Origin of the sequence: Staphylococcus caprae (assembly GCF_002902725.1) — a bacterium.
GTDB classification, from domain to species: domain Bacteria; phylum Bacillota; class Bacilli; order Staphylococcales; family Staphylococcaceae; genus Staphylococcus; species Staphylococcus caprae.
The window spans coordinates 1-57671 of the sequence record NZ_PPRT01000001.1; the positions used below are offsets into that span (position 1 = coordinate 1).

Annotated in this window: 53 protein-coding genes and 1 pseudogene (1 of these 54 running past the window's edge); 39 read left to right on the plus strand and 15 right to left on the minus strand. The window is 33.0% G+C overall.

Going from position 1 to position 57671, the window contains the following annotated elements; genetic code table 11:
- Positions 1 to 364 precede the first annotated feature (364 nt).
- The 4 genes from CD155_RS00005 (at position 365) to CD155_RS00020 (ending at position 4474) form a co-directional block, all read left to right on the plus strand.
- Positions 365 to 1765 (plus strand): MFS transporter, encoded by a 1401-nt coding sequence (locus tag CD155_RS00005; protein ID WP_002444167.1) that lies wholly within the window; start codon positions 365 to 367, stop codon positions 1763 to 1765.
- Between the two features lie 240 nt (positions 1766 to 2005).
- Positions 2006 to 2938 (plus strand): 2-dehydropantoate 2-reductase, encoded by a 933-nt coding sequence (locus tag CD155_RS00010; protein WP_103212187.1) that lies wholly within the window; start codon positions 2006 to 2008, stop codon positions 2936 to 2938.
- Positions 2939 to 3097: 159 nt separating this feature from the next.
- The gene (locus tag CD155_RS00015) at positions 3098 to 3571 is read left to right on the plus strand and encodes a DUF1440 domain-containing protein (protein ID WP_002444163.1); all 474 of its coding nucleotides are present in this window, start codon (positions 3098 to 3100) and stop codon (positions 3569 to 3571) included.
- A 51-nt stretch (positions 3572 to 3622) separates the two neighbouring features.
- Positions 3623 to 4474 (plus strand): NAD-dependent epimerase/dehydratase family protein, encoded by an 852-nt coding sequence (locus CD155_RS00020; RefSeq protein WP_103212188.1) that lies wholly within the window; start codon positions 3623 to 3625, stop codon positions 4472 to 4474.
- An 85-nt stretch (positions 4475 to 4559) separates the two neighbouring features.
- Here CD155_RS00020 and yidC read toward each other — a convergent pair whose 3' ends face one another.
- Positions 4560 to 5381 carry a membrane protein insertase YidC gene (yidC, locus tag CD155_RS00025; protein WP_103212189.1) on the minus strand — a complete coding sequence of 274 codons (822 nt, stop codon included), beginning with the start codon at positions 5379 to 5381 and terminating at the stop codon, positions 4560 to 4562.
- A gap of 179 nt (positions 5382 to 5560) precedes the next feature.
- Positions 5561 to 7060 carry a serine hydrolase domain-containing protein gene (locus CD155_RS00030; protein WP_103212190.1) on the minus strand — a complete coding sequence of 500 codons (1500 nt, stop codon included), beginning with the start codon at positions 7058 to 7060 and terminating at the stop codon, positions 5561 to 5563.
- Between the two features lie 288 nt (positions 7061 to 7348).
- Between CD155_RS00030 and kimA the strand changes: the two genes are divergently transcribed.
- Complete coding sequence (gene kimA, locus CD155_RS00035; protein ID WP_103212191.1) at positions 7349 to 9178, plus strand: potassium transporter KimA; 1830 nt, start codon at positions 7349 to 7351, stop codon at positions 9176 to 9178.
- A gap of 96 nt (positions 9179 to 9274) precedes the next feature.
- Here the strand turns inward: kimA and CD155_RS00040 are convergent, their stop codons facing one another.
- On the minus strand, positions 9275 to 11482 hold the full coding sequence (locus tag CD155_RS00040) for a cation:proton antiporter (RefSeq protein WP_103212192.1): 2208 nt from the start codon (positions 11480 to 11482) through the stop codon (positions 9275 to 9277).
- A 252-nt stretch (positions 11483 to 11734) separates the two neighbouring features.
- Positions 11735 to 13138: an amino acid permease gene (locus CD155_RS00045; RefSeq protein WP_103212193.1), complete on the minus strand. Its 1404-nt coding sequence runs from the start codon at positions 13136 to 13138 to the stop codon at positions 11735 to 11737.
- Positions 13139 to 13470: 332 nt separating this feature from the next.
- Between CD155_RS00045 and CD155_RS00050 the strand changes: the two genes are divergently transcribed.
- On the plus strand, positions 13471 to 14280 hold the full coding sequence (locus CD155_RS00050) for a metallophosphoesterase (protein WP_103212194.1): 810 nt from the start codon (positions 13471 to 13473) through the stop codon (positions 14278 to 14280).
- Between the two features lie 192 nt (positions 14281 to 14472).
- Here CD155_RS00050 and CD155_RS00055 read toward each other — a convergent pair whose 3' ends face one another.
- Positions 14473 to 15087: a C39 family peptidase gene (locus CD155_RS00055; protein ID WP_103212195.1), complete on the minus strand. Its 615-nt coding sequence runs from the start codon at positions 15085 to 15087 to the stop codon at positions 14473 to 14475.
- 158 nt (positions 15088 to 15245) lie between these two features.
- Here CD155_RS00055 and CD155_RS00060 point away from each other — a divergent pair, with 158 nt between their 5' ends.
- Entirely contained in the window at positions 15246 to 15713 is a 468-nt protein-coding gene (locus CD155_RS00060; protein ID WP_103212196.1) for a GyrI-like domain-containing protein, read from the plus strand.
- Positions 15714 to 15863: 150 nt separating this feature from the next.
- On the opposite strand, the gene tcaB is transcribed toward CD155_RS00060, so the two are convergent.
- The 3 genes from tcaB to CD155_RS00075 form a co-directional block, all read right to left on the minus strand.
- Positions 15864 to 17066: a putative multidrug effflux MFS transporter TcaB gene (gene tcaB, locus CD155_RS00065; protein WP_103212197.1), complete on the minus strand. Its 1203-nt coding sequence runs from the start codon at positions 17064 to 17066 to the stop codon at positions 15864 to 15866.
- A 173-nt stretch (positions 17067 to 17239) separates the two neighbouring features.
- On the minus strand, positions 17240 to 17947 hold the full coding sequence (locus CD155_RS00070) for a hypothetical protein (RefSeq protein WP_103212198.1): 708 nt from the start codon (positions 17945 to 17947) through the stop codon (positions 17240 to 17242).
- Positions 17948 to 17993: 46 nt separating this feature from the next.
- Positions 17994 to 19139 (minus strand): glycerate kinase, encoded by a 1146-nt coding sequence (locus CD155_RS00075; protein ID WP_103212199.1) that lies wholly within the window; start codon positions 19137 to 19139, stop codon positions 17994 to 17996.
- A 182-nt stretch (positions 19140 to 19321) separates the two neighbouring features.
- Between CD155_RS00075 and CD155_RS00080 the strand changes: the two genes are divergently transcribed.
- From CD155_RS00080 to CD155_RS00095, 4 genes are all read left to right on the plus strand, one after another.
- The gene (locus CD155_RS00080; RefSeq protein WP_103212200.1) at positions 19322 to 20809 is read left to right on the plus strand and encodes a DUF6056 family protein; all 1488 of its coding nucleotides are present in this window, start codon (positions 19322 to 19324) and stop codon (positions 20807 to 20809) included.
- 16 nt (positions 20810 to 20825) lie between these two features.
- Positions 20826 to 21206, plus strand: a complete 381-nt coding sequence (locus CD155_RS00085; RefSeq protein WP_103212201.1) for a GtrA family protein — start codon at positions 20826 to 20828, stop codon at positions 21204 to 21206.
- 240 nt (positions 21207 to 21446) lie between these two features.
- On the plus strand, positions 21447 to 22343 hold the full coding sequence (locus CD155_RS00090) for a cation diffusion facilitator family transporter (protein WP_103212202.1): 897 nt from the start codon (positions 21447 to 21449) through the stop codon (positions 22341 to 22343).
- 211 nt (positions 22344 to 22554) lie between these two features.
- Positions 22555 to 23241 carry a 2,3-diphosphoglycerate-dependent phosphoglycerate mutase gene (locus CD155_RS00095; RefSeq protein ID WP_070871789.1) on the plus strand — a complete coding sequence of 229 codons (687 nt, stop codon included), beginning with the start codon at positions 22555 to 22557 and terminating at the stop codon, positions 23239 to 23241.
- A gap of 211 nt (positions 23242 to 23452) precedes the next feature.
- On the opposite strand, the gene CD155_RS00100 is transcribed toward CD155_RS00095, so the two are convergent.
- On the minus strand, positions 23453 to 23557 hold the full coding sequence (locus tag CD155_RS00100) for a putative metal homeostasis protein (RefSeq protein ID WP_000762708.1): 105 nt from the start codon (positions 23555 to 23557) through the stop codon (positions 23453 to 23455).
- A 220-nt stretch (positions 23558 to 23777) separates the two neighbouring features.
- On the opposite strand from CD155_RS00100, the gene CD155_RS00105 reads away from it, so the two are divergent.
- From CD155_RS00105 to CD155_RS00125, 5 genes are all read left to right on the plus strand, one after another.
- A complete protein-coding gene (locus CD155_RS00105) occupies positions 23778 to 25214 on the plus strand; it encodes an MDR family MFS transporter (RefSeq protein WP_070830228.1) in 1437 nt (478 codons plus the stop codon).
- A 146-nt stretch (positions 25215 to 25360) separates the two neighbouring features.
- Entirely contained in the window at positions 25361 to 26152 is a 792-nt protein-coding gene (locus tag CD155_RS00110; protein WP_002444075.1) for a transporter substrate-binding domain-containing protein, read from the plus strand.
- Positions 26133 to 26852: an amino acid ABC transporter permease gene (locus CD155_RS00115; protein ID WP_002444072.1), complete on the plus strand. Its 720-nt coding sequence runs from the start codon at positions 26133 to 26135 to the stop codon at positions 26850 to 26852. The genes CD155_RS00110 and CD155_RS00115 overlap by 20 nt, the downstream gene beginning before the upstream one ends.
- Entirely contained in the window at positions 26849 to 27580 is a 732-nt protein-coding gene (locus CD155_RS00120; RefSeq protein WP_002444070.1) for an amino acid ABC transporter ATP-binding protein, read from the plus strand. Before CD155_RS00115 ends, CD155_RS00120 begins: the two co-directional genes overlap by 4 nt.
- A 233-nt stretch (positions 27581 to 27813) precedes the next feature.
- Positions 27814 to 28158 (plus strand): ASCH domain-containing protein, encoded by a 345-nt coding sequence (locus tag CD155_RS00125; RefSeq protein ID WP_103212203.1) that lies wholly within the window; start codon positions 27814 to 27816, stop codon positions 28156 to 28158.
- 351 nt (positions 28159 to 28509) lie between these two features.
- Here the strand turns inward: CD155_RS00125 and CD155_RS00130 are convergent, their stop codons facing one another.
- Complete coding sequence (locus CD155_RS00130) at positions 28510 to 29757, minus strand: aminoacyltransferase (RefSeq protein ID WP_103212226.1); 1248 nt, start codon at positions 29755 to 29757, stop codon at positions 28510 to 28512.
- Between the two features lie 341 nt (positions 29758 to 30098).
- Here CD155_RS00130 and CD155_RS00135 point away from each other — a divergent pair, with 341 nt between their 5' ends.
- The 7 genes and pseudogenes from CD155_RS00135 to CD155_RS00165 all read left to right on the plus strand — a co-directional run bounded on the left by CD155_RS00135 (position 30099) and on the right by CD155_RS00165 (position 34820).
- On the plus strand, positions 30099 to 30458 hold the full coding sequence (locus tag CD155_RS00135; RefSeq protein WP_070830231.1) for a DUF4467 domain-containing protein: 360 nt from the start codon (positions 30099 to 30101) through the stop codon (positions 30456 to 30458).
- A gap of 26 nt (positions 30459 to 30484) precedes the next feature.
- Positions 30485 to 31078 (plus strand): DsbA family protein, encoded by a 594-nt coding sequence (locus CD155_RS00140; protein ID WP_070871796.1) that lies wholly within the window; start codon positions 30485 to 30487, stop codon positions 31076 to 31078.
- Positions 31079 to 31321: 243 nt separating this feature from the next.
- Positions 31322 to 32290: pseudogene (locus CD155_RS00145) on the plus strand (metal ABC transporter solute-binding protein, Zn/Mn family); the annotation flags it as partial.
- 117 nt (positions 32291 to 32407) lie between these two features.
- Positions 32408 to 32875 (plus strand): SRPBCC family protein, encoded by a 468-nt coding sequence (locus CD155_RS00150; RefSeq protein WP_070830233.1) that lies wholly within the window; start codon positions 32408 to 32410, stop codon positions 32873 to 32875.
- Positions 32876 to 32956: 81 nt separating this feature from the next.
- Positions 32957 to 33139: a hypothetical protein gene (locus CD155_RS00155; RefSeq protein WP_370444535.1), complete on the plus strand. Its 183-nt coding sequence runs from the start codon at positions 32957 to 32959 to the stop codon at positions 33137 to 33139.
- A gap of 134 nt (positions 33140 to 33273) precedes the next feature.
- A complete protein-coding gene (locus CD155_RS00160; protein ID WP_103212206.1) occupies positions 33274 to 34095 on the plus strand; it encodes a formate/nitrite transporter family protein in 822 nt (273 codons plus the stop codon).
- A gap of 188 nt (positions 34096 to 34283) precedes the next feature.
- Complete coding sequence (locus CD155_RS00165) at positions 34284 to 34820, plus strand: GNAT family N-acetyltransferase (RefSeq protein WP_070830234.1); 537 nt, start codon at positions 34284 to 34286, stop codon at positions 34818 to 34820.
- Positions 34821 to 35179: 359 nt separating this feature from the next.
- On the opposite strand, the gene nikA is transcribed toward CD155_RS00165, so the two are convergent.
- Complete coding sequence (gene nikA, locus CD155_RS00170) at positions 35180 to 36655, minus strand: nickel ABC transporter substrate-binding protein (protein WP_103212207.1); 1476 nt, start codon at positions 36653 to 36655, stop codon at positions 35180 to 35182.
- Positions 36656 to 36708: 53 nt separating this feature from the next.
- On the opposite strand from nikA, the gene CD155_RS00175 reads away from it, so the two are divergent.
- The 13 genes from CD155_RS00175 (at position 36709) to CD155_RS00235 (ending at position 52555) form a co-directional block, all read left to right on the plus strand.
- Positions 36709 to 37431 (plus strand): class I SAM-dependent methyltransferase, encoded by a 723-nt coding sequence (locus CD155_RS00175; RefSeq protein WP_103212208.1) that lies wholly within the window; start codon positions 36709 to 36711, stop codon positions 37429 to 37431.
- A gap of 244 nt (positions 37432 to 37675) precedes the next feature.
- Positions 37676 to 38395 carry a sirohydrochlorin chelatase gene (locus tag CD155_RS00180; RefSeq protein WP_103212209.1) on the plus strand — a complete coding sequence of 240 codons (720 nt, stop codon included), beginning with the start codon at positions 37676 to 37678 and terminating at the stop codon, positions 38393 to 38395.
- A gap of 95 nt (positions 38396 to 38490) precedes the next feature.
- Positions 38491 to 40896, plus strand: coding sequence for a nitrite reductase large subunit NirB (gene nirB / locus CD155_RS00185; RefSeq protein WP_103212210.1), 2406 nt, complete (start codon positions 38491 to 38493; stop codon positions 40894 to 40896).
- A gap of 3 nt (positions 40897 to 40899) precedes the next feature.
- Positions 40900 to 41214: a nitrite reductase small subunit NirD gene (nirD, locus tag CD155_RS00190; RefSeq protein ID WP_002444050.1), complete on the plus strand. Its 315-nt coding sequence runs from the start codon at positions 40900 to 40902 to the stop codon at positions 41212 to 41214.
- On the plus strand, positions 41205 to 42149 hold the full coding sequence (cobA, locus tag CD155_RS00195) for a uroporphyrinogen-III C-methyltransferase (RefSeq protein WP_002444048.1): 945 nt from the start codon (positions 41205 to 41207) through the stop codon (positions 42147 to 42149). Before nirD ends, cobA begins: the two co-directional genes overlap by 10 nt.
- Before the next feature lie 217 nt (positions 42150 to 42366).
- Positions 42367 to 46050: a nitrate reductase subunit alpha gene (locus tag CD155_RS00200; RefSeq protein ID WP_103212211.1), complete on the plus strand. Its 3684-nt coding sequence runs from the start codon at positions 42367 to 42369 to the stop codon at positions 46048 to 46050.
- The gene (gene narH / locus CD155_RS00205; protein WP_103212212.1) at positions 46040 to 47593 is read left to right on the plus strand and encodes a nitrate reductase subunit beta; all 1554 of its coding nucleotides are present in this window, start codon (positions 46040 to 46042) and stop codon (positions 47591 to 47593) included. The genes CD155_RS00200 and narH overlap by 11 nt, the downstream gene beginning before the upstream one ends.
- On the plus strand, positions 47571 to 48161 hold the full coding sequence (narJ, locus tag CD155_RS00210) for a nitrate reductase molybdenum cofactor assembly chaperone (protein ID WP_172605864.1): 591 nt from the start codon (positions 47571 to 47573) through the stop codon (positions 48159 to 48161). Before narH ends, narJ begins: the two co-directional genes overlap by 23 nt.
- Positions 48154 to 48831 carry a respiratory nitrate reductase subunit gamma gene (narI, locus tag CD155_RS00215; protein WP_002444041.1) on the plus strand — a complete coding sequence of 226 codons (678 nt, stop codon included), beginning with the start codon at positions 48154 to 48156 and terminating at the stop codon, positions 48829 to 48831. The genes narJ and narI overlap by 8 nt, the downstream gene beginning before the upstream one ends.
- 19 nt (positions 48832 to 48850) lie before the next feature.
- Positions 48851 to 49303 carry a nitrate respiration regulation accessory nitrate sensor NreA gene (gene nreA / locus CD155_RS00220; protein WP_103212214.1) on the plus strand — a complete coding sequence of 151 codons (453 nt, stop codon included), beginning with the start codon at positions 48851 to 48853 and terminating at the stop codon, positions 49301 to 49303.
- Positions 49304 to 49312: 9 nt separating this feature from the next.
- On the plus strand, positions 49313 to 50347 hold the full coding sequence (locus tag CD155_RS00225; protein WP_037541634.1) for a sensor histidine kinase: 1035 nt from the start codon (positions 49313 to 49315) through the stop codon (positions 50345 to 50347).
- A 19-nt stretch (positions 50348 to 50366) separates the two neighbouring features.
- Entirely contained in the window at positions 50367 to 51023 is a 657-nt protein-coding gene (gene nreC, locus CD155_RS00230; RefSeq protein ID WP_103212215.1) for a nitrate respiration regulation response regulator NreC, read from the plus strand.
- A gap of 356 nt (positions 51024 to 51379) precedes the next feature.
- The gene (locus tag CD155_RS00235) at positions 51380 to 52555 is read left to right on the plus strand and encodes a nitrate/nitrite transporter (protein ID WP_103212216.1); all 1176 of its coding nucleotides are present in this window, start codon (positions 51380 to 51382) and stop codon (positions 52553 to 52555) included.
- Positions 52556 to 52658: 103 nt separating this feature from the next.
- Here the strand turns inward: CD155_RS00235 and CD155_RS00240 are convergent, their stop codons facing one another.
- Both CD155_RS00240 and CD155_RS00245 read right to left on the minus strand, forming a co-directional pair.
- On the minus strand, positions 52659 to 53075 hold the full coding sequence (locus CD155_RS00240; RefSeq protein ID WP_103212217.1) for an Hsp20/alpha crystallin family protein: 417 nt from the start codon (positions 53073 to 53075) through the stop codon (positions 52659 to 52661).
- Between the two features lie 289 nt (positions 53076 to 53364).
- Positions 53365 to 53811 (minus strand): MarR family winged helix-turn-helix transcriptional regulator, encoded by a 447-nt coding sequence (locus CD155_RS00245; RefSeq protein WP_002444029.1) that lies wholly within the window; start codon positions 53809 to 53811, stop codon positions 53365 to 53367.
- 164 nt (positions 53812 to 53975) lie between these two features.
- Here CD155_RS00245 and CD155_RS00250 point away from each other — a divergent pair, with 164 nt between their 5' ends.
- The 3 genes from CD155_RS00250 (at position 53976) to CD155_RS00260 (ending at position 56551) form a co-directional block, all read left to right on the plus strand.
- Positions 53976 to 54605, plus strand: a complete 630-nt coding sequence (locus CD155_RS00250; protein ID WP_070830245.1) for a nitroreductase family protein — start codon at positions 53976 to 53978, stop codon at positions 54603 to 54605.
- 120 nt (positions 54606 to 54725) lie between these two features.
- Positions 54726 to 55091 carry a DUF3139 domain-containing protein gene (locus tag CD155_RS00255; RefSeq protein ID WP_103212218.1) on the plus strand — a complete coding sequence of 122 codons (366 nt, stop codon included), beginning with the start codon at positions 54726 to 54728 and terminating at the stop codon, positions 55089 to 55091.
- 179 nt (positions 55092 to 55270) lie between these two features.
- Complete coding sequence (locus CD155_RS00260; protein WP_002444023.1) at positions 55271 to 56551, plus strand: cation:dicarboxylate symporter family transporter; 1281 nt, start codon at positions 55271 to 55273, stop codon at positions 56549 to 56551.
- Between the two features lie 183 nt (positions 56552 to 56734).
- Here CD155_RS00260 and CD155_RS00265 read toward each other — a convergent pair whose 3' ends face one another.
- A complete protein-coding gene (locus CD155_RS00265; RefSeq protein WP_002444021.1) occupies positions 56735 to 57085 on the minus strand; it encodes a DUF4889 domain-containing protein in 351 nt (116 codons plus the stop codon).
- Positions 57086 to 57263: 178 nt separating this feature from the next.
- Positions 57264 to 57671 carry the 3' portion of a pyridoxamine 5'-phosphate oxidase family protein gene (locus CD155_RS00270; RefSeq protein WP_241159062.1) on the minus strand. The gene runs 21 nt beyond the window's last position, so 408 of the gene's 429 nt are visible here — the last part of the coding sequence; its start codon lies off the right edge, out of view; it ends in the stop codon at positions 57264 to 57266.

Here is a 57671-nt window from a genome sequence, read left to right on the forward strand (position 1 = left end):
AAAGCACTTACATTCTTATAAAGACTGGCATGGATGATTAAATATGTCGGCATACGTATTCAGTAGAGTATGGAAAAATCAAAGTAGATAGTGTAGAATATGTTTCTATATTTACAAATTTTCTAAAAATTATAAGAAATTAATGTACAAATTAAGATAACTCACGTGACACATCATTATTTAAGCTAATTATTATTAAGTATTATATGATTTAAAAAGAGAATTGATGTGTGATAAAGTTTCTTAATGTATTATTTCTAAAAAAGCAGGGGAAACTTTTAGAAAGTTGTTTCGGGAAATTATATTAAGATGAGTTAGTCTTTCATGAATAGGGTTTCTAATTCAATAGGAGGAAAAGTGATTGATGGATAATTCAAGAGCATTTAGGGGAGATAACCGCCTATTATTAGGTATCATATTAGGGGTTATCACATTTTGGTTATTTGCACAGTCGTTGGTTAATTTGGTTGTGCCGTTGCAATCATCTTATAACAGTGATATTGGTACGATAAATATCGCCGTAAGTTTATCAGCGCTATTTTCAGGTTTATTTATTGTTGGGGCCGGAGACTTTGCGGATAAATTTGGGCGTGTCAAACTCACATATATTGGTTTGGCCTTAAATATCATTGGTTCAGTTCTTATTATCATCACGCCTTTACCAAGTCTATTAATCATTGGTCGCGCCGTTCAAGGTTTGTCAGCAGCTTGTATTATGCCGGCAACCTTAGCAATTATCAATGAATATTATATTGGTACAGCTAGACAACGTGCTTTAAGTTATTGGTCAATTGGATCATGGGGCGGTAGTGGCGTTTGTACTTTATTTGGTGGTATGATGGCTACCAATTTAGGTTGGCGTTCTATCTTTATCGTTTCAATTGTATTGACTATACTTGCTATGTTTTTAATTAAACACACACCTGAAACGAAAGCAGAACCTATTGGAAACCAACCATCCAAGTCTAAGAAGTTTGATGTCATAGGCTTAGTCATTCTTGTCGTTTGTATGTTAAGTATTAATGTTATTATTACGCAAACATCGAATTATGGTCTATTTTCTCCAATCATCTTGGGTTTAATCGCAGTGTTTATCATTTCTTTAATTGCCTTTGTGATATATGAAAATAGAGTTAAACATCCACTTGTTGATTTCGAGATATTTAAAAATAAAGGCTATACCGGCGCGACGATTTCTAACTTTATGTTAAATGGTGTAGCTGGCGGTGCTTTAATAGTAGTTAATACTTACTACCAACAAGAATTAGATTTTAATTCTCAACAAACGGGTTATATTTCACTTACATATTTAATCGCCGTCTTAATTATGATTCGTGTGGGCGAGAAAATTTTGCAAGAGTTAGGACCTAAGCGCCCGTTACTCATGGGAAGCGGTCTAACGGTGTTAGGGTTAATTTTACTATCGTTAACATTTCTCCCGGATTTCTGGTATATCACAGCAAGCGTTGTAGGATATTTACTATTTGGTGCAGGTTTAGGAATTTATGCCACGCCATCAACAGATACTGCAGTAGCTCAAGCACCAGACGATAAAGTTGGTGTTGCTTCAGGTGTATATAAAATGGCTTCCTCTTTAGGTAATGCCTTTGGTGTCGCAATTTCAAGTACAGTTTATAGTGTGCTTGCTTCTCAATTAAACTTATCATTAGGCGGTTTTACCGGCGTTATTTTCAATGCCATTGTTGCATTCATTGCTCTAGTATCGATTTTAATTTTAGTACCGAAAAAACAATCAAATTTATAAGTGATTTAAGACTAGGAAAAATAGTTTTGTTTCTAAAAGGTAAACAAAGCATTGAAGGCAAGTTGCCTGCTGAATAGCATGAGCCTTTTAGGAACTGTGAAACTATATTGAATCTCCTAGTCTTATTTTTAGATAAAATTAACAGAAAATTTAGAAAAAAATACTTATGATGCATTGACGCGCAGTAACAAAAGTTGTACTTTAAAAACAAAATCACTCAATTAAAGGGGGATGGCTTGCATGAAAATAGCAATTGCTGGTTCAGGCGCACTCGGTAGTGGATTCGGAGCTAAATTATTCCAACATGGTTATGATGTGTCACTTATTGATGGATGGGAACCACAAGTCACGTCAATTCAACAAGAAGGGTTACACATCGATATCAACGGTTCAATGTATCATTTTAATATTCCTATGTATCGTTTCTCTCAAATTCCACAAACTGAAGTCTACGATATTGTCTTCCTATTTCCTAAATCAATGCAACTCAAGCATGTTTTGGAAGACATACAACCTCATATACACAATCAAACAATTATTGTGTGTACAATGAATGGTTTAAAGCATGAACGTCTTATTCGAAATTATGTTGAAGAATATAGAATTGTACGTGGCGTAACAACATGGACAGCAGGAATAGACAAACCAGGACATACGCACCTCATGGGAAGTGGCCCTGTTGAAATAGGAAGTCTCGTTCCTGAAGGAAAAGATAATGTTAAAGTTGTGGTGGATATTTTAAATAAAGCTGAATTAAATGGTGTTGAGAGTGATAATTTGCATCAATCCATATGGAAAAAGATTTGCGTCAATGGAACAGCCAACGCGTTATGTAGTATCTTGGAATGTAATTTAGCAACATTAAATGATAGTAGTTATGCTAAAAATTTAATTTATCAACTGACACAAGAAATTGTTCATGTGGCTACAACAGATAATGTTTATCTTAATGTAGATGAAGTATTTGAGTATCTGATTAATTTAAATGAGAAGGTAGGACCACATTATCCATCTATGTATCAAGATTTAATTAAAGATCACCGTAAAACAGAAATTGATTATATTAATGGTGCTGTGGCTCAATTAGGTAAGGAAAATAATATACCAGCGCCAGTTAATGCATTTGTAACAAATCTTATTCATTCAAAGGAAAATCAATTGAATGCGCAATAAAATTAAAGAAACAGCTTACAAGTTATAGCCTAATTAATGATTTCAGATATAAGGTTGAACGTATGCTGTTTCTTTTTTATTAATTTAAACGCTATCTCATGCTTTAGTATTTTACAAAAGGGTAAACAAATACACGTAAGATAAAAAGGAGATGAAATCATGTCCAGTACATGTCGACGTATCATAGTTACAGGAATTGTCGGTGGTTTTATTGGTGGAGCTGTGAAAATGGGCTGGGAAGCGCTTATGCCCCCGAGAACACCTGAACGTGAAGAAGAACCACCGCCTTTGACATTATTAAATCAAGTCGGATTACCTGAAAAAATTAAAAATGCCTCGTATACTTACAATCAGAATGAAATTCCTCTGACGGTCATGGGTATTCATTATGGTTTCTCAATTGTGCATGCGTTTGCGTATGCCGTCTTAGCTGAAAAGTGTTCCAAAGTAACTGCATTAAGAGGTGGTTTATTTGGAATTGCTGTTAATACCTTTTTCCATGAATATCTTTTACCGCAAATGGGATTAACTCCAAAAGTTGAGGAATTACCGAAAGAAGAACGTATTTCAGAATTATTAGGACATATCGTTTGGATGAATGCCATTGATTATGTCAGATCTGCTCAAAAGTAGAGTAGATTTGGGAATTCATTTTCAGAAAAATAGAAAGAGAAGGTGAATAAATTGAGTAAAATATTCGTAACAGGTGCAACTGGATTAATTGGAACAAGATTAACAAAACGTCTCAAAGAGGAAGGACATGAAGTTGCTGGTTTCACAACATCTGAACACGGCAAACAAAAATTAGAAAGTGCTGGAGTTCAACCCTATGTAGGAGACATCTTAAAGGCTGAAACGATTGATGCAGCGATTGAAGCATTCAAGCCTGAAATCATCATTAATCAAATTACTGATTTAAAAAATGTAGATATGAGTGCTAATACTAAAGTGAGAATTGAAGGCTCTAAAAATCTTATGGATGCCGCACTTAAACATAATGTGAGAAAAGTCATAGCTCAAAGTATTGCATTTACGTATGAACCTGGGGAAGGTTTAGCGACTGAGGAGACGCCTTTAGATTATAATTCAACAGGTGACAGAAAGATTACTGTAGACGGTGTTGAGGGTCTTGAAAAAGAAACTGCACGTATTGATGAATATGTGGTACTACGTTTCGGTTGGTTATATGGGCCTGGAACTTGGTACGGTAAAGATGGTATGATTTATAATCAATTTATTGATGGAGATGTTACTTTAAGTGATGGTGTAACATCATTCGTTCATCTTGATGATGCTGTAGAAACATCAATTCAAGCGATTCATTTTGATAGTGATATTTATAATGTTGCTGATGATGAGCCAGTTAAAGGATCTGATTTTGCAGAATGGTATAAAAATCAATTGCAAGTTGATCCAAAAATCAATATTCAACCTGCGCAACCATTTGAAAGAGGCGTAGCAAATGATAAATTTAAAGCACAAGGTGGTACTTTAATCTATCCAAGTTGGAAAGATGGTATGGACCCTATAGAATAAAATAAAGGCACGATTTAAAGTAAGACATTGCAATCATTGATTGCGTTTACGTTTCACTTTAAATCGTGCTTTTTTAATTTTTTATTTATTCTATTTCCTTTTCTTGATTCTGATTTAAATGCTTTTTAAGATTGGCAGCTTCTTGACGTGCCCGTTTACCATAATAAGAGTGGGCAAAATGCATTTGTATAATCAAGAAACCAGCACTTATACTCCAGTATAATCCTAGAGCTGAAGCTGAAGTCAATGAAGCATATGTAATAAATATGGGTGACACAACCATGATGACATAATACGTTGTTCGTTGATCTTTAGGATAATGTATTGAATTGACTAACGGCTGAATAAAATACATACTCGCTGCGATAATAGTCATAATTAAGTTAGGTTCTGTTAAATTAAACCATAAGAAATGAGGATATTTAGTAATACCATCACTAGTAGGGTATTTTAAGCTCATATATAGTCCCATAAGAATAGGGATTTGAATTATGACAGGCAAGCATCCAATCATATTTTTAAATGGATTAATACCATATGATTTATATTTCTTCATTAGTAATTGGTTTGCAGCGTTACGTTCTTCTTGTGAATCAGCATTTTTAATTTTCTCTCTAATTGCATCTAATTCAGGTTTTACTACTTTTGTTTTTTCGCGCATCATATGCATATTTTTCACTTGAATCAGCATTAAAGGAAGTAAGATAAATCGAACGATGAGTACAATCACAATAATGGCTAAACCGTAATTATCATGAAAGAGTCTCCCTAAAAAATGAAGTAAGCCATCCATAGGTTTAACAAATGTATTGTAGAAAATGCCGGTCTGATTTTCTTTTTTAGAATAATCACAACCAGTTAAAAATATAATCAAACTTAACAATACTAGAGTGAGTCGTTTATGCATCGTCATCTTCCTTCTTCTTTCTATCTCTATTTGGATAACTAAATTTTATCAAAAAATTACATACAAAGTATTAAAAAAGCAAAAAATTGCACATCCTAAAAGTAACAAAATACGTACTTTTGAATGTGCAATCGTTCCTAAATGTTAAAAATCTTTGCTTAGATGCAATAAAATGCAATCTATGTTTTTGGCTGACGTGTCAAAATAACAACAGAAAGCCATATCATAATCATGAGCATGAAAATATAAAAACTAGCGATGAGCCACTTAGCATGAATCGGTAACCATGATAATACGAATGTCCAGCTAGCATTACCTAAAATAAATAATGGAAGCAAGTAAATGGCGATACTAAATAAAACAAAGAGTGTCAGTAGGAGTAAAAAACTGATAAACGCAATTTTTCTTTTATCATATACGATTCGTTTAAGTTTCAATTTATTTAAGCGACTTAGACTCAGTATCAGAAATATAAATGTGCCAATACATGAAAGAATTGTAATTGTGTGATTAAAATTTGTTGATTGATCAATTTTTTGCTCAATAGTTGTATAATGCTCATTATTTAAAATTTGCGAATTTAAATTGTCAGTTAAATTTGTAACTTGTGAAGAATTCATATTCGCTAATACGACAATGCCATATGATTTTTTCGGATTTAATAAAATTTCAGATGAGAAATTGTCTAAAGTACCTGTGTGATAAATAGTATGGTCATTCGAATTAATAAACCAACCTGCACCATAACCATTTGCATCTGCTACACCCTCAGATTTATAAATAGACTGATGGGATTGTTCAACAATTGATTGTGTTTTGTCGGAAGGATCCAATTGCATTTTAATCCAATTTTCCAAATCTTTTGTGCTAGACATCATAAATGCTGAAGGTGTATCCCCAATATTGAATTCTGGTGTGGTTTTTTCAGTGTCACCACTGATTAATTCATAACCGGAAGCCTCATTTTTACCTTTTTTACTTGTAGTTTTAAACGTCGTATCTTTCATGTTTAAAGGTGATAATATATGTTCCTTAATATAAGATTGGTATGATTGGTGTGAAACGTTCTGAACAATGAGACCCAAAATATCGTAGTTCATATTAGAATATTCAAAGGCATCTCCAGGCGTTTCATTCAGTTCTTTACCTTTCGCATAGTCTACTATATTTTTAATACTATTATAGTCTTCAGAATAATGATCTTCTTCAGTGATATCGCTAGGTATACCACTAGTATGACCGAGTAGTTGCTTTATTGTAATGTCCTTTTTTTCATCATCATAATTCATATAAAAACCAGGTACATATTTTGATACTTTATCGTTTAAACTCAGTTTACCTTCCTTAGCAAGTTGTAGCACACTGTATCCAGTAAATGCCTTTGTATTTGAAGCAATTTCAAATCGAGTACGGGGTGTTACTTTTGTTTTCTGACTTACATTAGCATAACCATAACCTTTATTTAAGAAGATTTTATTATCTTTAATGATTAATACAGAAACTCCTGGTATTTTCCCATTTCGCATTGCTGAATGAACAATGCTATCGATTTGCTTTAGCGAATGATGTGTTAACATCGTTTCGGTTTTACTATGTGCTGTATAGTGTTTTGTTAATATACCGCTCATTAAAAGCACCATCATTACGAAAGCAGTGATAATAAAAGGTTTTGTTTTCATTATGCCATCCTCTATCAATTATGTATTGTATTTTTGATTGTACGCAACCTAGATGTAATAAGTGTGTTTATTATAACAGTTTTCGTAAAGATTACTTCATAAGAAGACTCATCACGTTGTTGACAATCTTTTTGTAGTTAAAATAATTGGTAATTTACAACTAAAAATAAGTGTATTATAACACTAATTGAGTAAACTATATAATAAAAGATATCATGAAATCCTATACATTTTCTAAAGATGGGAGTATAGTTTAGCCATTGATAAAGAGTTAAAGAGGTAGGAGTCATGTTCAATCAATTTAAAAGACTTTTGATCGGTAGACCAAAGAAAAATAGAGATTTGAAGGATGAGAAAATAACTAAATTCAAAGGTTTAGCAATCTTATCTTCTGACGCATTATCTTCTGTGGCATATGGGCCAGAGCAGATTTTAATTACTCTATCAGTAGTTGGAGCCGGTGCTTCATGGTATACTTTGCCAATTGCTGGTGCGGTACTTATTTTACTTGCAGCTTTAATCATGTCATATCGACAAGTGATATACGCCTATCCTAAAGGTGGAGGCGCGTATATGGTATCTAAGACGAATCTCGGCGAGAAATGGGGATTGCTCGCAGGTGGTTCGCTATTAGTCGACTATATTTTGACAGTTGCCGTAAGTATTTCATCGGGTGCAGATGCATTTGTAGCTGCATTTCCGAATTTATATCATTTTAAAGTATTAATTGCTTGTTTATTAGTTTTATTCATATTAATCATGAACTTGAGAGGATTAACTGAATCGGCAACAGTGTTATCCTATCCAGTTTATTTATTTATCATAGGTTTAATTGTATTAATTATTGTAGGAACATACAGAGTTGCAACTGGAGACATTCAACCACATATGCATTCGACTGTGGGGACTGCAGTACCAGGAGTGACTTTATTCTTGCTGTTGAAGGCATTCTCTTCTGGGGCATCATCTTTAACTGGTGTAGAAGCGATTTCTAATGCCGTGACTAACTTCAAAGATCCTGCACCTAAAAATGCAGTTAAAACACTTATCGCAATGGGTTCAATCCTTGCTGTCTTACTTGTAGGAATAGTGGGGTTATCTTACGTTTATGGCATTATGCCACAAACTGAAACAACAGTATTATCTCAATTAGCATCAAAAATATTTGGTAATAATGTTGCTTTCTATTTCGTCCAAGCAACGACAGTAATGATATTAGTACTAGCTGCTAATACAGGATTTACTGCTTTTCCGATGTTGGCTGCATCAATGTCTAAAGATAAATACATGCCACGTATGTTTATAGTTCGTGGAGATCGTTTAGGTTATTCTAACTCGATTATTGTATTAGGTGTATTGGCAATTATTTTGATTATTGTATTTAATGGAATGACAGAAAATTTAATTCCTTTATATGCCGTTGGTGTGTTTATCCCATTTACACTCGCTCAGTTTGGAATGGTTTTAAAATGGACAAAAGAACGACCTAAAGGTTGGGGGATTAAATTATCATTTAACTTAGTAGGCGGAACAATAACGTTTATCGTGTTTATGATTTTATTAATTACTAAATTCACTCAAGTATGGCCAATATTACTGTTCTTACCATTTGTTGTGTCCGTATTTATCAGAATTAATACGCATTATAAAAATATAGCTCAAGAATTGCGTTCAGATATTGATGTACATGATATTCCTGTAGTGGATCGTAATTTGGCTATTGTGCCAATACCTAGTATTACGACTGCGGTTGATAAATCGATTTATTATGCACAAATGTTGGCTAACAATGATGTGATTGCAGTACATGTAACTTTTGGTGATGAAGATGATAAAGCGTTGATGGAGAAATGGAAACGACACTTCCCAGATGTAAGATTAGTCATCCTACATTCAGAATATCGAAGTATCATTCGTCCTATTTCAAGATTTATCGACAAAATTCGTAAGAAAGCAAATGATCAAAATTATTTAATTACAGTGGTTGTGCCTGAATTTATTCCTAAGAAACCGTGGCATAATTTATTGCATAACCAAACAAGTTTTAGATTGAAAATGCACCTCATCTATCAAAAGAACATTATTTTATGTACAATTCCATTTAAACTTAAAAAATAAAATTTGCACCATTTAAAATAGAGAAAGGCTCAGAAAGAATGTGTTAATCATCTTTCTGAGCCTTTTATATTGAGGTATTCAATGATTTATTAAGTTCTATTCATCTGATTCATGTGATAGGACAATTTCATTATAGTTGATGTTTTCACGTATTTGCGTTGCGACTTCATTTGTAATTTTATTACGCTTAATTAATTCATCTAATACACTTCTTTGTGTATATAAACCTTCTAATTTCAACTCTCTTTGAATTTCAGGAACGAGTTCATTTGTGTTTTGACCGCTTTCTTTAGATGTCTTCGTGAGATGACGGGAACGGCTACGTAACATTCTGGATAGTGAATAGTATTGATTAATGACTAAACTCACTTCTAATACATTTGAACTATTTTGTTCTTCCTTCATTCTTAAAACAATATGATGATTAACAATTCTTAATATCTTTTGAACTTGTTTATAACTTCCGTAAAATTGTTGCTTTCTAATTTCACGTTGTTCTTTCAATTCTTTTCGAGAATTTTTATAAGCTTCGCGTTGTTCTCTAATTTTTTCTTTGTTTTCACTAGACGATTGATGTGCTTCTTTTAATTTTGCATGCGCTTGTTTATGAACTAAGCGTTCTTCTTTTCTACGATTTTTTCTAGCTTTGAAACGTAAGTAAATCATTCTGAAGAAACGTGTGAATTTTTCAACGAAAGTTTTTTCATTATACGCTTGCGTTGCATCCATGACGCTACGATAATCACGTAAATTTGTTGCATCGATTTTGCCACTATTGATAAGTCGTTCCAATGTCTCTGTTTCAACATCTTCAGCAATATCTTCTAATCTCCGAAGTTCCTTCGTATTCTTATTATCTGGCTCTATATTTAACAGAAATCCTAATTCTTGGAAGTATTGGTTCATCACTTGTCTATAATCTACTGTTGGCTGTTCTTTAGATTCCTTTTTAAAATGATCTATCACATGCTGAACGATGAAAATCTTAGCCGATTGATAACTCATACCTTTGAATTGAGGTTCCTCCTCAGAAGGTGTAATCAGAGGTAAGATGACTTGAGCTAAAATTAAACTAATTAAGACCATTAGCGATGCAATAAATAATAAATCATTGCGATATTCAAATTGATGTCCATGATTAATCATATACGGTAAGGTTAATGCCATTGAGAGTGAAATTGTACCGTGTATTCCACACATTGTCATAATGAATGCATAATGTGATCGCTTTGGAGGTGTTTCTTCATCATCCGACTCATTCATATAATATTGAATATTTTTCGGGAAATAAAAATCTTTATACCATAAGAAGACCCATATAAAGCGAAATACATAGATTGCAAGTGCGATTAACAAAGTAATCGTAATTAGGAATTTAATATTCTCAGGTTCTTCTTTAACAATTTCCATCACGACTTCGGGTACCATAAAGCCGAGCACCACAAATACAAATCCATTTAATGCGTAACTTAGCGTATTCCATATCTGCGTAAAGTTCATTTGCAATTCTGTTTGTGCACGGATTAATCGGTCTCGTTCTAAACCATGAATTAAACCTGCTACAACGACAGCGATAATGCCTGATGCATGAAGTTCTTCGGCCAAAAAGTAAACAGCAAATGGTGTAAGTAGTTGGATAAATGTCAAAGTATTATTGTCTTTAAGCCCTTTATTCGCTGTAAGGTAGATACGGACTCTGACAACAATAATGCCAAAGATTGCACCAACTAAGATTCCAATAATAGTAGAAATAATAAATTGTTCAATGGCATTCATTGCAGAAAATACACCTGTCACAAGTGCAGTGACCGCAATTTTAAAGGAAATGATACCTGCTGCATCATTCAGTAAAGATTCACCTTCAAGAATCGACATTGATCCTTTAGGTAAAACCTTTCCTTGTGTAATCGCAGAAACAGCTACAGCATCAGTTGGACATAGGATGGCTGCAATCGCAAAAGCGGCTGGCATAGGTAGCTCAGGCCATATCCAATGTATAAAATATCCAACGCCGATGACAGTTGTAAAAACTAATGCCATTGCCATCAATATAATTGGTTTGCGATATTCGAGTAATTTAGATCGCGAAACGTGTGTCCCCTCAACGAAGAGGAGAGGTGCAATGACGGCCATCATAAATACTTCGGAATCAAATTCGAAGTGCATTGGGATAGGTAGGATGAAGATAATCACACCTAAACCGATTTGAATAAATGCAGTAGGTATCTTCGGAAACATATTATGTAAAACAGAACTTACGATTACTGCAAATATAAATATTAAGAAAGCTTCTAATAGTTCCATATGATTCTCCTCTATAAAATCAATAACATATATTTTACCATTTCATCGTATAAATAGCATGATTGCAATGTTTAAAAGAAAATATAATCATCTATTTGATTATTACCCGTAAAAGAAGAGATACATACAGATGATAATAATTGATATAAAAAAGGGAGTAGTGACAGCAATATAATTTTGCTTAATTATATTGCGACCCCACTCCCATGATATTTGGATGGATATACCCCAATCCTCTTTATTAAATTTAATTTATGTGTTTTCTGCATGCTTTTTATCGAGTATGCGTTGTTTTTTAGCTAAAGCTTTAGCATTCGTTTTGTACTTTTTATAGTAGAAGAATAGGAAGATAAACCAAATTGGTGAGATAAATATTGCCGCACGCGTGTCATTACTAAAGAATAATAATATAAACACGAAGAAGAAAAAGGCTAAAACGACAAATGCAACACCTTGACCACCAATTAATTTAAATTTACTATTTCGATGTGCTTCAGGATTCTTTCTAACATAAACAATATATGAAACGATAATCATCGCCCAAACGACTAAGAATAGAACAGTTGATAAAGTTGTGACATAGATGAATAACTTGATGGCATCTGGGAAGATGAAATTTAATAATGCAGCCACTAATAGCGTGATTGATGAAACAAACATTGAAAGGTAAGGTACACCATTGCTATTCGTTTTAGTTAACACTTTAGGTCCTAAACCTTGTTTAGCCAAACCGAATAAAATACGGCTATTAGAATAAATACCACTGTTAGTTGCTGAAGCTGCAGCAGTTAATACGACAAAGTTAACGATGCCGGCTGCAAATGGAATACCAATTAAGCTGAATAATTTAACGAATGGACTACTGTCCGGATCAATATTATCCCAAGGTATCACTGACATAATGACTAATAAACCACCAATATAGAAGAGTAAAATTCTGACAGGTACGTTGTTAATTGCTTTAGGTATTGTCTTTTCAGGATCTTTCGTCTCACCTGCAGTTACACCGATTAACTCAATACCAATGAATGAATATACTGCAATTTGGAATGACATTAAGAATCCGAATGTACCATGTGGGAACATTCCACCGTGTTTAACCAAGTTTGTAAATGATGCATGACCGTAGTGCGTCTTAAATGATAGGAAAATTAAAGCCAATCCAACGATTACCATCGCGACAATCGTTACCACTTTAATAATTGAAAACCAAAATTCAAGTTCTCCAAACAATCTGGCACCAAGTAAGTTAAATGAAATTAAAATCACTACAATAAATAATACAGTGAGCCAATGGGGGACTTGAGGATACCAATATGCAAAATATTGCCCCATAGCTGTTAAATCAGACATACTTGATACTACCCAACAAATCCAGTATGTCCATCCAATGACGAAGCCTCCGAATGGCCCTAAGTATTCATTTGCAATATCCACAAATGAATTAAACCTAGAGTTACTTAATAACAATTCTCCCAATGCGCGCATAAATGCGAATAAAATAATCCCAATAATCATGTAGGTAAATAACAGTGAAGGTCCAGTTAACGAAATCGTTTGTCCAGAACCTAGAAACAATCCAGTACCAATCGCGCCACCAATTGCGATTAATTGAATGTGTCTGTTATTCAACTCTCTATGCAACTGTCTAGCCATAGATTTCCTCCTCAGAAAAGCAAATATAAAAGCGTTTTCTTTCGTTTAATAATATAGAAATGAGTTGAATAAAGCAATAATTTTCAGAAATATAAGTAAATACATTTATTGTAACATTTGTGATAATAAATACTTATGATTTTTTAGAATTATCAAAATATTCGAACGCAATCATTTTAATTTATAAAAATTCATTAAAGCTAAAAATTATACTTAATTATAATCCTTATTCTTCAAATAGCAAGTCATTATACAATACTGATTAATTAACTTTGATTTCTTGATATGTAATAATAAATATTAATTTAATCATAGTTGAGAAGGGTTAAACGATGAAAATAGGAGCAATTTCAGATTTACATGTAGACCGTCATCCAAAATTGGAGCAAGATGAATATTTAAATGTCTTGAGTCAGGTTATTCAACAAAGAAAGCTAGATATCTTATTAATTGCGGGAGATATTTCTAACGATTATCAAATGAGTTATCATTTTATAAAGCAATTAAAGGATAATATTAATATTCCGACATACTTTATACCTGGGAATCACGACTTATGGTCAGATGACTCTGATAAAACATCAACTGAAATTTTAGATTACTATAAGTCTAAAGAAGAATGTCTAATTGGGCGACCTTTCATTATTAATGACGAATGGGCAATAGTTGGAAATACAGGTTGGTATGATTATAGCTATGCCGATACACGGTTTACTCAAGATAAAATCCAAAAAGGTAAACATTACGGGGCAACGTGGCAAGATAAAGTGAGAATGGATTGGTCACTCTCTGATCAACAGCTATCTAAAATAGCAGCGAATAAAGTAGAAGAGGATATCAAGCAAGTGGGTAATCGGAATATCATATTAATGACGCATATTGTTACACATCCTCAATTTGTTGTGCCAACACCACATCGTATTTTTGATTTCTTCAATGCGTTTATAGGGACTCACGATTTTGATGCTATCTATGAAGCATATCCTATCAAATATAGTATTATGGGACACGTTCATTTTAGAAAGGAAATTAAGGAAAATGGAATAACTTATCTTTGTCCGTGCTTAGGGTATCAGCGACAATGGAGAACGCCAGATATGGAGATGGAAATGAAGCACGCACTAGTAGATTTTGATATTTAGTTTTTAAATATAATATAAACGTAAAGAGGTTAGGAACTTTATCATTTATGCTCTGGGAAACCGATTAACGGCGTCCCAGAAGTAGGATTTTCGGCAGTAACACATTTACAATTCGACAAAATTTGAGAAGCAATTTTACTCATTGTTTGGTTCTGCTCAAATCCTGAACACTTTTATCCCGACCTCTTTCATTTAATTAGGATTGATATACACACACATTTGACCGGGTGCATCATAACTACGTTTTAATTTCGATTTTTTAATCTTAATAATCTGTTTTTTATTGGGGATAATCGACGGCATGATGATACCTTTTGCTATCCGAGTCCATAGAGGGTCGATATAATAGTAGTGAGTGTCATCATAACCGATAAGTAAAGTGACATGGATATTAGATACGAGTCGTGTAGGTTGGTCATCTAAATGAAAAACGCGATGAAGTGGTCGGGTGCCTAAACTTGTATGATAAATAATGACAGGTTGGCCACGATTGATGATTTGTTCAAGTTGTTCCAAACTCTTGCCTGTACCATTTACTACACGTTGATCATATTGTTGTAAAAATGGGACAAAAGCATCTGGAAATATCGTTTGATGATAACCAAACTTAACTAGAAAAGGATGTCCCACGTAACCTTTGTATGGATTATTTGGATGGGTAGGCCATTGACTCATGATATGAGTGGCTTTGATTGAATAATGATTAAACTGGAGTAACATCGCTGCAGAAACACCCTCACAACCCATCACCATAGGTATCGGGAATAATTGACTTATAGGTTTAACTGGTAGAATCGTTTTCTTCATAATTTTTTCCTCAACGTACTAGTATTTATGTAGTATTAAATATTATATAACGTACGATTCATTTAGTATATTAAAATGTTTATTCTTTTTCATAAGGTTATTATTGTGAAAAGGGGTTATAAGATATTTGAGTAAAATTTTAAACGGTGGTATATCAAATGAACTATAATATAAAAAATCTTGAAAAAAATAGGGTTATTGGTGTTTACAGACATTATAAAAGTGGTGGACACGCACAAAGCAATATTGCAGATTTCTGGGAAGATGTACATTCAATGAAATTGGATGAACGATTAATTGAAAAAAGTGATAAACAACTTAACGGACTTTTAGGAGTATGTATACCTCATCAAGATAAAACGATGGACTATGCGATTGGTGTTACTAGCACTGACGACCCACATGATGGATTAGATACATTTTATTTAGAAGGTGGAAAATATTTAGTAGTAGAAGCGAAAGGACCTGTTCCTAAAAGCGTTCAACAAACAATGAATCACATTCATCGCGAGTTGATTCCAAATGAAAATATCGAAGTTAAGCAAGCACCATTTTTCGAATTATATAGAGAAGGAAATACAGAAAGTGATAACTATATTACAGAAATTTGGATGCCAATTCATTGATTGGTTTTACAATAGCATAATTGTCTATATATCATTTCTAATATGGTATGACAGAGACTTTGAATAATAGATATGATCATAGCCTCTAAAATGATGTTACTTAAAAGTCATTTTAGAGGCTATGATATTTTGAATGCGGAAGTATTGGTATTAGGAAACCTTTTTAGAATACAGTTTGAAATATATGATTTGTAGTGCAACAAGTAATATTGCAGTGATACTAATAATCATTAAATAGGGTGTCATGTCATGTTCTCCGTTTAAACCGACGAGGGGAGATATGATTCCACCTAAGATAAATTGGAACAATCCAAGTAAACTTGAAGCATTACCACTTCCACCTGTACGTTCTTCCATTGCCATTGAAAAGCCTAATGGTGCAATTGAGGTTACTGGTGAAATGTTAATAAAGAACGCAATAAGTAACACATATAAGGGCAGATGGAAAGTTAATGTTATGACGAGTAATATCACTCCTGCAATTTGTATAAGTGTTAAGTAAATTAAAATTTTATGTCTACTTATTTTTTCAACTATGAGTGCGACAAGCTGACTTACAACGATTAAACCTACACCATTAATCGCTAACATAACACTAAATTGTGGAGCACTCATATGATATATCCTTTGGGTAATAAAAGGAGATGCTGATGAATAACTAAATAGCATCACATAAGTTAACCCTTGTAATAGCATAGGTATAACAAATGCTGGTTTTTTAAGTAAATATATGAAATCTTGTAGAATATCTTTGAAATTAAGACGATTTTGGGCTGTGTGTATGTGTGAAGGCATTTTCAAGAAAACACCAACCAATACAATGACAGCGATGAATGTTAGAAATGTAAATATCATTCTCCAATTAGAAATGGATAATATCAATCCGCCTAGAAGTGGCGCTAATATAGAAATAATCCCATTCACTACCATTAAAGATGCTAAAAACTTAGCTAACGCATTACCATCATACTTATCTCCAACTGAAGCTTTGGCAATGACAATCGCGCCGCCACTTGTTAATCCTTGAATGAATCTCATGATTAAAAATAAAGTGAGATGTATAGTGAATACAGAAATCATTGATGCGATGAAGTATCCTATCATTAAAATCATTGCGACACGTCTACGACCAAAAACGTCTGAAATCGGACCGAATAAAAATTGCCCGAGTGCGAGACCAATCATTGCAAAGGATAATGTAAGTTGTATTTCTGAGGTTGATGTACCAAAATCATGCTGAACTTTAGGCAATGAAGGTGTGTATGTATCTATTGTGAGCGGGCCGAAAGCAGTCATTACTCCTAGAATAATGATTAATATCATTGAGAAGTGCTTGGCACTTGAATTTGTCATAAATAATCTCCTTTGAACAAGTTATAGCATTAATTATATACGTTTTACATATGTTTGTAAGTATTAAACTTTAATCTGAAATTTAAAATAAATAAAAACCCTAGAAAGCTAGTTGATTACATTGCTTTCTAGGATTTAAATGGATTCGACGATTGGGTATGAATTGAGTTGCTTTAATTATTTGAATTTGAGCTGTTACCGTTAAGAATACTTTCTAATTTTGATTTAATGCTATCAAATTTAGTGTTGATATCGTCAAGCATACTATTGATTTTACTTTGGTTTTCGTTGTTTTGTTGTGCGTTGTTAGCATTTTTAAGTTTTTCTAGTTGTTTTTGATAAAATTGAGTAAATTTAGAGTCGGCATTGTTTTCTTCTTTTTGTTTTAATTTGTCAATTTCACTTTGTAATTTATCAATTTGAGATTCACTGTTTTTATTATTTTTAATATCACTTTTAGCAGAATCCACTTGTTTGTTGATGTCATCATTCTGACTTTCAACTTGTTTTTTATAATTTTGAGACACGTTTGGATCGTTATTTACTTTATCATCATTGTGATTCATGATTGCGCGTGTTACGAATATCGCTACCACAATTAATAATATAACGACAAGTGCGATGAGCCATTTTTTAGTTCTACTTGATTTTTCATTTTCTTCTTCTAATTGTTGTTCCCGACGATAGTCACGGCCATTGTAGTAACGTTCCGGTTCATCTTCAAAGCCTCTGTTATCTCTATGTTGATTTGGTCGTTGAGTGTTTGGTCGATTTTGAGATTGTGCTCTGTTTCGATATTCATCTTCTTCAGCTCGTCTTTTATGATTTTGATATTGGTTATCATATTTGTAAGAATCTCTATACTTGTCTGTTCTTTTCATAATGTCACCTCATTAATAATGGTAAACTTCAATGTCTTAGATTTAATTATAAATTTAATTTGATTAATCGTGCGATGTTTGATGCAGTTCTTTGAAGATATTTGGGTCCATTTTCAAGAGCAGTCTTAATATCGCATGGATGTTCAACAATACTAAAGACACTATCAATGCCGTGCTCATACACTGCTTGATAATTGGTTCCGAGACTACCGCAAATTGCGATAACTGGAATATCAAAGACTTTGGCCGATTTCGCAACGCCTATAGGTGTCTTACCGTAAATCGTTTGTTTATCCAGTTGACCTTCTCCTGTAATGACAAGATGTGCATCTTTCACTCTTTCTTGAAAATGTGTTTCCTCTAGAACAAGTTCGATTCCTGGTTGTAGCTTAGCATCTAAGAAAGCGAGTAATGCAGTTCCCATTCCGCCAGCTGCACCTGAGCCAGGGCTATCTTTAACACGCTTGTGTAATTCTACTTCAATTTTATCATGATAGTGGCTGAGTGCGGAATCCAACTTTGGTATCATCTTTTCTGTTGCGCCTTTTTGAGGTCCATATACTTGGGTTGCGCCATTTTCACCTAACAGTGGGTTAGTTACGTCACAAGCCACTTTAAATTCTACGTCATGTAGTAATGGATTCATTTGAGAGATATCAATACGATGAATGGAAGATAATGCTGCGCCACCCTGTGCAATATCTTTATCGTCAACATCTTTAAAGGAAACGCCTAATGCTTGCAACATTCCGACGCCGCCGTCATTCGTTGCGCTTCCTCCAATGCCTAAGATGATTTTTTTAACATCATGATGAAGTGCATGATTAATGAGTTGTCCAGTTCCATATGAAGATGTGTAAAGTGGATTTCTTTCATCTTCTTTCAATAAGTCAAGGCCGGAAGCAGCCGCCATTTCGATGATTGCTGTTTGATGTTGATCACTTATGGCGTACATTGCTTCAATTTCTCTATGAAGCGGGTCTTTGACTTTAGCGGTGTATGATGTCGCGTTTAAAGATTCTTTTAAAGCCTCAGTTGTACCCTCACCACCATCAGCCATAGGAATTAAATCGAATGTAATATAATTACCCCAGACCTCTTGAAATCCTTGTTGAATGGCTTGTGCTACTTCTTTCGCTGTCATGCTCTCTTTAAATGAATCAGGTGCAATAACAATTTTTAAATGTGACACATGATATCACTTCCTATTAGTATGTCTTATTTCTATTTTATATAAAAATGAACTTCAACTAAAGTAATGTTCATAATTATCTTAAGTAAAAGGATGTATTTTATAATATTATATGTCTATAATAAAATTTAAATAAATCATGTTTTTCATAGAACATCAAGACATCACAGAAAGGATAAGTTATGAATCAAATTAAACAACACGAACAACTTTATTGGTATATAGGTATTATTGTTTTCTACTTCATTATGGCTATTTTAACGCCATTATCGTTTGTAGATTGGCATTGGTACTTAAATTCTCATTTGAGTTCATTGAGTCACGATCTCATGCAGAATAATGGAAGATATTTAGGGAGTTTTTTAGAAATTATTGCTATGCATAGCGCAATCTTCAAATGTTTAAGCTATACGTTTTTGTCATGTTTCATCATCTATTTATGCACCATGATAGTAAATGTGAACAGAAAATTATTGTTTATTATTATAACTTTTACTTTATCTATTATTATCCCAAGCTCAATTTATAGTGAGACTTATGGATGGTTTGCAGGATTTTATAATTATATCCCTTCATCAATCGTTTCGCTTTTTATTTTATATTCTATTATATATATACTTTATGGTGAGAAAGAAGCGAGTATCAATCATCTTTGGCTTTTTTTAATCGCATGCTTATTCGGCCAATTATTCATAGAGAATATGACAATATACAACAGTTTAATGATTCTCATAGGTTCAATTATTTATTTCTTTCAACATAGAAAGCTCAGTTATTACTTAATTGTAGGATTTATGCTAAGTTTTATAGGTGCGATTATCATGTTTTTAAATCCGATTTATTTTGAAATTATTGAAGGGAAAGCGGCATATTATTTAATTTCAGATAAAGGGGGATTCATACATAAAGCAGGCTATACATTGTTGATGCAATTACCAAATTATATCTTTCTTGATCAATTTATAATATTAACTGTTATATCACTACTAGTAGCGGGCTTAATACATAAAAATATAATATTTAAAACGAAGCATATCATTTTAAAAATAGTACTATTCAGTTGTTTATTTAGTCTACCTGTCTATAAGGTATTGATTTATAATCAATTTCATTTCGAATTGTATACGAAATCATTTTCAATCGCTGTTTTAAATTTACTAATATGTACCGTTTATTTTGTAAGTTTGATTTACTTCATTGTATTAGTGATAAATGAAAGATATCTGAGAGCCATCGCAATAAGCTGTCTCGTGTCTATCGTATTAGCAACGTTACCTTTGTTATTTGTTGCGCCTTTAGGCCCTCGGAACTTCTACTTTATTTATGTACTATGGATGATACTTGTACTTTGTTTTGCAAAACAATATGGTGAAAGTATTAACAGTGCTACAATTTGTATAAAAACGCTAGTTTGTATACTAAGCTTTATTTTAATTGTAGGATTTAGTTTGATTTATAATAATAGTGTGCATAGAATTGAAAATATTGAAACGCAACTTAAAAATGGTAAAAGTCATAAGAATATCATTCTAGAACGTTTACCATTTGAAAGATACACACATTTAACAACACCTACACAGGAAAGGGACTTAAATGATCTCAAGGCATATTACGACTTACCTAAAGATTTAAAATTTAAAGTTGTACCTTTTGGAGTAGATGGAGAATAAATAAAGGAGACACATAATGAGATTAACCCAAACACATTATGAAATTATAAAATTTGTAATAGTGGGTGGAATCAATACTTTAAATTACTATATTGTATATTTATTACTTCTAAAGTTATTAAATGTTAATTACTTAGTCAGTCACGTCACAGGATTTATTGTGAGTTTCATCATTTCATATTACTTAAATTGTTATTTTGTTTATAAAGTCAAACCTACCTTAAAAAAGTTTTTGAGTTTTCCGTTAACGCAAGTTGTGAATATGGGGATGCAAACGCTATTGTTATACATATTCGTGCAATGGTTTCATATTTCTTCAGAAATTGCACCATTTGTAGGATTAGTAATTACAATTCCAATTACATTCATCTTATCTAAATGGCTGTTGCGAGATTAAACTGTTAACCATACCATCTAAGTCGATTGAGGCTTAGGTGGTATTTTTTATATGAAAAATGATTTAAGAAAGTGCCATAAAAGTGAGGCATATTTGATAAAATTAAATTAATAAATTAGGTAAATCTAAAAATTTAATTAGTTTGTTTACATAAAAAATACAGAAATAAAAAAACGTTGTAATAGCTCGAATATTGATTCATACTATGATTACTAAAGGAAAATAAGGTGGTAAGTTCGCATGTCTCAAAGTGAAAATTTGAAGATAGCCCAACGTGGTGCCTACCTCAGTTTAGTCGTTTACATCATCTTATCGATAACCAAGTATGTAGTTGGATATATGTATAATTCAGCTGCTGTAAGAGCAGATGCTTTAAACAATATGACGGACATTCTTGTATCAATTGCTGTTATTGTAGGTCTTAAAATTTCTATCAAACCAGCTGATAAAAATCATCCTTATGGTCATTTGAAATCTGAGAATATTTCAACGTTATTAGTTTCGTTCATTATTATGTTTGTAGGGATTCAAGTCGTTATTGAAAATGCGCCAAGATTAATCACGCATGATAGACATGTCCCGAATATCATGACTATTATTGTTAGTGTTATAAGTGGTGTAATTATGTTAGGTGTATTTTACGTTAATCACAGACTTGCTAAGAGAACAAAAAGTAGTTCATTAAGTTCAGCCGCAAAAGATAATTTATCTGATAGTTTAGTTAGTATCGGAACAGCAATTGGTCTAATATTTACACAAATTGGATTTCCGATTGTCGATATTATTTTAGCGACATTTTTAGGATTGTTAATTATTTATACAGGTTTTGGAATCTTTAAAGAGTCTATATTTACTTTAAGTGATGGCTTTAATGAAAAGGATTTGGAAGAGTATCGTAATGATATCTTGGAAGTGGAAGATGTTATTGATGTGAATAGCATTAAAGGTAGATATCATGGTAGTAGTATTTTTCTTGATGTAACGATTGTGGTTCAATCTGATTTATCTTTATATGAAGCACATCAAATTTGTGATAGAGTTGAAAATCATTTACATGGTAAAGGCATTTCGTCAGTATATGTTCATCCAGAACCTAATGATAAGGAACATCATATAAATGATGACTCAATATCATAACATATCAATAGACCTTGCTCTTTGTTAATGTGAGTGGGGTCTATTTTTTTATGAGTTAGGATGATGAATTTTAAAAATTGGTGAGCGGTCAGGATATTACTAAAATAGCCATACAATTGTTTGGGAAATATGGGAATTGCGTTTTATAATAAAAGTAGTGAGAGAAAAGTGTGGCCAATTAAGTAATTTAAACTAGGAAGGTGTTTTTCTTATGCCAAAATTAATATTATGTCGTCATGGACAAAGTGAATGGAACGCTAAAAACTTGTTCACAGGATGGGCAGACGTTAAGTTATCGGAACAAGGTATTGAGGAAGCGAAAACAGCAGGAAAAAAAGTAGAAGAAAATAAATTGGAAATTGATGTTGCTTATACATCATTACTTACAAGAGCTTTAGAAACAACACAATATATTTTAGCTGGTTCTGATCAACAATGGATTCCAGTTCATAAAAGTTGGCGTCTCAATGAACGACACTATGGTGCACTACAAGGTTTGAATAAAGATGATGCTCGTGAAAAATGGGGCGAAGAGCAAGTGCATCAATGGAGACGTTCTTATGATGTTCAACCGCCTGCAGAAAGTGAAGAACAACGTGATGATTACTTACGCAATCGTAGATATAATCACTTAGATAAAAGAATGATGCCGTACTCTGAAAGTTTAAAGGATACTTTAGAACGTGTGGTACCTATATGGACTGATCGAATTTCACAACATCTATTAGATGGAGAAACAGTACTTGTGTCTGCACATGGTAACTCTATAAGAGCATTAATCAAATATTTAGAAGATTTATCAGATGAGGAAATCGTCGGATATGAAATTAAGACAGGTGCACCACTTGTTTATGAATTAACAGATGATTTGGATGTTAAAGATAAATACTATTTATAATATAGAAAAATAACGCAAGCCATTAAATGATAAAGTATTAAATTATCATTTAATGGCTTTTCTATTGTGAAGTTATAAGCTGATAGTAAGGAAATTTAAGAATAAAATGTTTAATAGCTTACCCAATTCGGGGAAATGATAACGATATCGTAAGTTGATTCACATTCAAATAAATATTTTTAATGATATTTGCATAGTTAAATTTTAGAAATTATTTAGCTCTTTTATGTTGTTTAATAATCTTTAAAGCACGTTTTCTTGTTTTGATATTTGGACTGTTAAGATTACGTCGTGCAGTTTGTAAATCTAGTTTCATATCATTTTCCTCCTTTTCTAGCTATATTATGGAAGAAAAAAGTTTATTTGTAAATAGTAATTATTACGATTTACTAAAAATAGTTATCCTTTCTCAAAGGCACTAACAATTTTTGAAGTTATTTTCAGTAGTAAAATGAGTCAATTATATGATTGATGCACTCAAAATATGTATAATAGGCAAATATCTAATTGATAATTTATAAAAAGGAGGGATAATCATGTCTTTAAAAACCAAGTTAGTCATGATTATTACAATGTTACTTGGTGGATTCTTTGGATTATTAAATGAGACACTATTAACAACTGCATTACCAAGTATTATGAAAGATTTTCATATCCAATATTCCCAAGTACAATGGCTAACGACAGCGTTTCTACTCACGAATGGGGTAGTCATTCCATTGTCAGCTTTAGTCATTCAACGCTTTACAACAAGACAAGTGTTCTTAACGGGAATTCTGATTTTCTTTATAGGAACAATTGTCGGAGGTTTCAGTCCTAATTTTACAATTTTATTATTCGCAAGAATTATTCAAGCCTTAGGTTCAGGAATTATGATGCCATTAATGATGACAACCATTCTTGATATTTTCGAACCACATGAACGTGGTAAATACATGGGCATCTTCGGACTTGTCATTGGTTTAGCGCCTGCGATAGGACCTACGCTATCAGGTTATTTAGTGGAGTATTTTAACTGGAGATCGTTATTCCATGTCGTTGCACCTATTGCGGCAATCACATTTATCATTGCTTTATTTACCGTTAAAAATGTTGGCACAAACGTGAAAGTGCCTATTGATATCATTTCGATTATATTATCTGTCTTTGGATTTGGTGGTCTATTATATGGTACAAGTTCGATTTCACACGATGGATGGGATGATCCAATTGTCATAACAACAATTATTGGCGGTATCATACTCGTAGCATTATTTATTTGGAGACAATCTCATCTTGAAACGCCATTACTTAATTTCGGAGTATTTAAAAATAAACAATTTGCTATAGGATTATTAATCATGGCAGTAACGATGATTTCCATGATTGGTTCAGAAACAGTACTACCTATGTTTGTTCAAAACCTATTAAATGAGTCTGCACTTGATTCAGGACTTATACTTTTACCTGGTGCGATTGTCATGGCAGTGATGTCTATGACTTCTGGTGCTATGTATGAAAAGTTTGGTGCCAAGCCATTAGCTATCATCGGTATGTTAATCGTGATTATCACAACCTCTTATTTCGTAGTGATGGATGAACATACATCAACAATTATGTTAGCAACCGTTTATGCGATTCGTATGATAGGTATTGCTTTAGGATTAATGCCAGTCATGACACATACGATGAATCAATTAACACCAGAAATGAACGCACATGGATCTTCCATGACGAATACAGTCCAACAAATTTCCGGTTCAATTGGTACGGCAGGTTTAATTACAATCTTGAGTCAGGCGAGTCAACATTTTTCACCTAAAATGAGTGACTATAAAGGTATGAATAAACAAGAAATGATTGGTCAAATTAAAATTGATACGATGCTTCATGGTTACCATGCTGGATTTTTATTTGCGGTTATTATTACAGTTATTAGTTTCCTATGTACATTTATGATTAAGAAAACTTCCAAATCTAAGACTCAAGAGTAAACATGCGTGCGTGTTTTTGAGTATAAAAAATATATTAGAATATTCTGAACACTTGATATAAAAGAACTTCTTATTGACTATTATAATTTTAAAGGATAAAATATTTTTATTCCGATTAGAATAATAAGAATAAGGGGTTTAGATAAATGAAGAGACTTTTATTTTGCGTTATCGCATTAGTTTTCGTGTTAGCCGCATGTGGCAATAACGATTCTTCAAGTAATAAAGATGGTAAATCAAGCAGCAAAGATGATAATACATTACGTGTAGGTACTGAAGGTACATATGCACCATTCACTTTCCACAATAAAAAAGACCAATTAACAGGTTACGATATTGATGTCATCAAAGCCGTAGCTAAAGCAGAGAATTTGAAATTGAAATTCAATGAAACATCATGGGATTCAATGTTCGCTGGATTAGATGCAGGACGTTTCGATGTTATCGCTAACCAAGTTGGTGTCAATAAAGACAGAGAGAAGAAATATAAATTCTCAGATCCTTACACATACTCAAGTGCAGTATTAGTCGTTCGTGATAATGAGAAAGATATTAAATCATTTAATGATGTTAAAGGTAAAAAGCTAGCACAAACATTTACTTCAAATTATGGTCAGTTAGCTAAAGATAAAGGTGCTGACATTACTAAAGTTGATGGTTTTAATCAATCAATGGATTTATTATTATCAAAACGCGTAGATGGTACATTCAATGATAGTCTTTCTTATTTAGATTATAAGAAACAAAAGCCTAATGCTAAGATTAAAGCAATTAAAGGTAATGCTGAACAAAACAAATCAGCTTTCGCATTTTCTAAAAAAGTAGATGATAAAACAGTTCAAAAATTCAACGAAGGTCTTAAGAAAATTAGAGATAACGGTGAATTAGCTAAAATAGGTAAGAAATGGTTTGGTCAAGATGTTTCTAAGTCTAAATAGTGAACAACAACACGCTTTAGATGCAGCAAAACAAGCATTTGGTCCAATGTTAGAGGGATTGGTGAAATACTCAATCCCTATTACTATAGTTACATTTATATTAGGACTTATTATTGCCTTGTTTACTGCATTGATGCGTATTTCAACAAGTAAAATTTTAAGAGGTATCGCACGCGTTTATGTTTCAATCATTCGAGGTACACCAATGATTGTTCAGTTATTTATTATATTTTATGGTATACCAGAGCTTGGAAGACTTATTACCAATGATGCGGATAATCAATGGACATTAGCACCAGTTGTAGCAGCAATTATAGGATTGTCATTCAATGTAGGCGCTTATGCATCTGAAATTATTCGTGGAGGTATTATTTCAATTCCGAAGGGACAAACTGAAGCGGCATATTCAATCGGAATGAATTATCGCCAAACAGTTCAGCGTATTATTCTACCACAAGCGATACGTGTTTCTATCCCTGCATTAGGTAATACATTTTTAGGGTTAATCAAGGATACATCATTATTAGGATTTATTCTTGTAGCTGAAATGTTCAGAAAGGCTCAGGAAGTAGCTTCAACTTCGTATGAATATTTAACAATTTATATTCTTGTAGCTATCATGTATTGGGTTGTATGCTTTATCATCTCTATTATTCAAGGATGGTATGAATCACGCATTGAAAGAGGGTATCGCTCATGATTGAATTAAAAAATATCCATAAGTCTTTTAATGATACAGAAGTGATTAAAGGTATCGATTTAACAGTCGATAAAGGTGAAGTTGTGACATTAATAGGACGTTCAGGCTCAGGAAAGACGACCTTACTACGTATGATGAATGCATTAGAAATACCAACTCAAGGTTCAGTGTTTGTAAACGGTAAAACCTATACTGAAAAGGATAAAAAATCACAAATCGAAGTGCGTCAACAATCTGGTATGGTCTTCCAGAGTTATAATTTATTTCCACACAAATCCGCATTAGAGAATGTGATGGAAGGTCTTGTTACAGTTAAGAAAATGCAAAAAGCTGAAGCTAAAAGTAAAGCAATGGAACTATTGGAGAAGGTAGGTTTAGTGCACGTTAAAGATCAACGTCCCCATGCATTATCAGGAGGGCAACAGCAACGTGTAGCCATTGCTCGAGCGTTAGCTATGAATCCTAAAGTCATGCTTTTCGATGAACCTACATCTGCACTTGACCCAGAGTTAGTAAATGATGTATTAAAGGTAATTAAAGAACTAGCTGATGAAGGTATGACAATGGTCATTGTTACACATGAAATGCGCTTTGCTCGAGAAGTTTCAAATCAAACAGTCTTTATTCATGAAGGTGTAATCGCAGAACAAGGCGCACCAGATGAATTATTTAATCATCCTAAAACTGAAGAATTAAAACGCTTTTTAAATGTAATTAACGAAGAATAGTAGAAGTAGAGGCTGAGACATAATTAAATGTTTCAGCCTTTTTTAACATATTGGCAGTAGATGTCTGAATTGAAAGTTCGCTTATATCAAGCTTCTTTCAATCCTAGCCATCCTTGCCGGGGTGGGACAACGAAAATAATTTTGCTAAATTATATTTCTGTCCCTCTCCCTATTTTGTGTTAGAATAGGTGTAATTTAATTTTTCAAAAAAGAACAGTTTGAGGAGTGAAAGAATGGAGCACTCGATGAAACTCTATGTTGAGCCATTTGAAGCGGTTCGCAACAATAGAAAGACGATAGAAATAAGATTAAATGATGAAAAAAGACAATCAATTAAAATAGGAGATACGATTGTTTTTACAAATATAGAATCGCCTGAGAAAAAAATGAAAGTAAAAGTGTTAGAAAAAAGAGTTTTCGATACTTTCCAACAGTTATTTAATTATTATGATAATGATGATCTCGGTTATAGTGATAATGTCTCATTAGCACAAAAAGTAGCTAGTATTTATAAAATTTACAATCAAAATGATGAATTAAATCACGGCGTTGTAGCTTTAAAAATAAAATTAGTTTAATCATAAATATGACTGTATATAAAAACTACCCCCAAAGTCAGAGACCTTGAGGGCGGTGTAAAAGGTTGAGACTAAAATATATTCTCAAAAGAATCAAGTAGTATTGATGGCGACACGCCTGCAGGAATAGCATGAGTCTTGAGACTACTTGCAGAATTTATTGATTTTTAAAAGACAGGCTACGCAGTAGCTGATTGATATTGAGCTCATAAAATGGCTCAACATCTAATCATCCTTGCGGGGGTGATAACACGAATTCTTTATCACTCCCAAGCCATGCCCGCGGCAAGGGAGCTGGTCAATACGAAGTGATATTATAATCTAGTTAATGTCTCAACAGCACAACTTCTATTATTTACGATTTTCTAGTGTTTCTTTTACTCTATAGAAAATAGGTTTAATCGGTTTGATAAAGTCCCCGATATATTCATAAACATCAGCATTAAAGCCTTCTTTGAACTTTTGAACACCTGCATCTTCAGCATCTTCACTAAAGTCCCCAGTAATACCATAGAAATTATATCGATCAATGTTATGTTCTTTTGCGAACTTAATCATTTCCCATTGTAAACGATAAGCTCCCATATACGCATTATATTTAGGGTTTGAACCACTTGAAAGATAATATACTTCATGTTCATTATAAATATACAATGCTGCAGCTAAGTTCAGTACTTGTCCTTCTTCATCAATTTTTTCTTTAGTTTGTTTGATTTTACGTTCATTACTATCAAATTGTTGTTTAACTTGAGTATATTTTGTCTTATTTTTCTTAGAATTAGGATTCTCTTCAAGCGTTTGTTCAACCTCTTTAAGTTGCTTTTCTAATTCTTTATGTTTGTCTTGTAACGTATTTAAATAATCTTGTAAGTCAATGTAAGCAAGTTTAAGCATTGCATGGTCTTCATATGTTTTTTGCATATCTTCGAAATATGGTTTTTCACGGAATTTGAAACCATGTTTCTCTTCGGCCATTTGGAAGAGTTCAAAGAACGTATCAGTTTCTTCGATAGGAAGTGTTTTAACTTGGACGCCCATTTCATATGTTTTCTTAATATTACGGCGAGTTTGATAATCCATTTCTTTCAATAACTGATCTTCGGATTTATCTTTAAGATTTAGAACGGATAGCCAGCGAATTTGGCTCATCGTATCGTAACCAACTGTATAGCCTTGGTGTTTATAACCTAAGTCTTCTAACGTTTTAATGAAAGGTCGATTATCAAATGATTCGATAATTTCACCTTCAGCATTTCTTAAGTTTTCTAACAAGTAAGGGTCAACAAGTACATATAAACAGTTGCGCTTTTTCAAATAATCTGTGAGGGATTTGAAGAAGAAACGAACTAATGTCAAGTTGCGATAATCCATCACTGGACCTCTATGTGTGTAGAAATATTTAAAGAATTTAAGTGAACGTGCTTCTGTTAAAAGACAAGCAGCAATGACTTTATCATTGTCATCCTTAACTCCCACAAGATGAACGTCACCTTTCATTTTATTACGGTTATTATAATGTATACTGGATTGTGTATAATGAGAAAAGTTTTCTGAAGTAAATCGATCAAATTCTTCAGATGTCAAGTTAACAAATTTCATCATCAATCTTCCCCTCTATGTCGATTTCGTTATCAATATTGTCATGATTTATCTATTTTACCAAACTAAAGGCATCATTACATATAATAACACAAATAATAACGTCATACTTTTGTATGAGATAAATTTACCCCAACTTAAATAATCTTAATAAAATCATAAAATTAAGAATAACTAGCATCGTAGCTCTATTCGTTATATGATAGAATTTATAATGAAAGAGTGAGATTCTAGCATTGCTCATTTTTGAAAAGGAATTCAATGAATGTATAATGTATAGACTTTCACGGTAATTTAATTTTCTACTAATTAGAATAAGTAGAGAGGCAGGAGTGAGTAGTTTGAAGAAATTGGCAGTTTCTTTAGCTGTAATCGCACTATTGTTAGCAGGTTGCAGTAGTAGTAAATACACAGATAAAATTGATAAAGCTGTGAAAATGCAAGACAAAAAACAAGAAAAAATTGCTAAAAACGATTCAGGCGATGAAGTCAAACATTTTGATAAAAAAGATGCAAATATCTATGTTTTTAATAAAGGGAAATATGTCATTCTAGCTTATAAACCATTAAGTGATGATGCAGAAGTTCATTATTATACTTATGAGTTTAAAGGTAAAAAGGCACATTACAAAGAAAACTTTAATTCAAAAGGTTATTACCAATCGCATGAACCTGACTATAAAGAAGAGAATATGAAATAATCGCGTTTTAGCAAGAAGGAGCACCAATGAAAAAAGTAATTGGATTAATGAGTGTCATAACTATTATTCTATTGTTTGGATGTTCAAAGCAACCTAGTTCTACTAATGATGTACAAAATGGAAAGCCACTCATAGTGATGTATGGTGATTTTAAATGTCCATATTGTAAGAAAGTAGAAGACAATGTGATGCCTAAATTAAAGAACAACTATATTGATAAAGATAAAGTAAAATTCCAATATGTGAATTTAGCCTTTTTGGGAAAGGATTCTATTATAGGTTCTAGGGCACAACATGCAGTCAATCACTATACACCTAAGTATTCACTCCAATTTCAAAAGTTAATGTTTGAGCAACAACAAGATGAAGATAAACAATGGATTACTCATAAATTAGTAGATCAACAAATTGATAAATTAAATATAAGTCAACATAGTAAAGATAAAATTAAAAAAGACTATAAAACTAAAGATTCTGTATCATGGAAAGCTGCTGATAAAGATAAACAAATAGGTAAGGAACATCATATTAAACAAACGCCAACAGTATTTATTAAAGGTAAAAAAGTTAAAGACCCATACCATTTCAGTAGTTATGAAACATTATTGAAAGACAAATAATACTGTCTTAAAAAGAAGATATAAACGTTTTTAATAAACGACCAGAGTATTGATTTAAATTGGCCTCTATAGTGAATGTTAAAAATTCATTATAGGGGCCATTATTTTATTTTGATTCATTTTGAAGAACTTTTTTACCATTCAAATAGATATCAATCATACTTTTTTGAAAAACACCTTGTAATTTAGTGAAGTTAGGTTTATACTTTTAAATCGTAATAATTACTATTTAGGAGGCTGTTTATGAAAAAGGTATTAAGTTTATTATTCATTATCCCTTTATTTGCTGTAATTTTAACGGCGTGTGGAAATGATGATAACAAAAAGCAAGATGGGAAAGTCACTATTAACACGACAGTGTACCCACTTAAATCTTTTGCAGAACAAATAGGTGGAAAGCATGTTGATGTGAAATCAATTTATCCAGCAGGTACGGATTTACATAGTTATGAACCTACTCAAAAAGATATTTTAAATGCGAGTAAGGCAGATTTATTTGTGTATACTGGTGACGATTTAGATCCAGTCGCTAAAAAGGTTGCAAGCACAATCAAAGATAAAAACAAAAAACTTTCTCTTCAAGATAAATTAGACAAATCAAGTTTACTCCCTGACCACCATCATCACGGTGAAGAACATGAGGGGCATGAGGAACATGAACATCATCACCACGGAGAATATGACCCACATATCTGGTTAGACCCTAAAATGGATCAAACATTTGCTAAAGAAATCAAAGATACGTTAGTTAAAAAAGACCCTAAACATAAAAAAGAATATGAAAATAATTATAAAAAATTATACAAACAACTTAATGATTTAGATAAAGATATGAAAAAGGTCACTAAAGACAAAAAGGACCATACCGTATTCATTTCACATGAATCAATGGGTTATTTAGCACATAGATATGGATTCAAACAAGAAGGTATTCAAAATATGAATGCTGAGGATCCATCGCAGAAAGAATTAACTCAAATTGTTAAAGAAATCAAAGATAGTAAAGCGAAATATATTCTTTATGAAGATAACGTTGCGAATAAAGTGACAGAAACAATCCGTAAAGAAACAGATGCGCAACCACTAAAATTTTACAACATGGAATCTTTAAATAAAGATCAACAAAATGATAAAGATATATCATATCAATCATTAATGAAAGAAAATATTAAAAATATAGATAAAGCTTTATCAAACAATACAAAAACAAAATAGCAATACGACATTGAGTCCTCAGTCGAATGATTGAGGGCTCTTAATACCTTTTAAAATGTATTTCTGTTACGATAAAGACACTAATAAAACAGAGATATAATGTGAGGGTTAATAATGCCAATAAAAAAAGAAAAGAACAGAATTATTTTTTCTAGAACATTTAATGCACCGGCGAATAAAGTATTTGATGCATATACTCAGAAAGAACTTTTCGAGCAATGGTTTTATCCAGAAGGTGCTTCTATAGAAGTGTATCAATTTAATGCTGTTGAGGGTGGAAAAGCATTTTTCGCAATTAAAGCACCGAATATGACAAGTTATACAATTACGGAATATCAGAAAGTACAAAAGCCACATCGCCTTGAATACTTAGATTATTTTGCAACGCCACAAGGAGAGAAAGATACATCTATGCCAGGTATGCAAATTTTAATGGATTTTAAAGAGAGTAATGGCAAGACAACTGTAACTTCTACATCTGTTTTTCCAACACAAGATGCTGCTCAACAAGCTTTAGATATGGGTGTGGAACAAGGCATGAACGGTACCTTAGACAATTTAGAAGCGCTATTAGAGAAATAGATGTCATAAATATGTCAGAGTCAAAAAGTCTTATATCATATATAATTAGAATTAAGAAAATATCATGCAAGAGAGGTATATATGATGAAACAAAGATATTTGAAAGTATTGGGACTTTACACATTAACTACTGGCATATCCACAATGTTAGTTACTTCTAATTGCGTATCTAATAAGGCATTAAGATTTATTTTAAGAACAGCACTCGGATACGGCATATTTGCATATTGCTTACACTTTTTAGCTCAACGTAAGCGCAAATAGATCTCAACGTCACTCTAAAGTAGGGGTGGCGTTCTTTTTTTATGGAAAATAAAATTTAATATACACTTATCGAGCGCTAACTAATATAATGTAAAAGTATCATTAAATGCGTGAGGTAGGGAGAGAAAGTAAATATGTTCAAGAATAAGAAAAATATTGAAGATACATATGCTACAAAAGCTATAGTTCACAACATAGCAGGTCAAGTTCAAATGAAAGAGGTTATGGCGGATAAGACGCCAACTCGTTATGCATTGAAATCAATGATGGCTGGGTTCTTACTATCTATTGTTACGGTTTTCATGCTCGCAATTAAAACACAATTTGCGTCTACACATAATGATGGATTAATTAACTTAATGGGTGCCATTTCTTTTAGTTTGGGACTTGTACTTGTCGTGCTTACTCACTCTGAGTTACTTACAAGTAATTTTATGTATTTAACAGTGGGTTGGTACTATAAAGTAATAAGTATGAAGAAAGTCGTTTGGATTTTTATTTTCTGTTTTATTGGGAATATTATTGGTGGATTTATTCTATTCTTCTTAATGAAGTTTTCACACGTGATGACGCCTGAAATGACAGACAGTTTAACAACACTTGTTCACAAGAAAACAGTCGAGTCGACATGGCTCAACATATTAGTTAAAGGTATTTTTTGTAATTTCTTCATCAACATAGGTATTTTTATATCTTTACAATTTAAAGAAGGATTAGCGAAAGCATTTTTCATTGCATGTGGTGTCATCGTCTTTGTCTTTATGGGCTACGAACACGTTGTATTTAATGCTGGTCTATACGCTGGTATGATTTTCTTTAATGCAGATGCGCTATCATGGATTGACCTCATTAAGAATATTGTCTTTGCATTTATTGGTAACTATATCGGTGGTGGCATTTTCGTAGGTTTAGTGTATGCATATTTAAACGGTAAACGTGACAGTTTATCTCAATAAACTTTAGCAGGTTCATTTTTTGAACCTGCTTTTATTTTTGGAAAATAATAAAATGACAGCTAATGACATGAGTACGCCTTCATATTTAAAAAGATTAATTAAATCATATAAGCTCAAATAATGGACATCGATAAGCCGACAAGGTAGGCTATGACTCATGTTCATTGTTAACGTTTGGGAGTGAAAATATGTCAGAAATAAATATAAGAATAGCAAATACAGAAGATGCAGAAGCATTACATCAATTAATGTATGATGCCTTTACACCGTTAAGAGAATTAGGTATTGATTGGCCATCAGTGAATGCGGATTTAAATATGGTCAAAGAAAATATCGTGAATAATACGACCTTTGTGATGGAAAAGGATAATGAAATGATTTCAACAATCACTGTTAGATATCCATGGGGTAGTGTAAGAAGTATATCTGGATATCCTTTCGTATGGTGGTTTGCTACAAAGCCTGCTTACGATGGACAGGGATATGGGAGTCGATTATTGAAGTATGTAGAAGAGGACTTCTTAAGAGATACATTAAAAGCTGCTGCGGTCACATTAGGTACTTCCGCTCGATTACATCCTTGGTTGCTACAAATCTATGAAAAGAGAGGATATGAAATATACGCAGAACATGAGAATGACGATGGCGATTTAGGTGTGATTATGCGTAAAATATTGATACCTGAACGATTTGAAGAGAAAATACTAGGACAACCACCATTTTAAAAACTGAGATAAGATTGATTAAAAAAACATCACATTTTAAATCAATAATATATAAACGAGTGATTGGCTCAAAAGAATTATTCTCAAAAGATAAACGAGGTATTTATGGCGAGACTCCTGATTTCTTTAAAAATGAACTTAAGTGCGAAGCACTTAAGTAAGCAATTCTAATGATTGAAATCAAAGAATTGCTTTAAAGATCAAGGCTGAGACGGCACCCTAGGAACGCGAAGCCATACAATACGAAGTATTGAATATAAAAGTAGCAGTAAGAAGATTCTAATTGAAATCCTCTTACTGCTATTATTTTTTGGAACTCTCTTAAATTAAGATTAATTTCCCAAATTCTACTTAAGAGATTATTCTTTTTTACTTACTTTATAATCAATTAAATATATAGACTCTGGTGTAACGTTGAAGTTTTGAACTTTGTTGCTTACACCATCTATTTGACTGTTATAAGTGATATAACTATTTGGTATATCATCTTTAGATTTTTCTAAAATATCATTTGTCACTGACGCACGTTGTTTTTCTCCAAAAGTCGTATTTAACTTATTAATAAGTTGAGTTACTTCTTCGTTGTTGTAATGACCTTTGTTGAGTGCACCATTTGGTAAGTACGCTGTATTGAAGAAGTAACCTGTATCACCACGAGGTACAGTTAAATAACTATACATGGACACATCCCATGCTTTCGTATCTTTTAAGTAACCATCAATATCATCTACATTACGTAATTGAATATCAATATTTGCTTTTTTAGCTTCAGATTGAATGACTTGGCCAATTTTAGGTAATTCTGGGCGTCCATCATAAGTGACCATATTGATTTTAAGTGGGTGAGATTTCGTATATCCTTCTTGTTCTAATAATTTCTTCGCTTTTTTAATATCTTGATTTTGAACTTTTCCATTTTCCACTGTTTTAAGTCTGTGATTGAAAGGTCCTGAAGCGGGCTTAGCATAATTTTTAGATACATCTTTAGCAATTTCTTTACGATTGATAATCATATCAAATGCTTTTCTAACATTTTTATTCATCTTTTTACTTTCATGATTGTATAGTAGTAAATGTGTTCTAAATCCTGATGTACTTTGGATTTCTGCTTTTTTCGAATTTTTTACATCATTGATTCGATCTATTGGCACATCAGTCGTTAAATCAGATTTGCCTGACAATAGATTATCTACACGTGTATTACCATCTTCGTGGTAAGTTACATTGATTTTCTTCAATTTAGGTTTTCCTTGCCAGTAATCTTTGAATTTAGAGAGTTCAAGTTTTTGTGAACGTTTGTAATTATCTATTTGATAAGGTCCTGTACCTACTGGCTTATCACTCACTTTACTTTTCGCTTTCACATCGTAAATCGCTGCGAATGGACTCGCCAATTCTGATTTTAATTCAGGATAAGGTTCTTTAGTTGTTATTGTGACTTTTTGTCCATCTGCATGAATTGATTGAATCGGCAGTGAACCTTTTAATAAATCACTTTTCTTCATACCTTCTTCAAGACTTTCTTTCACTGCTTGACCAGTTAAATGTCTTCCATCTTGGAATTTAATTTTATCTTTTAAAGTCAGTTCTAATGTACTATCTGATTTTTGTTTATAACTTTTAACTAATAGAGGTCTAACTTTCCCATCTTTAGACATTTTGAAAAGTGATTCTAAAGCACCTACTTTAACAGGGATGTCAGTCTCGTAAGGCGCAATTGACTTCGTCTTTAATGGGATATCGATGTTTAAGGTATCTTTATCAGTTTTTGAATGATTACCACAGCTTGCTAAAATAAAAGATACCATTACAATAAGAATTATAAACTTTTTCATAAAACAAGTCCTTTCTATAAATAAATGAACATAATATGTGATAGGAGAACGATATGTCTAACATTAAAAGTAACATTATCAACTACTGGAATAAGCGATCTCAATCTTTCGTACAACACAAAAAAGAAGAGCTTCACAGTGAACAGGCACAACTTTGGGTTAACGAAATTGAACGCTATGTTCATCTAGATAGTATACAAACCATTTTAGATATTGGAACGGGAGCTGGGTTTTTAGCCATTTTATGCTCCAAACACGATTGTGATGTGACTGGTATTGATATTTCACCTGAAATGATTCATCAAGCTCAGAACTTATCACAAGAATTAAACGTTCATATTCAATTCAAAGTGATGGATGCTGAAGATTTAAACTTTGCGGATGACTCCTTTGATCTTGTCATTGCTCGCAATGTGACTTGGTTAATGACAAATCCTTCCAAAGCTTATGAAGAGTGGTTAAGAGTATTGAAACCACACGGTCATCTTTTAAATTTTGATGCGGATTATGGAAAAGATAATTTTACGCAAATATCAGATTTGTCGAATAGTCATGCGCATAACGATTTAGAGTTTTCAATGCTCAAAGAAAGTGAACATCTAAAAAATGCGATAGATATTAATCAGCACACTCGACCAACATATGACTGTCAGATTCTAGAAAAATGTAATGTATCTAAAATAGAAGTGGATCAAAGTGTATCTCAAAGAGTGAATCGTCCACAAAGTCAATTTTATAACCCATCTCCGTTATTCGGTATACATGTTGTTAAGTAAAATAGCATAGTTTTAAATATTATTATTTTTAATTTTAGACATATTTGTTATTCGCTAACATATTGATTATATAACTTATAATGAAAAATTAAAAATTTTTGTCAGATTTAATGACGTAAATAATTTCGTGAGGACATTCCCTCATGTTTGGAATAAGGGGATTCCCTACTTTTTAAAATAATGTGAAAATAATCACAAATATTCGAAAAATTGTTATACAATGCAGTTGAAAGGATTGGTAATAGTGATAGGTAACATATTAGTCGCGCACGGTATGAGAAAAGGTGAACAAAACAGAGCATTAGAAGAATTTATTACTACACTCCTGAAAAATGAAGACTACCATTATGAGTTGGCCTTTCTAGAAAGTGATACTCAAAATTTAGAGATTACAATGGAAAAAATGATTGAAAAAGGAGTTTCAAGATTTAGAATTGTTCCATTACTCATATTTAGAGCGATGCATTATATCGGTGACATTCCTGAAATTTTGAAAGAAATGAAGGTCAAACACCCTCACATAAAGAGTGAAATGAGTGAACCACTTGGTACACATCCTTATATGAAAGAACTTGTAGAAAAAAGAATTGCTGACGTAAAATTACAAGAAACATCAAATGCTGCAACGGTTATTATCGCGCATGGTAACGGAAGTGGTCGATTTACGAAGGCACATGATGAACTTAAAGAATTTGTTAAAACAATTGATTCAAATCAACCAGTATACGCTAGAGCGTTATATGGTGTTTTAACATTTAGAAATGACTTAGACGAAATCTCAAAGAACTATGACGACCTAATTATCGTGCCACTATTTTTATTTGATGGTCGCTTAGTTAATAAAGTCAAACGTCTTATTTCAGAAATGGACATTCATTGTGATTTGCATATCACGCCATCAATCAATTTTGATACGATTTTAAAATTGATTATTCGTGAGCGTTTGGAACAATTGAATGTTTAATGTTACTTGACTCACTACTTCCTTAGTTTAGACCTTATTACCAATCCTTTAGCAACAGATGGTAAAGTAATTTTTAATGTTAGAGGAGCATATATATGTCTAAACAAAAATTAGTAATGATTGGCAATGGTATGGCAGGAATCAGAACGATAGAGGAAATTATCAATCGTGATGCAGATCGATATGACATCACTGTCATTGGTAAAGAACCTTATCCTAACTATAACCGCATCATGTTATCTAATATTTTACAGAATAAGATGACTGTAGAAGAAACAATAATGAATAGTTATGATTGGTATGCTGAAAATCGTATTGCTTTAATTAATGATGACCCGGTTGTAAAAGTGAATAGAGAAGCTCAAAGTGTTATGACGCAAAGTGGCAAAGAAGTCAATTATGATATTTGTATTTTTGCGACTGGTTCAAAAGCGTTCGTTTTACCTATTGAAGGTTCAGATTTACCTAGCGTGATTGGCTGGAGAACAATTGAAGATACTGAACGAATAATCGATATTGCCAACAAAAAGAAAAAAGCAATTGTAATTGGTGGGGGATTACTTGGTTTAGAATGTGCTAGAGGTTTACTTGATCAAGGCATGGAAGTCACAGTTTTACACCTTGCTGAATGGCTTATGGAAATGCAATTAGACCGTAAAGCTGCCGACATGCTTAAAGCAGATTTAGAAAAGCAAGGTATGCATTTTGAATTACAAGCGAACACTAAAAAGATTATAGGAAATGACGATGTTGAAGCTGTCCAACTCGCCGATGGTCGAGTCATCGAGACAGATTTAGTTGTGATGGCGGTAGGTATTAGACCTTATACAGAAGTTGCTAAAGATGCAGGATTAGACGTTGAGCGAGGTATTGTAGTTAATGATTACTTACAAACGTCTGACGCTCATATTTATGCTATAGGTGAATGTGCGCAACATAATGGTAAGGTATACGGCCTTGTAGCTCCTTTATATGAACAAGGTAAAGTACTAGCTGATTATTTAACTGATAATGAAACGAAGGGCTATAAAGGTTCTACAACGTTTACTTCATTAAAGGTTTCAGGTTGCGATTTATATAGTGCGGGTCAAATTGTGGAAAATGAAGAAGTACATGGCATTGAAATCTTTAATAGTATAGACAATATCTATAAGAAAGTTTATTTAAACAATGGACAAGTCGTAGGTGCGGTATTATATGGTGATACAGACGATGGTTCTCGTTTTTATAATATGATGAAAAAGCATGAATCATTAGAAGACTATACCCTTGTGTCATTATTACACAAAGGAAATGAAACATCAGGTACGTCAGTTGCTGATATGGCTGATGATGAAACAGTATGTGGTTGTAATGGCGTGGACAAAGGAACGATTGTTAATGCAATTACTAAAGAAGGACTTACATCAGTAGATGAAGTAACGCAATCAACGAAAGCGGGTAATTCTTGTGGTAAATGTAAGAAACAAATAGGAGAAATACTTCAATACACTTTAGGAGATGACTTTGTTGCTGCGAAGCCTGCAGGTATTTGTAGTTGCACAGATTTAACTAGAGATCAGATTGTGACACAAATTAGAGCTAAAGGACTTAAAACATCCAAAGAAGTCAGACATGTTCTGAATTTCAAAGATAAAAATGGATGTCCAAAATGTCGTCCAGCCATTAATTACTATTTAAATATGGTATATCCATTCGAACATCAAGATGAGAAGGAATCACGCTTTGCGAATGAACGCTATCATGCCAATATTCAAAATGATGGAACATTTTCAGTGATACCTCAAATGAGAGGCGGTGTGACTGATGCCGATCAATTAATTAGACTCGGAGAAGTGGCTAAGAAATATAACGTCCCATTAGTTAAAGTTACTGGGTCACAACGTGTAGGCTTATATGGTTTGAAAAAAGAAGAACTACCTAAAGTATGGGAAGACTTAGGTATGCGTTCAGCTTCGGCTTACGGTAAAAAAACACGTTCAGTTAAAAGTTGTGTAGGGAAAGAGTTTTGCCGCTTTGGTACGCAATATACAACACGTTTAGGTATTAGACTTGAAAAAACATTTGAATATATTGATACACCTCATAAGTTTAAAATGGGCGTTTCAGGTTGCCCAAGAAGCTGTGTTGAGTCTGGTGTCAAAGACTTTGGTGTCATATCAGTCGAGAACGGTTTCCAAATCTATATTGGAGGTAATGGTGGCACTGATGTCACTGTAGGGCAATTGCTCACAACAGTTGAAACAGAAGATGAAGTCATCCAATTATGTGGTGCGCTCATGCAATATTATAGAGAAACCGGCATCTATGCAGAAAGAACAGCACCTTGGCTCAACCGTTTAGGCTTTGAAAATGTTAAAGAAGTTTTATTGGATAAAGATAGACAACAAGAGTTATTCAATCGAATTATGGAAGCTAAAAAAGCAATTGAAATGGAGCCATGGCAAGCTATTGTAGAAGATAACAATGCACAAAAAATCTTTGAAGTTGAGAAGGTGTAATAAATGAAAGCAATGGAAAAGGTAAAAGTCACTACTATAGACGCGTTAACGCCTCTTATAGGTAAAAAGGTTATCGTAAACGAAAAAGAAATCGGCATCTTCTTAACTGAAGATGGAAAGGTTCACGCTGTAAGTAATATATGTCCGCATAAACAAGGGCCATTGTCAGAAGGAACAGTGAGTGGAAAGTATGTGTATTGTCCGTTGCATGACCAAAAAATAGATTTGGATTCAGGAGAAGTTCAAGAGCCTGATACAGGATGTGTGAGCACATATCAAGTTGAAGTGATTGATGGAGATGTCTATCTATGTCTGTAGATTCAATGGGCAAGGTTTACCTGGTCGGAGCAGGCCCTGGAAATCCTAATTTACTAACCAAAAAAGCAGAAAAATTAATTAGAGCCGCTGATGTGATTCTCTATGATCGCTTAGTTAACCCATTGATTTTACAATATGCACCTCCACATACTGAAATGATTGATGTAGGCAAGAAACCTTATTTCAAACATATTCAACAAGACGAAATAAATATGAAAATGGTTCAAATGGCTAAAAAATATCATTGCGTTATCAGACTAAAAGGCGGTGATCCAGCAATATTTGGGCGAGTAACTGAAGAAATCACTACGCTTAAAGCGTATGGTATTGAACATGAGATTGTACCTGGAGTGACTTCAGCGAGTGCAGCAGTTGCATCATTAAATACTGGCTTAACAATGAGATCAATCGTACCAAGTGTCACTTTCTCAACAGGTCATTTTAAAGATTCGTCCAATCGAGAAACAGATATTCGTAATTTAATTAACGGTGGTACTTTGGCTATTTATATGGGAATTAAACGATTAGGTCATATTATTGAACAAATTACAGCTTACACAAACGAAGACTACCCTATAGCAATTGTATTTAATGCCACATGTTACAACCAACAGGTAGTGACAGGTTATTTAAGTACGATTGAAGAAACGTTAAGTCAAACTCATTTCGATGGACAACCAGGTATCTGCATTTTAGGTTCGTTAGTGAAATATATCGATCAATCCAATTTTAATATGGAGAAAATGGCTGAGGATGTAATGCCAACGTTATACCTTATTAAAGGTGATAAAGAACTGGCTTTAAGAAAAGCTGAAGAACTGTATGAAGAAGGGAAACAATGTTTATTAGATTATGATGAGCAATATCACCCATCACAACAAACCATTTATCAAAATTTAATCAATCAATATCATATTGAATATATTGAAGTTTAGAAGACGCTATCCTTCTTATTTTAATTTACTTTGCTAATGAAATGAGACCATGAATTCAATTTCGAATTCATGGTCTTTTTTAGGGATTAAACATGTTTAATTAGGCATTTCCCTAATATCTAAACTTTGTGAAAAAATATACAATCTATTTGAACGTAATAACAATGATAGGAATGTGAAAGTAGCAAATGCATTTGATAGTAGGAGGATATTATTGATGGGAAAATTTGGATTAAATTTCTTTAAACCGACTGAAAAGTTTAATGGAAATTGGTCGGTTTTAGAACATAAGAGTAGAGAATGGGAGAAAATGTATCGCGAAAGATGGAGTCATGACAAAGTTGTTCGTACAACGCATGGCGTCAACTGTACAGGTTCATGTTCATGGAAGGTGTTTGTGAAAAATGGTGTTATTACGTGGGAAAATCAACAAACTGATTATCCGAGTTGCGGACCGGACATGCCTGAATTTGAACCTAGAGGATGTCCGAGAGGGGCTTCATTTTCATGGTATGAATATAGTCCACTTAGAGTGAAATATCCATATATAAGAGGTAAATTATTGGATTTATGGACTGAAGCATTAGAGGAGAACAACGGTCATCGCATTGCTGCTTGGGCTTCGATCGTTGAAGATGAAGAGAAAGCTAAAATTTATAAGGAAGCTAGAGGTAAAGGTGGACATGTAAGAGCCAATTGGAAAGATGTCACCGATATTATTGCTGCGCAAATTCTTTACACAATTAAAAAAGATGGACCAGATCGAATCGCAGGCTTCACACCTATACCGGCAATGTCGATGATTAGTTATGCTTCAGGCGCTCGATTTATTAATTTATTAGGTGGAGAGATGCTTAGTTTCTATGATTGGTATGCAGACTTACCTCCTGCATCGCCACAAATTTGGGGAGAACAAACGGATGTACCAGAATCAAGTGACTGGTTTAATGCTGCTTACATTATTATGTGGGGCTCAAATGTACCGTTAACACGTACGCCTGATGCACATTTTATGACAGAAGTCAGATATAAAGGGACTAAAGTAATTTCAGTAGCACCTGATTATGCTGAGAATGTAAAGTTTGCTGACAATTGGTTGGCGCCTCATCCTGGTACTGATGCTGCTGTAGCTCAAGCGATGACGCATGTGATTTTACAAGAATTTTACGTTAATCAACCGAATAACATGTTTATAGATTACGCAAAACAATATACAGATATGCCTTTCATTATTATGTTGGACAAAGATGAAAAGGGTTATAAAGCTGGTAGATTCTTAAGAGAGGGCGACTTAGGAATTGAAAGTGAAAATAGTGAATGGAAACCAGTGATTAAAGATATGGTCAGACAACAGTTTGTCGTGCCAAATGGAACGATGGGACAACGTTGGGAAGAAGGTAAGAAATGGAACTTAAAATTAGAAACAGAAGATGGTACTCAAATTAATCCAGCTTTATCAATGACAGACGATGATTACGAATTACAGACAATTCAATTTCCTTATTTCGATAGTAATGGTGATGGGATATTTGAAAGACCTATACCGACTCAAACCATTCAATTAGCAAATGGTGAAGAAGTTTGTGTAACGACTGTTTATGATTTGATGACAAGTCAATATGGGATCCAACGCTTTAATCATGAATTAGAAGCACAATCATATGAAGACAGTACATCTAAACACACACCTGCGTGGCAAGAATCAATCACAGGCATCAAAAAAGAATTAGTCATTCAAGTAGCTAGAGAATTTGCTCAAAATGCTATCGATACGAATGGGCGTTCTATGATTATTATGGGTGCCGGTATTAATCATTGGTTTAATTCCGATACGATTTATCGTGCCATATTAAATTTAGTAATGTTATGTGGCTGTCAAGGCGTAAATGGAGGTGGTTGGGCGCACTATGTAGGTCAAGAAAAGTGTCGTCCAATAGAAGGTTGGAACACAATTGCATTTGCTAAAGACTGGCAAGGGCCACCACGTTTGCAAAATGGTACAAGTTGGTTCTACTTTGCAACAGATCAATGGAAATATGAGGAATCAAATGTAGATCAATTTAAATCTCCACTAGCCAAAAATATTAAACATCAACATCCTGCTGACTATAATGTAACGGCTGCACGATTAGGATGGCTTCCATCTTATCCTCAATTTAATAAGAATAGTCTTTTATTCGGTGAGGAAGCGAAAGAAGCTGGAGACAATTCAAATGAAGCCATTCTGAAAAGAGCGATAGATTCGGTTAAAAACAAGGAAACACAATTCGCAGTTGAAGATCCTGACTTAAGAAAGAATCATCCTAAAACACTCTTTGTTTGGAGATCTAATTTAATATCTAGTTCAGCTAAAGGGCAAGAATATTTCATGAAACATTTATTAGGTACGCGTTCAGGTTTAATGGCAGAACCTAATGAAGACGACAAACCATCAGAAATTAAATGGAGAGAAGACACAGTCGGCAAATTAGACTTGTTGGTGTCATTAGATTTTAGAATGACTGCCACACCACTATATTCTGACATTGTTTTACCAGCAGCTACTTGGTATGAAAAACATGACCTATCTTCAACTGACATGCATCCATTCATCCATCCATTTAATCCAGCCATTGATCCATTATGGGAATCACGTTCAGATTGGGATATCTATAAGACTTTGAGTAAAGCTATTTCAGAGATGGCTAAAGATTATTTGCCAGGAACATTTAAAGATGTTGTAACAACGCCTTTAGCACATGATTCTAAACAAGAAATCGGTACAGCATATGGAGTAGTCAAAGATTGGTCTAAAGGAGAAGTGGAAGGTATACCAGGTAAAACAATGCCTAATTTCTCTATTGTAGAACGTGATTATACTCAAATTTACAATAAATATGTCACAGTTGGTCCTTTATTAGAAAAGGCCAAAGTTGGGGCACATGGTGTAAGTTTTAGTGTTTCTGAACAATACGAAGAATTAAAAAGTATGGTAGGAACTTGGAATGCTGATAACGACAATTCAATACGACATGGTAAACCACGTATTGATACAGCTAGAAAGGTAGCTGATGTGATTTTAAATATTTCTTCGGCTACAAATGGACAGTTATCTCAAAAATCTTATGAAGATTTAGAGAATCAAACTGGTATGAAATTAAAAGATATTTCAGAAGCACGTACGTCTGAAAAAATATCGTTTTTAAATATTACATCACAACCTAGAGAAGTTATTCCTACGGCAGTCTTCCCAGGTTCAAATAAAAATGGACGACGTTATTCACCTTTTACAACCAATATTGAAAGACTTGTACCTTTTAGAACCTTAACTGGCAGACAAAGTTATTATTTAGACCATGAAATATTCCAACAATTTGGCGAAAGCCTGCCTATTTATAAACCAACTTTACCACCTATGGTATTTGGTACACGTGATAAAAAGGTTAAAGGCGGACAAGACGCCTTAGTGCTTAGATATTTAACGCCTCATGGCAAATGGAATATCCACTCAACATATCAAGATAATGAACGCATGCTTACTTTATTTAGAGGTGGACCTGTCGTTTGGATTTCTAATGAAGACGCAGAAGCGCATGATATAAAAGATAATGATTGGTTAGAAGTCTATAACCGAAATGGTGTGGTTACTGCAAGAGCAGTTACATCACATCGCATGCCAAGAGGCACAATGTTTATGTATCATGCTCAAGATAAACACATTGAAACACCAGGATCAGAAATTACTGATACACGAGGTGGTTCACATAATGCACCAACAAGAATTCACTTAAAACCAACGCAACTGGTTGGAGGATATGCTCAAATAAGCTATCACTTTAATTATTATGGACCAATCGGAAATCAAAGGGATGTTTATGTGGCGGTAAGAAAGATGAAAGAGGTGAATTGGCTTGAAGATTAAAGCTCAAATAGCGATGGTCTTAAATTTAGATAAATGTATTGGTTGTCATACGTGTAGTGTTACATGTAAGAATACATGGACAAATAGACCTGGTGCGGAATATATGTGGTTCAATAATGTAGAAACTAAGCCAGGTGTGGGATATCCAAAACGCTGGGAAGATCAAAGTCATTATAAAGGTGGCTGGATTCTAAATAAAAAAGGGAAACTCGAATTAAAGTCTGGTAATAGATGGTCAAAAATTGCATTAGGAAAGATCTTTTACAATCCTGATATGCCGCTCATCAAAGATTATTATGAACCTTGGACATATAACTATGAACATTTGACAACTGCAAAAGAAGGTAAGCACTCACCAGTCGCTAAGGCGCATTCACTGATTTCTGGCGATAAATTAGATTTAGAATGGGGACCAAACTGGGAGGATGACTTAGCAGGGGCTCATGTCACAGGTCCAAAGGATCCAAATATTCAACAAATTGAAGAAGATATTAAGTTCCAGTTTGATGAGACATTTATGATGTATCTGCCGAGATTATGTGAACACTGTCTTAATCCAAGTTGTGTTGCATCATGTCCTTCAGGCGCTATGTACAAAAGGGATGAAGATGGTATCGTATTAGTCGATCAAGACGCGTGTCGAGGCTGGCGTTATTGTATGACTGGTTGTCCTTATAAAAAAGTTTACTTCAACTGGAAAACGAATAAAGCTGAAAAATGTACATTTTGTTTTCCTAGAATAGAAGCAGGTATGCCAACAGTTTGTTCAGAAACGTGTACAGGTAGAATGAGATATTTAGGCGTTCTATTATATGATGCTGATCGCGTTCAAGAAGCGGCCTCTGCAGTGGATCAAAAAGATTTATATGAAAAACAATTAGATTTATTCTTAGATCCATTTGATGAAGAAGTAATCGCTGAGGCTGAGCGACAAGGATTAAGTCATGAATGGATTAATGCAGCTCAAAATTCTCCAGTATATAAACTCGCTGTAGAATATAAAATGGCATTTCCATTACACCCAGAATTTAGAACAATGCCTATGGTTTGGTACTGCCCACCTTTAAGTCCGATTATGAGTTATTTCGAAGGTCAAAACGCAGGACAAAATCCAGATATGATTTTTCCTGCGATCGAAGAAATGCGTTTACCTATTGAATATTTAGCAAATCTATTAACTGCAGGGGATACGGCACCTGTCAAACAAGGCTTACAAAAAATGGCTATGATGAGAAGTTATATGAGAGCAAAAGTGACTCAACAACCGTTTGATTATTCTAAACTTGAACGCTTAGGTTTAACAGAAAGCCAATTAAACGATATGTATCGATTATTGGGAATCGCTAAGTATGAAGATCGATTTGTTGTTCCGTCATCACATAAAGAAACGTATTTGGACACTTATAAAGCTCAAGGAAGTCAAGGGTATGGTGGAGAATACTTTGGCGCTAATTGTGAAGGCTGTGGCGTCGCAGTAGGTTCTGGTAAAACAGGACAAGAGATTTATAATGATAATTTCTATGGAGGGATTTTCCGTGATTAATCTTCAGAAATTACATCTTTTTCAAGAAAGCTTAGGTTATCTAGGACAACAAATTAATTTTCCGGAGAAACTTACCTTTCATCCAACAACATTCGAAGAAACCATTACACAGTCGCACCCAGGTTATGAAGAATTAAGTCATTATCGAAATGTAATGATGCAATATTCTTTATCTGAAATCAAAGCTATCTATACGGATACTTTTGATTTTAGTAAAAATTATCCTTTATACATGACATATAATAAATTTGATACTCAGAAAGAACGCGGACAAATGTTAGCTAAGTTGAAAGTATTGTATGAAATGTTTGGACTTAAAATGGTAGATAACGAGTTGTCAGATTACCTACCATTGATGCTTCAATTCTTACAAATTGCCGATTGGGAGAATGATGACCGAGCACAGGAAAACTTGCAATTAATTATTATGATTATTGAAGATGGAACTTACGAAATGGCTAATGAACTTGCTAAAAATAATAACCCTTATGCGTATGTAATTAAAGCTTTAAGAAAGACTTTAAAAGCGTGTATCGAGTCGCCTAGAGAGGTGGAAAGCCATGCTTAATCAATTTATTTGGATTATCTATCCGTATTTGTGTTTAACTATTTTCATTATTGGACATTTAGCACGCTATAAATATGATCAATTTTCTTGGACGGCGAAATCCAGCGAATTAATTGAAAAGAAACAATTAAAATGGGGCAGTTTATTGTTTCATTTAGGTGTTATTCCAGTATTCTTTGGGCATGTGGTAGGTTTATTGGTACCTGCAAATTGGCTTGAAGCGGTTGGAGTTAATAATCATATTTATCATATTGGTGCGGTATATATAGGAAGTATTTTTGGTATAATAACATTATTAGGTATGATGTTACTTACGTTAAGAAGACTTACAATCAAAAATGTAAGACGTTTAAGTTCTTTTTCAGACATATTCGTTAATATTCTTCTGTGTATCATATTGATAATGGGTTGCTATTCAACTATTTTTACGAATGCAGTCCAACCTGATTTTGACTATCGCCAAACCATAGCCATTTGGTTTAGACATTTATTTATGTTTTCACCTAATGCTGACCTTATGTTAAATGTACCGTTATCTTTTAAAGTTCATATCTTATTAGGATTCACAATATTTGCATTATGGCCATTTACGAGATTGGTTCATGTGTGGAGTGTCCCGCTTTCATATATGAATAGAAGATATATTATTTATCGGAAAAATAAAGTTTAATGAAGAGGGGATGGGTAAGTTGAAACCAGAATCTTTATTACACAACAAAAGTCTACAAGATAATTTAGATCGATTGAGAAAGAACGAAGGTTATGATTTTGGTGTAATTGCGATGTATGAACATTATCATAGATCTTCTCCTATTAAATGGAAATATGTATCAGGAAATACGAATGAACGGTACAAACTTATCATTTTAAGAAAGGGCAGAGGCTTAGCTGGTACTGTTATGAAAACAGGGAAACGTATGGTTATTGCAGATGTAGATATGGCATTAACTCAAGCCGAGAAAATAAAGTTTCCCATCATCTTGAATGAAGCACTAACAGCAGTAGTAGCAGTACCATTATGGCTTGATGAACAAATGTATGGTGTATTATTGTTAGGTCAACGAAATCATCAACCTCTTCCACAGACATTAGAACAACTTGATATACAAAGCCAAATTGGATTTTTTACAGAAATGAATTAGGTGATAACCATGCAAAGTAAACTAGAAGGCAGTATTGAAGCACTATTGCATAAGTACTACGATGCGACGACTGAAAAGATTGTCTTTGTGAATCATCTCGGTAAAATTATAGCGATGAATGACGCCGCTAGCGATATTTTATCTGAAGAAGATAATTATAATGCGATGACTCATGCAATTTGCAATCGTTGTGAAGGATATTCTAATGAATATGATATTCAATCTTGTGAGAATTGTTTTTTAGAAGAAAATCAACTACAGAAATCAAATTTCCAAGTATTTATGAAGACGAAAGATAATAAAGTAGAACCTTTTACGGCTACGTATCAAACGATTGATTCAGACAGAGGGATTAGTGCGTTTACTTTACAAAATGTCTCTCCTCAAATTGAGAGACAAGAAAAAATGTATCAACAAAAGATGTTGCATAAATCGATACAAGCACAAGAAAATGAACGCAAAAGAATTTCACGTGAACTTCATGATAGTGTGATTCAAGAAATGTTAAATATTGATGTTGAACTGCGACTTTTAAAATATAAATATCAAGATGAAAATTTAGTAGACAGTGCACAGCATATTGAGGGTTTAGTATCGCAACTCATTGATGACATTAGAAATCTATCAGTCGAATTGAGACCCTCCTCATTGGATGATTTAGGTATTGAGGCTGCTTTTAATTCTTATTTCAAACAGTTTGAAGAGAATTATGGTATTCAAATTAATTATCAATCTAATATCAAAGGTATGCGTTTTGATAATGAGGTTGAAACGGTGGTATATCGTGTGATTCAAGAAGCTGTATTAAATTCATTAAAATATGCTGAAGTAAACGAAATAGAAGTGAATATTAATAAAAGTGACAATAGATTACTAGCTGAAGTTGTAGATCGTGGAAAGGGTTTCAATATTGAGGATAAGCCTAAAGGATCAGGGTTGGGCTTTTACGGCATGAAAGAACGTGCTGAATTAGTTAATGGAAATATTAACATTGAATCTCATATTAACAAGGGAACCATCGTAACGTTAGATATACCTATATAAAAATCTTGGGGGAATTAATGTGAAGATTGTTATAGCAGATGACCATGCTGTAGTAAGGACTGGATTCTCAATGATATTAAACTATCAAGAAGATATGGAAGTTGTAGCAACTGCAGCAGATGGTGTGGAAGCATATCAAAAGGTCTTAGAGTATAGACCCGATGTTTTAATATTAGATATAAGTATGCCACCTGGCGAATCAGGTTTAGTCGCTACAAGCAAAATTTCTGAAAGCTTCCCAGAGACAAAAATTTTAATTTTAACAATGTATGATGATGAAGAATATTTGTTTCATGTACTGAAAAGTGGTGCGAAAGGTTATATTTTGAAAAATGCGCCTGATGAACAGTTAATATTGGCTGTGAGAACGGTATATAGAGGGGAAACATATATTGATATGAAATTAACCACTTCTTTAGTTAATGAATTTATTAATCAATCTAACCAAGAAGAAGTTAATTATTCATCAGACCCATTTAAAGTTTTGTCTAAACGAGAACTTGAAATCTTGCCTTTAATTGCCAAAGGATACGGTAATAAAGAAATCGCTGAAAAGTTATTTGTGTCTGTAAAGACGGTCGAAGCACATAAAACGCATATAATGAATAAATTAAATCTTAAAAGTAAACCAGAACTTGTTGAATATGCGTTGAAAAAGAAATTGCTTGAGTTTTAAATGAGTAGAACGCTCACTTTTAAGAATATAACAAACCAAAAATAGCTATGAGAAATCGATAACGGTTTTTCATAGCTATTTTTGTATTTAAAGGCTGAGTCGCGACTTTAAAGAGAGGAAACTCATCTCTACGTTCAGCACATTAATAACTCAATTTATTATAGGGAAAAAGAAGCTCTAAATCAGGGGAAATCCTTATGTTCATTTTTTCACAATCATCTTAAAATTAAATTGTAATTAGTACTGTGTCTATATCACTTATTCGCTTTTAACGACTTTTAATTTTGACCTCTTATCAGATGATAGGCGCGGTACTAATATTTGTTTACTATAAATCTTATGAAGGTGAAAACAACATGAAAAAAGGAGTTTATCAGCTTACATTACAAACGCTAAGTTTAATAGTTGGATTTATGGCATGGAGTATTATTTCTCCATTGATGCCGTTTATAACTCAAGATATTCAAATTTCGGCTAGCCAAGTATCTGTGATTTTAGCTATTCCGGTCATTTTAGGATCAGTTTTGCGTGTACCATTTGGTTATCTTACAAATATAATTGGTGCTAAATGGGTATTTTTTAGCAGTTTTATTATTTTGCTATTTCCTATATTCTTTTTGGGACAAGCACAAAGTACGACAATGCTTATGGTATGTGGCTTCTTCTTAGGAGTAGGTGGTGCAATCTTTTCAGTAGGTGTAACGGCTTTACCAAAATATTTCTCTAAAGATAAAGTAGGACTAGCTAACGGTATATACGGAATGGGAAATATAGGAACAGCGATCTCATCTTTTTGTGCACCTGTTCTTGCTGGTTTAATAGGTTGGCAAAGTACAGTAAGAAGTTACTTAATTATTATCGGTTTATTTGCAGTATTAATGTTCTTATTGGGAGATAATAAAGAAGCGAAAGTTAAAGTACCTTTAATGTCACAAATGAAAGTGTTATCGAAAAATTATAAATTATATTATTTAAGTTTGTGGTATTTTATTACGTTTGGTGCTTTTGTTGCATTTGGTCTATTTTTACCGAATTATTTAGTTCATCATTTTGAAATTGATAAAGTAGATGCGGGTATTCGTTCAGGAGTATTTATTGCACTTGCAACATTCTTAAGACCACTTGGTGGGGTGTTAGGGGATAAATTTAATGCAGTAAAAATGCTTATCATAGACTTTATGTTCCTGATTATAGGAGGCATGATTTTAAGTTTATTTGATGGTATGATTCACTTCACAATTGGTTGCTTAGCGATAAGTATTTGTGCGGGTATTGGTAATGGTCTTGTCTTTAAATTAGTTCCATCATATTTCTCAAAAGAAGCTGGCTCAGCTAATGGTATCGTGTCAATGATGGGAGGACTAGGTGGTTTCTTCCCACCTTTAGTCATCACGTTTGTGACTGGTTTAACAGGATCTAGTCATCTTGCCTTTGGATTACTTGTGTTATTCGCATTGATTGCGTTAATGACAATGATTCATTTATATAAAAAGGAAAACATCTCTAACATTTCAACGATATACGACAAATAGCTAATATATGACAAATTAATTTTACTATTTGTTTAAAATACGATTGCTTAAGCATATACATTATAACCCTCAATTCTAGATAGAGTTGAGGGTTAAATTTTATTTATTGAATTGCAATCGTTGTCGCTTTCTCGTCTTCATCGATGACTTTAGGCAATGTAACGTATAAAACGCCCTCTGCATGGTTAGCAGTAATCGCTTCTTTATTAATGTCATCGAACTTAAAATGTCTTTCTAATTCACCAGTTGAACGTTCGTTTAACTGTATTTTTTGGCTTTCATTTTTAAGCTTTTTATTGGCTTTAATCAATAATATATTTTGTTCAAATTTGAGTGAAATATCTTCCTTACTTACGCCAGGTAATTCTGCCTCTACGATATATGCCTCGTCTGTGTCATAAATATTTGTAGGGAAGGCGCTTGATGAAAATTGATTATAGACTTGTTTGCCTATGTCTTTAAACAATTCGCTAGGATCATTTTTGAAAAAATTATTATTAAAGAACTCATTACTATTCATTATACTCCACCCCTTAAAAAGTGTTAGATAATCAATTGACGATAGGACACCTAAATTTCAACTTCATTATATAAATTGAGTTGAAATAGGTAAAGCAAGAACACTTTTAAAAAAGAGGTATTTATATAAGTTTAGTAGGGATTATGAGTAAAAAAATATTTGGTTCGTACGAGAGAATAAGACAAAAGCTTACTATACATACTGTTGTTATTAAGTTGTGCCGTTTATGCCGAAGTTGAATGTGTCAAAGATTTTCAAAAAGTCTACTTTTGTCTCTTCTCTGCTAGTATTACTTTTCTAGATTTTTATCAAAATTTTTAGAAACAAAATTTTGTAAGTTCGCAATTAATTCTTTAGCTTCATCTTGATTGATATTAAATTCACTATAAACTTTCATCGAGATATCTGATAAAGTCTTTTTTATTTCTTTACCTCGTTCTGTTAGTGAAATTTGGAGATTACGTTCATCTTTCTCTTCACGGCTTCGAACGACATAGTTTTTCTTTTCAAGCTTTTTCAATAAGGGGGTCAGTGTTCCCGAGTCTAGAAATACTCGTTCACCAAGTTTTTTAATATTAAGTTTCTCATCATCTTCGATCGCCATTAGTACTATGTAACCTGTGTAGGTAAGTTCATACTCTTTAAGGTAATTCGTGTACTTCTTAATGATTTCTTTGGACGAAACATAAAATAAAAAACATAATTGTTTACTTAAATAACTATTCTCTACATACATTAAATCTCTCCTTGTTAAAGTAACAATATTATGAAGTGTATGACTTGTCAAGTGCTGATTTCATCACTATAATCAAATTGTTTTAAATTAAATTTAGGGTGCAATTGAATCAAATTTATTTGATTGTAAAACTCAAACGAATATAGAAAAAGGGGAATTGAGATATGAGCAGAATAAATGATTTTAATGAAATACTTAATGAAAGAAAATCGGTAAAGGTATTTGACAGTGACTATAAAATTCCACATGAAGAAATGGATGAAATCATAACTAAAGCTACAAAGGCACCTTCTTCAGTTAATATGCAACCATGGAGAATTGTCGTTGTTGATAGTGATGAAGGTAAAGCTAAACTTAAAGATGCATTTGGATTTAATTCAAGACAACTGACGACATCATCAGCAATGATTATTATATTTGGTGATTTGCAAAATTATGAAAAAGCGGAACAAATTTATAGTGATGCTGTAGACCAACAACACATGACTGAAGAAATCAAAACGCAAATGTTAGAATGGATTCTTCCTTATTACAAAGGACTTTCAAAAGAAGGTATGAAAGATATTGTAAATATCGATAGTAGTTTAATGGCAATGCAATTCATGCTCACAGCTAAAGCTTATGGATATGATACAAATCCAATTGGTGGTTTTGATAAAGAAAATATTGCTGAAATTATCGGTTACGACTCAGAAAGATATATACCTGTGTTAGCAATTGCTATTGGTAAAAAAGCTCAAGAAGCACATAGCTCTGTTAGATTACCTGTTCATGAAATTAGAGAATATTTATAATATGAGTTTGCTATTGATGAAGTAAGATGAGAACATTTTGTTACAATATGAATGAATCTCTTTAACAACAATCATAATTAGTTCATACTTAACAAGATAAGTATAAAAGGAGTTTCTATCATGAGTAGAAAACAGGTTATTTTTAGAATTATAATTATATTAATCATTTCTCTTATTTTAGCTGTTGTATTTTTCTTTGGGCTAAAAACTTATCAAGGTCATAAAAATATTGAACTTATGGATAGCTATATTAAAGAACACCATCTTCAAGATAAAATCAAAAAACAAGAGACTTTATATAGTGCGAAAAAAGGAATGTATTATAAACAAATTGTTTATAAAGACGAACGCAATGTGACTTATGTACTTCAACCGATAAGTACGAATAAAGGTATTTTCTCTGAAGGTTTTGATAGTGAAACTAAGAAAAGTATCAAAAAAGCTAAACATAGTGATTTCGATAAAAATTATAAACCCTCTAAATAAGTTGATTTTATGACACACGATTTCAAATAAACGTTGGAATCGTGTGTTTTTTACAATATTTATTGTTTTTTCATGCGGAACTTTAAAAGTTTTATTCATTATCCAAGTTAAAATTTATGTAGATATTTTAATTTTATCTGATATAATTAGGTGATGTCAGATGAAGGGGAGTTTGCATTATGGCTCTATTCAAGAGAAAAATAAGTTTACCAACGCAAGTTATTATTGCATTGGTACTAGGTGTCATCGCGGGGCTTTTATTATTTGGACAAGATAATGTAGCAAATTACATTAAGCCATTTGGTGACATTTTCTTAAATTTAATTAAAATGATTATTATCCCGATTGTATTCTGTGCATTAGCCTTATCTATTTCGAATTTAGGGGATTCAAAAAAGGTAGGAAGCTATGGATGGAAGGCAATCCTTTACTTTGAAATTATAACAACAGTCGCTATAGGGTTAGGGATTATCATAGGTAACTTGTTCAAACCAGGTTCAGGTTTAGATCCTGATAAATTACCTAAAGGCGATATTTCTAAATATCAATCTTCAGCACAATCAGCTGAACAAGCTACAACATACGGTAATCATTTAATTGATACTATCGTAAATATTGTGCCTACTAATTTATTTGAATCTTTAGCAAAAGGTGATTTATTACCAATCATCTTCTTCGCTGTTTTCTTCGGCTTAGGGTTAGCTGCTATTGGTGAAAAGGCAGAACCTGTTAAAGGTTTCTTAAATGGTACATTAGAAGCAGTATTTTGGATGATTAATAAAATTTTAAAACTCGCTCCTATTGGAGTATTTGCATTTATATGTACTACTGTTATGACATTTGGCGCATCAGCTTTAATTCCGTTGTTAAAATTATTAGTTGTAGTTGTTTTTGCAATGATCTTCTTTGTGGTAGTTGTATTAGGCATCGTTGCAAGAATGGTTGGAGTAAGTATCTTCTCAATCATGAAGATTTTAAAAAGCGAGTTGTTGCTTGCATTTTCAACTTCAAGTTCAGAAGCAGTACTACCAGTTATTATGAAGAAAATGGAAAAATTTGGTGCACCAAAAGATGTGACATCATTTGTTATTCCGATTGGTTATTCATTTAACTTAGACGGTTCAGCATTATATCAATCTATCGCAGCATTATTTGTGGCTCAAATGTTTGATATTCATTTATCATTAACACAACAAATCGTGTTGATGGCTACTTTAATGATCGCTTCAAAAGGTATGGCTGGCGTGCCTGGTGTATCTATTGTAGTTTTATTAACAACACTAGGTTCTATGCATTTACCAGCACAAGGTCTTGCATTAATTATCGGAATTGACCGTTTATTAGACATGGTTCGTACATGTGTTAACGTGATGGGTAACGCATTATCAACAATTGTTATTTCTAAATGGGAAAATGTTTACGATAAAGAAAAAGGCCAAGAGTACCTTAAAACACTATAAAAATTTATATCTGACATTTTTAGCGAATCTTAAAACTTTAGTTTTTAGATTCGCTTATGCATTTGTCCAAAGACAAATGTATACATAAGGAAACTTTAGTTTTTAGATTTCCTAAAAAAAGACCTTGAAATGAAACAGATTCTTTCATTTCAAGGTCTTTTTTATCATATAGGTATGGCCGTATTACATGCCGTGGTGCATACCTTTCATATCATGTATTTTAGACATTAATCCATGTGGAACATCATCATGATCTACTTTTTTAACTTTAGTAATTTTACCTGATTTTTCATCTTTGAAAATCATGACAAAATCTTCTTTTTTCACTGAAACGTTAGCATTTGATGGTAACTTAACATTTTTCTCTATTTTTTCATCTTTTTCGCTAATCATTTTGTCTATTGTAGTACTATTTTTCATAATACCGTAATACGTATCTTTTTTACCTCCAGTCATCATCATAATGACAAGTACAATACATACAATCAACATGATTGCGATAAGTCCGAAACCTAAGGCTTTCTTATTTTTCATAGCTGTATAAAACTCCTTTATCTATATTACTTCATTTATACAAAACTTCTAATCACTTTGCAATTGTATTTAAAACATTTTTAAAATTAAAAACGTTAAAAATTCATAGAATGATAACATTTTGATAATCAAAAAGCCCTCTGCCATCAATTTCATGACAAAGGGTTCGAATAAACAGTTAAACTTCTATTGTAATAGGTGTATCTAAATCATCATCATTCATTAACTTAATTGATTTAGGTTGTACTTTTAATACACATAATTCCGGATCTTGTTTTGAATCGAAGAACGTCTTATCTTGAGTTTCCCATAACCAATCAATCACTTTTTGATCTTTAACAACCTCAATTTGAGCATCAATTTCTACAAAACTATTATTTGTAGTCTCGTTATAACCTAATAAGATATAGGCATAAGGGTTATCTTCAATTTCTTCCACTTTTACTGAATTAATGTTTGTTTTAGTATATAAAGTTAAATCATCATTGTAAAAAACCATATATCTACTATTAGGTTTATTATTATATGCAGTTGATAATACACCGACTTTTGAATTGTCTAATACTTTTTCTATTGCTTGAGTTGC

Excerpts from the sequence above, each read along its gene's own strand:
- CD155_RS00005 (WP_002444167.1), top strand. The coding sequence starts at position 365 with ATGGATAATTCAAGAGCATTTAGGGGAGATAACCGCCTATTATTAGGT.
- CD155_RS00010 (WP_103212187.1), top strand. The coding sequence starts at position 2,006 with ATGAAAATAGCAATTGCTGGTTCAGGCGCACTCGGTAGTGGATTCGGA.
- CD155_RS00015 (WP_002444163.1), top strand. The coding sequence starts at position 3,098 with ATGTCCAGTACATGTCGACGTATCATAGTTACAGGAATTGTCGGTGGT.
- yidC (WP_103212189.1), bottom strand. The coding sequence starts at position 5,381 with ATGCATAAACGACTCACTCTAGTATTGTTAAGTTTGATTATATTTTTA.
- CD155_RS00030 (WP_103212190.1), bottom strand. The coding sequence starts at position 7,060 with ATGAAAACAAAACCTTTTATTATCACTGCTTTCGTAATGATGGTGCTT.
- kimA (WP_103212191.1), top strand. The coding sequence starts at position 7,349 with ATGTTCAATCAATTTAAAAGACTTTTGATCGGTAGACCAAAGAAAAAT.
- CD155_RS00040 (WP_103212192.1), bottom strand. The coding sequence starts at position 11,482 with ATGGAACTATTAGAAGCTTTCTTAATATTTATATTTGCAGTAATCGTA.
- CD155_RS00045 (WP_103212193.1), bottom strand. The coding sequence starts at position 13,138 with ATGGCTAGACAGTTGCATAGAGAGTTGAATAACAGACACATTCAATTA.
- CD155_RS00050 (WP_103212194.1), top strand. The coding sequence starts at position 13,471 with ATGAAAATAGGAGCAATTTCAGATTTACATGTAGACCGTCATCCAAAA.
- CD155_RS00055 (WP_103212195.1), bottom strand. The coding sequence starts at position 15,087 with ATGAAGAAAACGATTCTACCAGTTAAACCTATAAGTCAATTATTCCCG.
- CD155_RS00060 (WP_103212196.1), top strand. The coding sequence starts at position 15,246 with ATGAACTATAATATAAAAAATCTTGAAAAAAATAGGGTTATTGGTGTT.
- tcaB (WP_103212197.1), bottom strand. The coding sequence starts at position 17,066 with ATGACAAATTCAAGTGCCAAGCACTTCTCAATGATATTAATCATTATT.
- CD155_RS00070 (WP_103212198.1), bottom strand. The coding sequence starts at position 17,947 with ATGAAAAGAACAGACAAGTATAGAGATTCTTACAAATATGATAACCAA.
- CD155_RS00080 (WP_103212200.1), top strand. The coding sequence starts at position 19,322 with ATGAATCAAATTAAACAACACGAACAACTTTATTGGTATATAGGTATT.
- CD155_RS00085 (WP_103212201.1), top strand. The coding sequence starts at position 20,826 with ATGAGATTAACCCAAACACATTATGAAATTATAAAATTTGTAATAGTG.
- CD155_RS00090 (WP_103212202.1), top strand. The coding sequence starts at position 21,447 with ATGTCTCAAAGTGAAAATTTGAAGATAGCCCAACGTGGTGCCTACCTC.
- CD155_RS00095 (WP_070871789.1), top strand. The coding sequence starts at position 22,555 with ATGCCAAAATTAATATTATGTCGTCATGGACAAAGTGAATGGAACGCT.
- CD155_RS00100 (WP_000762708.1), bottom strand. The coding sequence starts at position 23,557 with ATGAAACTAGATTTACAAACTGCACGACGTAATCTTAACAGTCCAAAT.
- CD155_RS00105 (WP_070830228.1), top strand. The coding sequence starts at position 23,778 with ATGTCTTTAAAAACCAAGTTAGTCATGATTATTACAATGTTACTTGGT.
- CD155_RS00110 (WP_002444075.1), top strand. The coding sequence starts at position 25,361 with ATGAAGAGACTTTTATTTTGCGTTATCGCATTAGTTTTCGTGTTAGCC.
- CD155_RS00115 (WP_002444072.1), top strand. The coding sequence starts at position 26,133 with ATGTTTCTAAGTCTAAATAGTGAACAACAACACGCTTTAGATGCAGCA.
- CD155_RS00120 (WP_002444070.1), top strand. The coding sequence starts at position 26,849 with ATGATTGAATTAAAAAATATCCATAAGTCTTTTAATGATACAGAAGTG.
- CD155_RS00125 (WP_103212203.1), top strand. The coding sequence starts at position 27,814 with ATGGAGCACTCGATGAAACTCTATGTTGAGCCATTTGAAGCGGTTCGC.
- CD155_RS00130 (WP_103212226.1), bottom strand. The coding sequence starts at position 29,757 with ATGAAATTTGTTAACTTGACATCTGAAGAATTTGATCGATTTACTTCA.
- CD155_RS00140 (WP_070871796.1), top strand. The coding sequence starts at position 30,485 with ATGAAAAAAGTAATTGGATTAATGAGTGTCATAACTATTATTCTATTG.
- CD155_RS00150 (WP_070830233.1), top strand. The coding sequence starts at position 32,408 with ATGCCAATAAAAAAAGAAAAGAACAGAATTATTTTTTCTAGAACATTT.
- CD155_RS00155 (WP_370444535.1), top strand. The coding sequence starts at position 32,957 with ATGATGAAACAAAGATATTTGAAAGTATTGGGACTTTACACATTAACT.
- CD155_RS00160 (WP_103212206.1), top strand. The coding sequence starts at position 33,274 with ATGTTCAAGAATAAGAAAAATATTGAAGATACATATGCTACAAAAGCT.
- CD155_RS00165 (WP_070830234.1), top strand. The coding sequence starts at position 34,284 with ATGTCAGAAATAAATATAAGAATAGCAAATACAGAAGATGCAGAAGCA.
- nikA (WP_103212207.1), bottom strand. The coding sequence starts at position 36,655 with ATGAAAAAGTTTATAATTCTTATTGTAATGGTATCTTTTATTTTAGCA.
- CD155_RS00175 (WP_103212208.1), top strand. The coding sequence starts at position 36,709 with ATGTCTAACATTAAAAGTAACATTATCAACTACTGGAATAAGCGATCT.
- nirB (WP_103212210.1), top strand. The coding sequence starts at position 38,491 with ATGTCTAAACAAAAATTAGTAATGATTGGCAATGGTATGGCAGGAATC.
- nirD (WP_002444050.1), top strand. The coding sequence starts at position 40,900 with ATGAAAGCAATGGAAAAGGTAAAAGTCACTACTATAGACGCGTTAACG.
- cobA (WP_002444048.1), top strand. The coding sequence starts at position 41,205 with ATGTCTGTAGATTCAATGGGCAAGGTTTACCTGGTCGGAGCAGGCCCT.
- CD155_RS00200 (WP_103212211.1), top strand. The coding sequence starts at position 42,367 with ATGGGAAAATTTGGATTAAATTTCTTTAAACCGACTGAAAAGTTTAAT.
- narJ (WP_172605864.1), top strand. The coding sequence starts at position 47,571 with ATGGAGGGATTTTCCGTGATTAATCTTCAGAAATTACATCTTTTTCAA.
- narI (WP_002444041.1), top strand. The coding sequence starts at position 48,154 with ATGCTTAATCAATTTATTTGGATTATCTATCCGTATTTGTGTTTAACT.
- CD155_RS00225 (WP_037541634.1), top strand. The coding sequence starts at position 49,313 with ATGCAAAGTAAACTAGAAGGCAGTATTGAAGCACTATTGCATAAGTAC.
- CD155_RS00235 (WP_103212216.1), top strand. The coding sequence starts at position 51,380 with ATGAAAAAAGGAGTTTATCAGCTTACATTACAAACGCTAAGTTTAATA.
- CD155_RS00240 (WP_103212217.1), bottom strand. The coding sequence starts at position 53,075 with ATGAATAGTAATGAGTTCTTTAATAATAATTTTTTCAAAAATGATCCT.
- CD155_RS00245 (WP_002444029.1), bottom strand. The coding sequence starts at position 53,811 with ATGTATGTAGAGAATAGTTATTTAAGTAAACAATTATGTTTTTTATTT.
- CD155_RS00250 (WP_070830245.1), top strand. The coding sequence starts at position 53,976 with ATGAGCAGAATAAATGATTTTAATGAAATACTTAATGAAAGAAAATCG.
- CD155_RS00255 (WP_103212218.1), top strand. The coding sequence starts at position 54,726 with ATGAGTAGAAAACAGGTTATTTTTAGAATTATAATTATATTAATCATT.
- CD155_RS00260 (WP_002444023.1), top strand. The coding sequence starts at position 55,271 with ATGGCTCTATTCAAGAGAAAAATAAGTTTACCAACGCAAGTTATTATT.
- CD155_RS00265 (WP_002444021.1), bottom strand. The coding sequence starts at position 57,085 with ATGAAAAATAAGAAAGCCTTAGGTTTCGGACTTATCGCAATCATGTTG.